Source organism: Dysgonomonas sp. 511, assembly GCF_010501105.1.
In the GTDB taxonomy this organism is placed as follows: Bacteria; Bacteroidota; Bacteroidia; order Bacteroidales; family Dysgonomonadaceae; genus Dysgonomonas.
In genome coordinates, this window is record NZ_QVMQ01000005.1 from 1 (window position 1) to 57,671 (window position 57,671).

At 44.4% G+C, this 57,671-nt stretch carries 38 protein-coding genes (1 of these 38 running past the window's edge); 21 read left to right on the forward strand and 17 right to left on the reverse strand.

Features of this window, described 5'->3' with window-relative positions; all coding sequences use genetic code 11:
• The first annotated feature begins 1,061 nt into the window (after positions 1 to 1,061).
• Positions 1,062 to 2,021 carry a pectinesterase family protein gene (locus D0T57_RS03205; RefSeq protein ID WP_163270825.1) on the forward strand — a complete coding sequence of 320 codons (960 nt, stop codon included), beginning with the start codon at positions 1,062 to 1,064 and terminating at the stop codon, positions 2,019 to 2,021.
• The gene (locus tag D0T57_RS03210; protein WP_163270827.1) at positions 2,018 to 3,673 is read left to right on the forward strand and encodes a rhamnogalacturonan acetylesterase; all 1,656 of its coding nucleotides are present in this window, start codon (positions 2,018 to 2,020) and stop codon (positions 3,671 to 3,673) included. The genes D0T57_RS03205 and D0T57_RS03210 overlap by 4 nt, the downstream gene beginning before the upstream one ends.
• A gap of 40 nt (positions 3,674 to 3,713) precedes the next feature.
• On the opposite strand, the gene D0T57_RS03215 is transcribed toward D0T57_RS03210, so the two are convergent.
• From D0T57_RS03215 to D0T57_RS03265, 11 genes are all read right to left on the reverse strand, one after another.
• The gene (locus D0T57_RS03215; protein WP_163270829.1) at positions 3,714 to 4,865 is read right to left on the reverse strand and encodes a glycoside hydrolase family 130 protein; all 1,152 of its coding nucleotides are present in this window, start codon (positions 4,863 to 4,865) and stop codon (positions 3,714 to 3,716) included.
• Between the two features lie 74 nt (positions 4,866 to 4,939).
• A complete protein-coding gene (locus D0T57_RS03220; protein ID WP_163270831.1) occupies positions 4,940 to 6,493 on the reverse strand; it encodes a LamG domain-containing protein in 1,554 nt (517 codons plus the stop codon).
• A 416-nt stretch (positions 6,494 to 6,909) separates the two neighbouring features.
• Positions 6,910 to 8,844 (reverse strand): RagB/SusD family nutrient uptake outer membrane protein, encoded by a 1,935-nt coding sequence (locus D0T57_RS03225; protein ID WP_163270833.1) that lies wholly within the window; start codon positions 8,842 to 8,844, stop codon positions 6,910 to 6,912.
• A gap of 10 nt (positions 8,845 to 8,854) precedes the next feature.
• Complete coding sequence (locus D0T57_RS03230) at positions 8,855 to 12,127, reverse strand: TonB-dependent receptor (RefSeq protein WP_255490474.1); 3,273 nt, start codon at positions 12,125 to 12,127, stop codon at positions 8,855 to 8,857.
• Positions 12,128 to 12,164: 37 nt separating this feature from the next.
• Positions 12,165 to 13,544: a glycoside hydrolase family 76 protein gene (locus D0T57_RS03235; protein ID WP_163270835.1), complete on the reverse strand. Its 1,380-nt coding sequence runs from the start codon at positions 13,542 to 13,544 to the stop codon at positions 12,165 to 12,167.
• Between the two features lie 23 nt (positions 13,545 to 13,567).
• Positions 13,568 to 14,800 carry a SusE domain-containing protein gene (locus D0T57_RS03240; protein WP_163270837.1) on the reverse strand — a complete coding sequence of 411 codons (1,233 nt, stop codon included), beginning with the start codon at positions 14,798 to 14,800 and terminating at the stop codon, positions 13,568 to 13,570.
• 31 nt (positions 14,801 to 14,831) lie between these two features.
• Positions 14,832 to 16,628: a LamG-like jellyroll fold domain-containing protein gene (locus D0T57_RS03245; protein WP_163270839.1), complete on the reverse strand. Its 1,797-nt coding sequence runs from the start codon at positions 16,626 to 16,628 to the stop codon at positions 14,832 to 14,834.
• 22 nt (positions 16,629 to 16,650) lie between these two features.
• Positions 16,651 to 18,948 (reverse strand): GH92 family glycosyl hydrolase, encoded by a 2,298-nt coding sequence (locus D0T57_RS03250; protein WP_163270841.1) that lies wholly within the window; start codon positions 18,946 to 18,948, stop codon positions 16,651 to 16,653.
• Positions 18,949 to 19,083: 135 nt separating this feature from the next.
• Positions 19,084 to 20,592 carry a glycoside hydrolase family 125 protein gene (locus D0T57_RS03255; RefSeq protein ID WP_163270843.1) on the reverse strand — a complete coding sequence of 503 codons (1,509 nt, stop codon included), beginning with the start codon at positions 20,590 to 20,592 and terminating at the stop codon, positions 19,084 to 19,086.
• A gap of 206 nt (positions 20,593 to 20,798) precedes the next feature.
• Complete coding sequence (locus D0T57_RS03260; protein WP_163270845.1) at positions 20,799 to 23,063, reverse strand: GH92 family glycosyl hydrolase; 2,265 nt, start codon at positions 23,061 to 23,063, stop codon at positions 20,799 to 20,801.
• Positions 23,064 to 23,226: 163 nt separating this feature from the next.
• Positions 23,227 to 27,273 carry a hybrid sensor histidine kinase/response regulator transcription factor gene (locus D0T57_RS03265; RefSeq protein ID WP_163270847.1) on the reverse strand — a complete coding sequence of 1,349 codons (4,047 nt, stop codon included), beginning with the start codon at positions 27,271 to 27,273 and terminating at the stop codon, positions 23,227 to 23,229.
• Between the two features lie 265 nt (positions 27,274 to 27,538).
• On the opposite strand from D0T57_RS03265, the gene D0T57_RS03270 reads away from it, so the two are divergent.
• The 11 genes from D0T57_RS03270 to tatC all read left to right on the forward strand — a co-directional run bounded on the left by D0T57_RS03270 (position 27,539) and on the right by tatC (position 39,681).
• A complete protein-coding gene (locus D0T57_RS03270) occupies positions 27,539 to 28,732 on the forward strand; it encodes a glycoside hydrolase family 76 protein (protein ID WP_163270849.1) in 1,194 nt (397 codons plus the stop codon).
• 41 nt (positions 28,733 to 28,773) lie between these two features.
• Positions 28,774 to 29,691: an endonuclease/exonuclease/phosphatase family protein gene (locus D0T57_RS03275; protein WP_163270851.1), complete on the forward strand. Its 918-nt coding sequence runs from the start codon at positions 28,774 to 28,776 to the stop codon at positions 29,689 to 29,691.
• Positions 29,692 to 29,960: 269 nt separating this feature from the next.
• On the forward strand, positions 29,961 to 30,971 hold the full coding sequence (locus D0T57_RS03280; protein ID WP_163270853.1) for a Gfo/Idh/MocA family protein: 1,011 nt from the start codon (positions 29,961 to 29,963) through the stop codon (positions 30,969 to 30,971).
• 435 nt (positions 30,972 to 31,406) lie between these two features.
• Positions 31,407 to 31,895 (forward strand): DoxX family membrane protein, encoded by a 489-nt coding sequence (locus tag D0T57_RS03285; RefSeq protein ID WP_163270855.1) that lies wholly within the window; start codon positions 31,407 to 31,409, stop codon positions 31,893 to 31,895.
• A gap of 26 nt (positions 31,896 to 31,921) precedes the next feature.
• Entirely contained in the window at positions 31,922 to 33,610 is a 1,689-nt protein-coding gene (locus tag D0T57_RS03290) for a Gfo/Idh/MocA family protein (RefSeq protein ID WP_163270857.1), read from the forward strand.
• 50 nt (positions 33,611 to 33,660) lie between these two features.
• Positions 33,661 to 35,133, forward strand: coding sequence for a Gfo/Idh/MocA family protein (locus D0T57_RS03295; RefSeq protein WP_163270859.1), 1,473 nt, complete (start codon positions 33,661 to 33,663; stop codon positions 35,131 to 35,133).
• Between the two features lie 35 nt (positions 35,134 to 35,168).
• On the forward strand, positions 35,169 to 36,056 hold the full coding sequence (locus D0T57_RS03300) for a DUF1080 domain-containing protein (RefSeq protein WP_163270861.1): 888 nt from the start codon (positions 35,169 to 35,171) through the stop codon (positions 36,054 to 36,056).
• A gap of 239 nt (positions 36,057 to 36,295) precedes the next feature.
• Positions 36,296 to 37,180: a sugar phosphate isomerase/epimerase gene (locus D0T57_RS03305; protein WP_163270863.1), complete on the forward strand. Its 885-nt coding sequence runs from the start codon at positions 36,296 to 36,298 to the stop codon at positions 37,178 to 37,180.
• Between the two features lie 124 nt (positions 37,181 to 37,304).
• Positions 37,305 to 38,270 (forward strand): FAD:protein FMN transferase, encoded by a 966-nt coding sequence (locus tag D0T57_RS03310; RefSeq protein WP_163270865.1) that lies wholly within the window; start codon positions 37,305 to 37,307, stop codon positions 38,268 to 38,270.
• 362 nt (positions 38,271 to 38,632) lie between these two features.
• Positions 38,633 to 38,830 carry a twin-arginine translocase TatA/TatE family subunit gene (locus tag D0T57_RS03315; protein ID WP_163270867.1) on the forward strand — a complete coding sequence of 66 codons (198 nt, stop codon included), beginning with the start codon at positions 38,633 to 38,635 and terminating at the stop codon, positions 38,828 to 38,830.
• 17 nt (positions 38,831 to 38,847) lie between these two features.
• The gene (gene tatC, locus D0T57_RS03320) at positions 38,848 to 39,681 is read left to right on the forward strand and encodes a twin-arginine translocase subunit TatC (protein WP_163270869.1); all 834 of its coding nucleotides are present in this window, start codon (positions 38,848 to 38,850) and stop codon (positions 39,679 to 39,681) included.
• 49 nt (positions 39,682 to 39,730) lie between these two features.
• Here the strand turns inward: tatC and D0T57_RS03325 are convergent, their stop codons facing one another.
• From D0T57_RS03325 to D0T57_RS03345, 5 genes are all read right to left on the reverse strand, one after another.
• Complete coding sequence (locus D0T57_RS03325) at positions 39,731 to 40,588, reverse strand: neutral zinc metallopeptidase (RefSeq protein ID WP_163270871.1); 858 nt, start codon at positions 40,586 to 40,588, stop codon at positions 39,731 to 39,733.
• An 18-nt stretch (positions 40,589 to 40,606) separates the two neighbouring features.
• Entirely contained in the window at positions 40,607 to 43,528 is a 2,922-nt protein-coding gene (locus D0T57_RS03330) for a calcium-translocating P-type ATPase, PMCA-type (protein WP_163270873.1), read from the reverse strand.
• Positions 43,529 to 44,059: 531 nt separating this feature from the next.
• Complete coding sequence (locus D0T57_RS03335) at positions 44,060 to 45,907, reverse strand: 4-hydroxy-3-methylbut-2-en-1-yl diphosphate synthase (RefSeq protein WP_163270875.1); 1,848 nt, start codon at positions 45,905 to 45,907, stop codon at positions 44,060 to 44,062.
• Between the two features lie 256 nt (positions 45,908 to 46,163).
• Positions 46,164 to 46,505, reverse strand: coding sequence for a hypothetical protein (locus D0T57_RS03340; RefSeq protein ID WP_163270877.1), 342 nt, complete (start codon positions 46,503 to 46,505; stop codon positions 46,164 to 46,166).
• Positions 46,506 to 46,520: 15 nt separating this feature from the next.
• The gene (locus tag D0T57_RS03345; protein ID WP_163270879.1) at positions 46,521 to 46,823 is read right to left on the reverse strand and encodes a septum formation initiator family protein; all 303 of its coding nucleotides are present in this window, start codon (positions 46,821 to 46,823) and stop codon (positions 46,521 to 46,523) included.
• A 93-nt stretch (positions 46,824 to 46,916) separates the two neighbouring features.
• On the opposite strand from D0T57_RS03345, the gene xerD reads away from it, so the two are divergent.
• Together xerD and D0T57_RS03355 are read left to right on the forward strand one after the other, a co-directional pair.
• Positions 46,917 to 47,819 (forward strand): site-specific tyrosine recombinase XerD, encoded by a 903-nt coding sequence (gene xerD, locus D0T57_RS03350; RefSeq protein ID WP_163270881.1) that lies wholly within the window; start codon positions 46,917 to 46,919, stop codon positions 47,817 to 47,819.
• Between the two features lie 59 nt (positions 47,820 to 47,878).
• Entirely contained in the window at positions 47,879 to 48,427 is a 549-nt protein-coding gene (locus D0T57_RS03355; protein WP_163270883.1) for a DUF3332 domain-containing protein, read from the forward strand.
• A 72-nt stretch (positions 48,428 to 48,499) separates the two neighbouring features.
• Here D0T57_RS03355 and D0T57_RS03360 read toward each other — a convergent pair whose 3' ends face one another.
• Positions 48,500 to 49,258 (reverse strand): hypothetical protein, encoded by a 759-nt coding sequence (locus tag D0T57_RS03360; RefSeq protein WP_163270885.1) that lies wholly within the window; start codon positions 49,256 to 49,258, stop codon positions 48,500 to 48,502.
• Positions 49,259 to 49,667: 409 nt separating this feature from the next.
• Here D0T57_RS03360 and D0T57_RS03365 point away from each other — a divergent pair, with 409 nt between their 5' ends.
• The 6 genes from D0T57_RS03365 to D0T57_RS03390 form a co-directional block, all read left to right on the forward strand.
• On the forward strand, positions 49,668 to 50,216 hold the full coding sequence (locus tag D0T57_RS03365; protein ID WP_163270887.1) for an RNA polymerase sigma-70 factor: 549 nt from the start codon (positions 49,668 to 49,670) through the stop codon (positions 50,214 to 50,216).
• A gap of 91 nt (positions 50,217 to 50,307) precedes the next feature.
• Positions 50,308 to 51,240, forward strand: a complete 933-nt coding sequence (locus tag D0T57_RS03370; RefSeq protein WP_163270889.1) for a FecR family protein — start codon at positions 50,308 to 50,310, stop codon at positions 51,238 to 51,240.
• 253 nt (positions 51,241 to 51,493) lie between these two features.
• Positions 51,494 to 54,745: a SusC/RagA family TonB-linked outer membrane protein gene (locus D0T57_RS03375; RefSeq protein ID WP_255490476.1), complete on the forward strand. Its 3,252-nt coding sequence runs from the start codon at positions 51,494 to 51,496 to the stop codon at positions 54,743 to 54,745.
• Positions 54,746 to 54,775: 30 nt separating this feature from the next.
• A complete protein-coding gene (locus D0T57_RS03380; protein WP_163270891.1) occupies positions 54,776 to 56,377 on the forward strand; it encodes a SusD/RagB family nutrient-binding outer membrane lipoprotein in 1,602 nt (533 codons plus the stop codon).
• Positions 56,378 to 56,399: 22 nt separating this feature from the next.
• Positions 56,400 to 57,548: a glycoside hydrolase family 18 gene (locus tag D0T57_RS03385; protein ID WP_163270893.1), complete on the forward strand. Its 1,149-nt coding sequence runs from the start codon at positions 56,400 to 56,402 to the stop codon at positions 57,546 to 57,548.
• Between the two features lie 26 nt (positions 57,549 to 57,574).
• On the forward strand, positions 57,575 to 57,671 hold the 5' end (the start) of the coding sequence (locus D0T57_RS03390) for a DUF1735 domain-containing protein (RefSeq protein WP_163270895.1). The gene runs 1,112 nt beyond the window's last position; 97 of the gene's 1,209 nt are visible here — the first part of the coding sequence; it begins with the start codon at positions 57,575 to 57,577; the stop codon falls past the right edge of the window.

The window sequence follows — 57,671 nt, forward strand, 5'->3', positions numbered from 1 at the left end:
TGCCCAAAAGGAAGCAAAAGGCTAGTGCTTCGTCCCTCGGCGACCTGTCATCGGTTTGCCGGCTGAAAGGGATAAACGGGCTCCGCCCCATCCCTTTCTCCGCCGTCTTCACCGGACAGGTTCCCGCCTGCGGAACTAATGCACATCCGCTGACGCACGACTAGAATTGTCGCAAACTCTTGTCCGGCGTTAGCCCGCGCCATTAGCTTTGCGTACGGGGTACCCACGCGATGCAGGCGGCGTAGAATGAAGTGGGACTGCTGTTATGCAACTTTGCTAAGCTAACTAAAAGATTGCTGTTAGTTCACTTCATTCAGCCGGCAAAGCGCAAAGTGGGTCGTACGGCGAAGTGGGGCGCAAAAGAGTTTTTGGTTCCTTTTGGGGCTTAGGCCAAAAGGAACGCAAGCAATCTCTGATTGCGCGCAGTATAAAAAAGAACGTTTTGCAGCTAGATTCTAACTGCTGATTCTCATAAATAAGGAATATTTTTGTAATTTTATTTTTATATCTTTATCTATAATAAAAAGCATTTAGCTGATAGCGATCAGCTTTTGCCAAGAAAAATGTAACAAGGAAAAAGGATGTAAAAAGTGTTACATGTGCACAGTACATGACAAAAAAATGATATTCTCTCGAGAGCCTGTAGGGGCGTAATATCTTACGCCCGACACAACCGACGGGCGAATGATAATTGACTCCGTCGATTTTCAATTCGCCCCTACAATGCTAATATTACAATAATTTTAATTTTTGTCATGTACTATGTACATGTGTTACTTTTTTACCTCACTCCCCGCTCTATCCAAAGGGAGAGAGAGCCGCAAAGCCACGACAAGAGAGAGGAAAGTAACAGTTGAGAAAGTATAAAAAAGATGTTACTTGTGTTACTTTTTAGAAAGACACAAGATACCAGCAGACGAGTTAACGAGTTGGTTTCTTGTAAAACATAAACTTGTATCTCGTATCTTGTTTACTAGTATCTAAAGAGACTATTAACAGAAAATACACTCATTATCAACCTTATAATATATTTCAAGAAACCACAAAAAGTTATATTTAAAATGATACAAAAATACTTGCTTATATTCCTGATATTATTTTCTGTAAATACATTGGCACAGGAAAAAACCGAATATATAGTAGACCGTAACGGCACAGGCGATTTCCGCACTATACAGGAAGCCATCAATGCAGTGCGCACAGCCGACCCGCGCGGACAAATCACTATACAGGTAAAAAAGGGAGTATATAAAGAAAAACTGATTCTTCCCCCACATGTTACAAACGTGAGGATAGTAGGCGAAGACAGGGACAAGACCATCATCAACTACGACGACCATGCCAATATAAACAAGATGGGAACATTCAAGACTCACACTTTCCTGCTGAGTGGCAATGATGTGATACTCGAAAACCTGACTGTCGAAAACTCGTCGCAACCATTGGGACAAGCCGTAGCCCTGCATATAGAAGGCGACCGCGTGATACTTCGCAACTGCCGGTTGCTCGGGCATCAGGATACCCTTTATGCCGGACGCGACGGAGCCCGCCAATATTTCGAAAATTGTTATATAGAAGGTACTACCGATTTTATTTTCGGCCCGTCTACTGCATGGTTCGAAGGATGTACGATTCACTGTAAGAGCAATTCCTACATCACAGCCGCAAACACTCCCCAAAACATTAAATACGGTTATATATTCAACAACTGCACCGTAACCACAGCCGACAATGTATCTGCCGTTTATCTGGGCAGGCCGTGGAGAGCCTATTCCATGACCTTGTTTATGAACTGCACATTGCCCAAAGGGATAAAACCCGAAGGATGGAACAACTGGCGCAATGCCGAGAACGAAAAAACAGCCAGCTACATGGAATACAACAACAAGGGCGAAGGTGCAAACACTGCTAACCGGGTGAAATGGGCTAAAATATTGACAGCAAACCAAGCCAAAGAATTTACAATGGAGAACGTATTGGGTGGTTGCGACAACTGGAACCCGCAAAGTTTATTGAGATGAGAAAAACGGCCTTGTATATCCTGTTTCTTTTCTGCCTGAGCAGCCTGTCGAACGCACAAATCCGCATGCTTACTATCGGCGATTCTACAATGGCAGACTACGACCCGGTGAAGAACAGCCAGAAAAAAGAAAAACGCGGATGGGGGCAAATGTTGCCTATATTCTTCGACGGGAACGTACAAGTAGACAATGCTGCGCGAAACGGCAGGAGTTCCAAATCGTTCTACTTCGAGTTTTGGGAGACCGGACTAAGGGAAAGCCTCAAACCCGGAGACTATGTCATTATCCAGTTCGGACACAACGACGAAAAGAATAACGGAGCCGACAGCGACGAAGCAGACAAAAAGAACAGGGGAACAGCACCGTGGAGCCAATATATAAAATACCTCACCAAATATGTGGAAGAAAGCCGCGCCAAAGGTGCTATACCAATTCTGGCAACACCTGTTGTAAGGCGTGCATTCAATGCCGATGGCAAAACGCTGACAAGCACAGCCAAACACAATCTGGTAAGACAATCTGACATAAAGAACGATTCTATAATGAATTATGTGCTGGCAATGAAGTCTGTCGCCCGTACACTATCCGTCCCTTTGGTAGATATGACAACCCTGACGGAAAAACTGGTAATAGAATATGGCCCCGACAAGTCGAAACAACATATCTATTGCGAAGAAGACAATACGCATCTCCGTGCTCTCGGCGGGGTGCTGTTTGCCCGTTTGTTTGCAGAAGAACTGGCAAGAAAGAACATACTGAAAGAACACATCGTATCTTCGAAAGAAACGGTACTGCCTAAAAGGCTGAACTTCGGTTCTCAACTGGTGAGCATCCCTGTCGTACAGGCCTTTACATTGGTTAATGTCGGCATTCCCGGGGAAAAGCATATCAGGCTTATGTCTGCCGATCCTTATATGGTTTCTTTCTATCCCGACAAAGAGTTCTCGCAACTTATCACAGCAGATGCAAACGGTGACTTCATCGCTACGGTATATGTAAAGTTTACGCCGCAGGGTGCACAAGAGTACAATGACGCGCTGGCTTTCAAAAAGGTGCTGATTACCAAGAAAAAGCTATCGGAAAATACGATCGAAATACCTCTTTCGGGCTCAGGCCTTGCTGCCGACAAAGACAAAGTAATAGAAATTACTGCTTCGCCCGCAAAAACCTTTCCAATGGAAACAAAGCCTCAGGTAAAAGGTGATGTAAAAGCCGAACTGAAGCTACAGGGATTGGTAGCCCATCATACAACAAATGCAGGATTGACCGTAATAGAGAATACTGACGCTCAAGACCTGGAATCGGCTGCCCGCGAAATAGATATGAATGCTGCGCGATATGCCGAACTAGCGATAACTGCCAACTCTTACGACATCTACCTCAACCATTTATCATTCTCGCTGAAATCAGAAAGTGGCGATAAGATGCAGTTTACCGTACTTGGTTCTGCCGATGCTAATTTTTCAAAGACCGATTCATTCAGTGTAATGGAGAATATGAGCGATAAAGCTTTGAAGCCATATTCTTTCAACACCATGATAAAGATAGAAAAGGGAAAAACCTACAGGCTAAGGCTATATCCCTGGAACAGAGGCGGATCAAAGAACAAGATTATCTTAGATAATGTAACCATAAAAGGACTGGGCAAGTGAGAGAAGCCATCCTATCGACAGCTCTCTCCTACCCTGCCTGTTATTCTACCGGGTCGCCCGGCACTTTCTTCTTTGGATCGTATATAGCGACACCGACCATAGAATCGGCGCAACCATAATAGAGATACCATTTCTTGTTGTGATACGCCAGTCCCTCGATAAAGACCGTGCCATCTACATACTGCCCGCTTTTCTCAAAGTCGTCCATAGGGCGGAAAAACGGGACATCGAGACGGCCGATAACTTTATAAGGATTATCCAGGTCGAATAGCACCTGCCCGGCACTGTATGTCCCTGCATTGTAACGCTCGTCGCGCCTGTCGTCAGTCCGGTTCTTGCCATTATACAGCAGGAGAATGCCTTTATCTGTAATGATGGCAGGAGGTCCGCACTCGGTAAGGTTGCTGTCGAAGTACTTATAGCGCGGATATACCAGCCCTTTCAGTTCGTTCTTCTCATTCAGCTGGGGAGTCCAGTTTATCAGGTCGTCGGAGGTAGCAGCATTAATCATCTTCTCGCCCCAATACATCAGGTATTTGCCATTCACCTTGGCTATCACCTGCTTGCCATCTACCAGCTTGGTAACAATGGAAGCCGACTTGCTTTCCAGGTTTTCAAACCTGCCATCGTATGCTTTAGCGAAAGCCAGGCCATGCTTCTCCCATGTTACAAGGTCGCGCGAGGTGGCAACGCACAAACGGGGAACCTGCCTGTTCCACCCGGTATAGAACATGACATACAGCCCGTCTTCGGTAACGGCTACACGAGGGTCTTCGCATCCGCCCGGCCACTCCAAGTCCTTCGCATTGTCTTCGTCGGGATAAAGCACCGGCTTATCGCGAAACGACATGGTGATGCCATCTGTGCTTTCGGCCAAGCCTATGCGCGAAGTCCTTTTGCCGACTCCTGTAGCCGAATTATCCTCAGCCCTGTATAGCACGTAAATCTTCCCGTCTTTGACAATGGCGGCAGGGTTGAAGGTATCGCTCTCTTCCCAGCCTACCAAGCCCTTCTGCATAGGACAAAGGAACTTCGTTGCCGGGTTTGGCTTTATCACCGGATTTACCCCCGGCGGACGTACAAAGCCACCCATCGCCCAATCGGGCAGCTTATTGGCATTCGACTTATTCTGAGCCATAAACGGGCTTGAAAACAGCACCGCCAAAAGAGCCATAAATATCTTATATTTCATTATATTCCAATTGTTTGAAAGGGGCAGGAGGTTTAAGCAGACCTCCTCCCCTATGGTTCATTAGTCCTTTGCTTTTACTCTAAAATAGGGTCGGTAGTCCATGAAGTAACCTTATTGGCTGCCTTTGCCTCGTAGTTGTTGTCTGTTAACGAGATGAATCTATCGACCCCATCGCCGGCACCATTATTGAATGCCCAATAAGCAGCCAACCCATCTGCCGACGGATCGACAGAGCTACTATTGTATGCTGCTATTTCGCCAGCATCGAGCGCTTTTGTCCATATACGGGCGTAGCTGATTGCGCCATTTAGCCTGCGTTTGCCATCCGACTGTCCAATAAAGAAGTTGGATGTCAGGTCGATATCTTTCAGGTCGGCAGGTGTTCCGCTCGAATAGCCAAGAGTCTCTTCCACGCCATTTATATACAGTTTTATCTTGTCCGTACCGCTCTTTGCCGGGTCTACTACTATGGCCGCATTGTACCACACTCCGGGTTCTATCTTGGTAGAACCTTCGTAACGGATGCCTCCCTTATTGTCGGCAGCCAATTGTATGTAGCGGTCGCCCGACTGACCTTTGCGTACGTCGACACGCATAAGGAATATCTTTTCCACTCCCATTATTGTATTGATGCGTGCATTGCCATTATCGTCTCCATTCAGGTTTTCGATCATGAAGCGCGACTCATAAGTTATTGCATTCAACCCCTTCATTGCAGGATCGGCTGCCCCATTCAGATGGAAAGGAACAGAGAAGTAGTTGGAAGTCCCTATATTTGCCACCTTGTCTATCTTGTTTACGTTCACTTCGAATGAGAACGTTTGCCCTTCTCCATCTTCGAGAAGGATGGTTGTAGCTCCTGCCGACTTACCTATAATGTTGATTGTGTTGTCTACTACTTTGACCAAGACTTTCGAATCATCTACCGGAGTAGCTACATAGTTGCCGTTTCCTTTCAGTATATTCACCACAGCCTTGTTGTTTACCCCTACCTGCTTCGTCTCGCCTTCTATAATATCGGTATCTATAGTGATAGGGACGATATCGACATCAATCACCAATTCTTTGCCAAGCCTATCGGTGAAGGTAATGGTAGTAGTTCCTATACCTATGCCTTTTACAGTATAGTACGGACGGTAAGGATCGGTATTTTCGATACTTACTACCGATGGGTCTGCTATCACAATATCGAGTTCGTCGTTGCTCGAAAAATTGCCGGAACTTACAACCAACGAAGTTTCGTTGAGCCTTTCCATTTCGATTCCGGATACATTCGCCTGCAACTCGAATGTGCCCACCGCTACGGTAAAATTACCGATAACACCTTCCTGGTCGGTTATTTCTACGGTGGTTGCACCCTGTTTGTTCAGGCTCTTAACAGTAACCACATCGCCCGAAATGGAGGCGGTAGCTATAGAGGTGTCGTAACTTTTTACAGAATATCCTTCATTGCCCAATACAACCTTTACTGTTGCCTGCTCGTTTGCTCCCAGGCGAACAACAGGCTTATTCACTATTATTTCATATACGTCTTTCACGACAGTATCGTCATCGTCGTCGCAACTCAGGAAACTGAATGCCACGGATAACAATAATAGTGTTGTAATATATTTTAAATACTTATTCATATTTCGTTCATTATTAATATCATTATTAACAAATTTTCTTCTCTTTAGATACAAGTAAACAAGATACGAGGTACAAGTTTATATTTTATAAGAAACCAGCCCGTCAACTCGTCTACTGGCATCTTGTATCTCTCCAAAAAGTAACACTTGTAACACATTTTTTATACTTTCTCATTGTTACTTTTCACTCTCCCTTGTCGTGGCTTTGCTGCTCTCTCTCCCTTTGGAGAGAGCGGGGAGTGAGGTGAAAAAGTAACAAAAGTAACACATTTCAGCCTTTTTTTTCTGTTACCTTTTTCTTGCTAAAAGCTAATCGCTATCAGCCAAAAGCTATCCTTATATAGATAAAACTGCCGAAATAAAATCACAGATGTGTTACTTTTTTGTTTCCACAGGTTATATCATACCCTTATCGTTTACCATCCCGGATTTTGCACCAGAGAAGGAGTACGACGCAATTCGCTTTGCATGATCGGGAACAGGTAATGCTGGCTCTGGAATACACGTTCTTCGACACAGAAACGTTCCATTACATATTTCTCCCCGTCCACATCTATTTTTCCATTCGCATTCTTCACCGGACGCATTCCGTTTATCATCCTCTGGCTCTTAGGCAAAGCACCATTGTTGGCAGCCCAATAATTTCTCGTGCGCGAACTGTTGTCGATGCCCGAAGCTTTCCACAGGCTTTCCTTTGCCAACTCCTCGCGGCTTGTAGGCTCAAGGTAAAGGCGGCAATTCCAAGGGCGTTTGTTTTCATAGAAAAACTCGACTCTGCGTTCGCGCTGTATATATTCGAAGAAAAGTTCTTTCGAGGTTTTCACAGTAGGAGGCATCGGTTTCATAAACGACCGCTCGCGTACCGAATTTACCAGGTCATAGGCTTCGCTTATCTTATCGGTTTCGCCCAATTCGTTTACAGCTTCGGCATATATATAGATAAATTCGGGAAGCCGCCATATTGCCGGAGCATTCATGCTGAAACTTCCGCTGCGGTTCCATGTCTCTCGCTGAAACTTGCGCAGATAATAGCCTGTAGTAGTGGCATTGGAAGCCCCGATAGCATCAGAACCGTTGGCTGTATTAGTTATTTTCTGGTTGTTGCTATTGTCGCGATAAGGAGCCCCATGATAGATAATATCGCGGTAGAAACGCGGGTCGCGGGTTCCTTTGGCATACGGATCGGCATCATTGTAACCACCTTTTCGCGCGTCTGACGAATAGATAGGATACCCATAATTGCCAACTATGTATTCGTATTCGTCTACCTGCTCTTGTACAGGTTGCTGGCGCGAACTGCCCGAACGGCTCGGCGGGTAGATATCGCCCTGCCACGCCTGGTCTTTATCTCTCGTGATAAAGAATACACATTCGCCGGCAAAAGCATCCATATCGTGAAACATATCCCACAAGCGTGTATATACACGGCTATCGTTCAGGTTTTCGCCGTTAGGGTCTTTAAAGTCGCTGTCGGTATGCTTGGTGTATAGCGCATAGCGTTTATACCCTCCTACTTCGAAGTCTAAAACTGCTTTGGCGGCATCGCGTGCTTTCTCCCAACGTTTAGAATCGTATCCATATTCGTTTTCGAATATCCGTGTCTGCTGATACCCGTGGCTCTTTGCCCCGTTCCACAAAGGTGTGGCTGCCATCCAGCGCGCAATGGCTATCAATCCCAGGCATGCTCCTTTATCTACACGCCCGAAGTGTTCGGAGGTTTTCACATATTTGGCAGGAACCCTGCGGTATGCCTCTTGTGCATCGGCCACCATTTTCTCTACCATCGCATGTACGGATTCCTGTTTGAAATTCATTTCCTCGCTTGCGCTTATCTTATGGCTTATGTAAGGCGCTTCGCCATACATGCGGAATAGCATAAGATGAAAATAGGCACGCATAAAATAGACTTCTCCTATACGGTAATTAAGTTCTCCGGGCTGTATAGGATTGTCGGGAGTATCATATTTTGCAATTCCTTCGAGAATAAGGTTTGTCTTACGGATACCTTCATACAGGCTCCACCAGTATTGCCCCGAACTGCCCGGCAGCGAATAGGGATTCCATGCCCCGCTATTGAAGTTGTTTGTAATATTTCCTTCCACAGTGGTACCTTCACATTCGTCGGTGATGGCCGACGAGCTGAAGTGTTCGAAAAACACCAACGGCCTGTTTGCTTTTTTTGCCGCAGCATAAGCATCGGTAACCAGTTCGTTGACTTTCTCGTAGCGCGAAAAAACATCCGCCTCCGTTATCTGGTCGTCATCGTCGCGGTCGAGATAATCGCTGCAAGACGATACGAATATGGCAATGGCCGCTAAGCCTATTGTATATAATAATCTCTTTGTCTTCATTTTCTATATTTTAGAATGTTATATCAATACCAAAGTTGAATACTTTCTGAATAGGATACCACGATGCCCCGTCGCCCGATTTGGTTTCGGGGTCTATATCGACGTCTTTCAGCCCATCCCAGGTCAAGAGGTTGAGCCCTTGTGCATATATGCGGACTTGTTGCAGATTGTATTTCTTCAAAAACTTAAGTGGCAGGTTGTACCCTATTTCGATATTCTTCAAGCGCAGGTATTTGGCATCGTAAAGAAACAAGCTACTGTTGGTCTTATTATTGTTGTGCGTACCCATATGCAGTGCCGGATATTTGGCTGTAGAAGCCGTTTCGGGAGTCCAACGGTCGAGGTGCATTTTTTTCACCTTACCTCTTTTATCCTGATCGAACTGAGGGAAATCGTACACTGCTGCGCCATTGAGCAATACAGACGTATTTGTTGCCCCTTGCAGCAATATACTCATATCGAAGTTTTTATACTGGATTCCAAATGGAATACCGAACATCAACTCAGGACTACGCGGATTGCCCATCGCTGTCTGGTCGTCGTCTGTTATCTTACCATCGCGGTCGAGGTCTTTGTAAACGGCGTCGCCGGGAATAAGATCTCCCCAAGGCTGATAGCGTATATCGTTCAGCCAGTCGGCTTCTGCCTGGTCGGCCACAAAGTGGTCGAATACATACACAAAGTTTTCGTAAAGACGCTTGCCTGTCCGTTTGCTCCATTCGTTGTTGCGGGCTACTTCAGCTTTATATTTCAGCTTGTTGCGGGCAAATGTAAGATTGGGACGGATGTAATATCTGAAATCCCTTCCTATCTTGTCGTCCCAGCTTATTTCCAGGTCTATACCCTTGTTGCTTACCTTACCCAAGTTCTTCAAAGGGGCTTCGGTACCTACAATAGAAGGGAATCCCATAATATCGTCGTCGGCCATACTGGTTATAATGTCGTAACGGTATTCGTGGAAAAGATCGACAGTGACGTTTAGCTTCTGCCTGAATGTGGAAAAGTCGATACCGAAATTGAACTTACGCGATTTTTCCCAAGTGAGGTCAGCATTGGCAAGGTTTCCTTCTTTCAGCCCTCCATATCCTGAACCGAAGTCGGAACCAAAGTTGTATCCCGAACCTCCGCCATAGAAAGACAGGTAAGGGAAACGGCTTCCGACCTTGTCGCTACCTACAAGCCCGTAAGATGTCCTTACTTTCAACTGGTCGAGCCACGATGATGCTTTTTCCATAAAAGGTTCGCTGCTGATAACCCATCCCAGCGAACCGGCCGGAAAGAACCCGTAGCGTTTGCCCGGTGCAAAATTTTCGGAACCATTGTACCCGAAATTAAATTCAGCAAGGTATCTCTTGTTGAAATAATATGCCATACGCCCTGTAATTCCCTGATAGCGATATGCCAGTTCGTTGTTTACAGCCCTGTGGGAACGGTTGGCGAGAAGCATACCGCTCAATTCATGTATCTTGTTGAAAGTATTATTATAGTCGAGGCGGGCCTGAATATATGTGCGTCCATCGGAAGCATTGTGGGTCAGCCCATTGCCTATGGTCTGGTCTACGGCATATTTGTTACCTGTCATATAAGCACCCTCGAAATGCCCGGGATTCATATATACGTCGATCTTCTCTTTGGGAACAAAGGTTGCATATTGAGGATATTCCCTGAAGCCTTCTTTGTAGGTATCGAGCTTACGGTTGATCCAGCGGCCTTCCGAAGCATCGTAGGAGAATGTCAGGTCGGCTTTCAGTCCTTTCACCAGAGAATTCATGTCGAAGGTCATGGAGAAGCTACCGTTCAGATACGTGTTTTTCTCGTTGAGATATCCCGTACGGCTCAGCTCTCCCAGCATATTGTAGCGGTAGGTTTCGTCGCCGAACAGCATTCCATAAGGATTTTGTTGTATGTATTCTTCGTTGAGAGGATGGCTGTTTTCTTCCACCAGGATAGGCAGATGCGGCGGCTGTGTGGCAGCAATGGTCATCAGCCTGCCGGCAGTAGTTCCCGGAGCATTGCGCTCGGTGATACGTGCGCCCAGGTCGAGCTTTACGGCCCAGAATTTGGTTATGTCTATATCGATGTTCGACCGGAAGTTGTAACGGTTAAACTTCATCTGCGAATCGTAGTCTGTAACATCAGTATAGCGGTAGTTGCCCCCTTGTGTGAAATAATTGGCAAGTACGTAATAACGCGCCCTGTCCGACCCTCCGCGGATAGACAGGCTATAATCCTGCTGTACACCTGTTTTGAATGCAAAATCGTAATAGTCCCAGTCGTAGCCCAAACCGTCGGAATTATCACCCTTCGCCCTTCTGAATTTGTCTATTGCATCTTGCGAAAAGAGTTTCAGGTTATCCATTTCGTCTCTCGAAGCACCTTTCATCTTGGCATCGTTGACCAACGCTTCATTGTACAATGTGGCATAATCTGCCGAGCCCAGATATTCGGGGAATTTCACAGGATTGTTGAACCCGACCGATGCCTTGAAGTTTACGCTGGCTTTTTCGGCAGCCTTACCGCGCTTGGTTGTGATCACTATTACCCCGTTGGCTCCGCGGATACCATAGGCAGCGGTAGACGAAGCATCTTTGAGGATGGTGAATGTTTCAATTTCTTCAGGAGCCAGATAACTCATATCGCGTTCTATGCCATCTACTATTACTATTGCACCCTGGTCGCCATAGGTAGATTTACCACGGATGAAGAGTTCGCTGCGGTCTACCCCCGGTTCTCCACCCGAATACTGGTTGGCGATAAGCCCCGGAAGGCGTCCTGCCAAAGCATTGTTGATATTGGCCGTAGGGCTTTGCTTCAGGTCTTTTGTGGTGATGGTGGCTATAGAGCCTATCATCGTTTCTTTGCGTTGCTTGGTATATCCTACCACTACTACCTCTTGCAAGGCCTTAGCGTCTTCGCTCATATGAACGGTGATCTCCTTTTTTCCGGCAGGCTTGATCTCTGCCGGCTGAAATCCTATATAAGAAAATACCAGTGAAGCGTCGGCATAAGGCATATTGATGGTAAAGCGCCCGTCGATGTCGGTCATTGTCGCTATGTCGGTACCTTTCACTACTACGGTAACCCCGACAAGAGGGTCGTCGTTCGACTTATCGAGAACGACACCCGTAACAGTGATTTTGTTTTGGTGTATCTCTTTTGCACTATCCGTTCCTTTTGCCGGATTGTAGGCCGCTACAGGGCTGCCCAGCATCAGCAATGAGGATATGGCAATAAAACAGATCCGGGACGATACCGAAACTTGTTTCTTTGTTTTATTCATCATCTGTATATATTAATGTGGATAAAAGTGATTGTTTTTCTTAGTATATTCTGTTTTCAGACTCTTTGCCATTGGCCCAGTCTTCGTAACGTGCGCGTATCTCGATAAGAGTAGCTGCAGACACCTGTGCATTGGTTGCAATGTCGCATACTCCTTCGGCATCCCTGTTGCCCGCAGTAGGGGCTTCGTACCATTTATACTGATAGAAATAGCGGCCTTCGTTGCGGCCTGATGTCCACAATACATCGGCATTGCGGTACAATGTATTTACGAACTTCTGCTTTACCTTCTCCGAAAACGAAGCACTTACCGGTTGTTTCAGCATATCGAGGAAATAACGGAGGAAAACCCCGCGAAACAGCAGGTTGTCGCCATTAGAACCCTCGCCGGCAAATACAGAATTGTTGTCGTCCATCTTGCGGTTTACCTGATACGAGCAGAATGCTACGGCATTGCGGAGGTATTCTTCTTCGCCGGTAGCATAATATAGTTCGAGCGCAGCCCCCATGAAAGTACCCTGATTGTACGACAGAGCCACTTTGTCGGGGTTCCATTGTGCAGGGTCGGGGTTTTCCACACTCATATTATCGTAGACCTGCCCTGTAGAGACATCGCAAAGAAACTGGCTCATCCATGAATATACCTGCTGTGCAAAGTCGAGGAAGTAGGCGGCTTCGTCGTCGCGCCCTTCTTTCTTACAGATTTTATACAGCTTCATGGCAAGCAGGCAGCCCGGCCCGTTGGAACACGACATGCGCGAATAAGGGGCATCCCATTTCCATGCCATACCTTTGCGGCCTGTAGCTTTCAGGTCGCCTTTGTAGTCGGCAATGTCTGCTTCTGTTTCGTTCTTAGCAGTCTTGATGAAGTTCCATTGCGTCATTGTTGCATCCCAGAAAACCTGCTCGCCTGTGATGTCGTACATACGGGCTGTGGTAAGGGCACACCAGAGCATATCGTCGTAGAAGTTGTTCCACAAGCCCATGCTGTTCGGGTAACGGTTGCCCCAGTGGTTCCTTCCATTCCAAAACTTCATCCCTTCGAGCCACGGCTCGAAAGTGTCGCGGTATTTTTGGTCGCCGGTGCGGATGTAGGCATCTATCAAGATATCCATTGCGTGAGGTTGCATCCAGTAGCCAAAGCCAAACTGGCGTTCGTCGGGCTCTGCTCCGCTCTCTATTGTATTAGGCTCGTGCCACTTGAGGGCTGCAAGAAAATATGCTTTTCCGGGAGCCGACGGGTCGTCGTTGCAGTAGAAGTACTTGAGAAAATCGCTTGTACTCTTATTTGCAGCATCTGTCCAGTCTATATCCGATACATATTCTCCTCCCGGCTGCGAATGGCCTCTGTATATATCCTCATCGCCGGAACACGATATCAGAAATAATGCTACAAAAGATAATATAATGTATTTCTTCATTTTAGTTTCCTGTTTTTAGTTTATTATTCTGATGCCACCCAGCGATGTGTATATTGTCCGTAATCGGCATTGAAATAAAGGGTTACATCTGTTTTTACCGTGGCGTCCCACTTACCGTTGTTCTCGGCTCCCCACTGCAACAATACTTCATCGTACCTGAACGAATAATCCCAGTCTCCACTCATTTCGTACATGTTGAAGTACGAATAATCGAGGTTGCCGTCGTTATCATATTTTGGCAAACCCGAATCTTTTATATTGCTTCCCCAGTTGATGCGGATTTCGCCATCGGCAGTCAGCAGCTTCATCCTGAAGTGGTGACGGGTTTCGCCACTGCTTGCCCAACCTTCTTTGCGCTTGTGCGCCGTGAAGTTTTTCACTCCCCATTTGCCATAGCCCAGATAATTGAACTCTTGAGAGTAAGTGCCTGCAATACAAAACAGATATACACTGGAAACTTCCACTATTTCATACTCTTGTGTATTGAAGTTGAGTGTGATGCGGAAAATGCCGTCTTTGGTGCTTTCGCATTCATTATCCTCGTCGTCGAGCCTTTGGCGGAGCTTGTCTTTAGAATAATAATATACATGGCTCTTGCCATCTTTTTCGCAGAAGAACATATAAGTCTTGTCTTTCTTCAATTTGGTGAATACCTGATATATGCCTTCTCCCATCTGCGTCATTTCGAGAGCCAGCGAAGGGTCGCCATTGTCTTCCGTAGCCAATCCGGTAATATACAGATGGTCGTTTTCGCCGGGGATATCGTCTATGCCATCCATCATGAAGATGGTAAATGTGCCTTCGAGGCTGCTCAGTGCTTTATCCAGGCCGCAATAGGCGCGTACACGCCAGCGCAATGTGCCGTTGGAATTAGCTTTGAACCTGGCGAGTTTGCCTATGGCATTCATCTGGAAATGAGAAACTGTAAGTTGTGATGCCAGTGCTTCTTTGTCCGATTTTATAGCGGCAACCGGCTTTGTAAAGTCGCCACCGAGGGTATCGAATAATACTTCGTAGCGGAATACCGTATTTCCCTTCGGCTCTGTTGGTATCCACGATAGTATGATATCTTCGATAGATGTGCCGGATAAGACAACCCTCTCGCCACTAGCCATCGAAGTAAGTGTGCGGACAGGCTCAGGCGGCACTATCGGCTCATAATCGCCGGGATCGAAACCCGGATTGAGATCGTTGCTACATGATGCAAATGCGATGATGCAAAGCAACATGATAAATTTCGACAAGTGTTTTTTCATATATTTGAATTATTAATTATCTAAGTTACTGTTATGGACAACCGGCTGCCGCCCATTTGTCGGCAGGGAATGTCTTAGCATTCTCTACGTTGTTCGACTTATTATCATATACCACAGCATCGCATACTCCGTTGAGGTCGGTGATGGATGGTGTTTGTATGCCATATCCACATACCCATCTGGATATAAGCCCCGACTGGTCGGTTTCGCTGAACAGGCATATATTATCCCTTATCTGATCGGCAGTACGGGCTGTTTTCCACACACGTGCTTCGGCAACTATACCATTCATTGCACGGTAGTCGCCATGTCCTATGCGTCCGATGCCAAGTCCCGGTGCATTGTTTGTCTTCGTTAGGTCTACCGCGGTCTTGTCGATGGTGATCTTATTGTCTGTACTTAGGAAATTGGTATAGAGTTCACCATTTACATATAGCTTATGCCTGTCTTCGGGATTTGGCTGAGAACCATCGAAAACAAGAGCCAAGTGATACCACACATTTGTTTTAAGCAACTTTTGAGTAATCATTTTTTGCTCATCTCCTCCAAGTTTACTTACCAGTTCTACATTCTGGTCGCCTTGGTGGTCGTCGTGATTTCCCCGGAGCAGAAGATTTCCTTCTAAGCCAATAAAACCTTGCAGGCCTCTGATACCATTCAGTTTGAACCTGACTTCGAATGTTACCTGCGGCAATGCCTTATAGTCGTTGCTATTGGCTAGAGCCCCATAATTTGCAATCAAACAATAATCATAGCCCATATTCATGGCCATTGGTACTACCGATATTTCCACATCTTTAGTTTTGCCATGTGCATCTGTTATTGTAACCGATGTGCTTCCGGTCTTTTTAGCGGTCACCGTTACTTCACTTCCCGAAATAGCTACTGTTGCTACGTCTTCGTTGCCAGACACCACACTGTATCCGCCATTGCCGTCGGTAATGCCGAACTTATTATTCGCCTTAGTTCCGTAGACAGTAAGGGTTTCTACATCTGTAGCTATTTCTTTTGGCAATACGGTAACTTCAATATCTTTAGTCGAACCCAACTGGTCGGTTACTGTAACAACTGTAGTTCCCACAGCCTGAGAAGTTATGGTAATTACATTGTTTACTTCGCTTGCAATCACAATACCATCGGGAGAATAGGTCATTACATAGCCTCCATTGCCTGCCAGGATATTTACATCAGTGGTTTTTGAAGGTCCGATAAGCGATACTTCGTATTTATCGAGTTCGAGGTCTACTATCTTGACAAGGATATCTATAATAATCTCTTTGTCTTTCTTATCCTTGATTTTTACCTTTGCGCCACCCTGCTTGAGAGCCTTTACGGTAAATACCTGCCCTGTAAGGGGACCCAGTTCGATAATATCTTCGCCTTCCTCTATCGAGATTTCGTAGTTGCCATTCCCTGTTTCTATTTTTACCGGAATCATAGCCCCGATAAACATTTCGTGTTCGCTTTTATCTACTGTAAGATCCCACAACCGGGCTACCCTTACTTTGATCCGGGCAACTTTCTTGCGTTCGTCTAACACGAGGATTGTAGTTTCACCCAGCTCTGCGTCTTCGGGTGCTTTGATTGTAACCTTATCGCCCGAAACTGTTGCGCCGGCTACGGATGCATCGACAGCCTTGACTGAATAACCGCCATTGCCCGACGTGATGGTAACAACAATCTCGTCGTTTTGCAGCAGCGTGACAGAGGTATTGTCTACAACCAGATCGTTTGCCGGGGTAGCCTCTTTCTCGTCGTTGTCGCAGGAGACGAAGAAAAGAGGTGCTATGAGCGCGATTGATAATAAGAATTTAAACTTTTGTTTCATATAGATTTAGATTAATGGTTTTTTACTTCTTCAATTCATTGGTAAAAGAATATGGGAAGTCTTCTTCCGAAGTGCCTCTCTGCTTATTCGGTACATCAGACATTTCGAATTGGATCGAAGCCCCTTTTGTCAGCAAGCCATGAGTCAGGTAATTTTTTGTGTAATTCTTGCCATTTACCTTCATCGACCTGATGTAGCGGTTCTGTTTGTTGTTATTATCAGCCTTGATGATGATTTGCTTCCCATTTTCGAGGTTGACTTTAACCGATTTGAACAGTGGCGATCCCACTATATACTCATCCGTACCCGGACAAACGGTATAGAATCCTAAGGCTGACAGGACATACCATGCCGATGTCTGCCCGTTGTCTTCATCGCCGCAATAGGCATCGGCATAAGGGTTGTACAACTTATCCATTATTTCGCGCGCCCAGTATTGGGATTTCCAAGGCTCGCCCGAATAATTGTAGAGGTATATCATGTGCTGTATTGGCTGGTTGCCATGCGCATATTGCCCCATGTTCATCACCTGCATTTCGCGCATCTCGTGAATCATGCCGCGGCTCCTCATGCCTAATGATCCGGGAACGATAAAGACCGAGTCCATCATTACATTAAATCCCTGCTTACCACCCATGAGGTCTATCAAGCCCTGCGGGTCGTGGAATACACAGAAACTCCAGTGCCAGCTATTTCCTTCGCAGAAAGCCCCGCTCCAGTCTGTTGCATCGAAATTCTTTTCGAAGTCGCCGTTTTCGCTGCGGCCTGTCATCAGTTTGTATTTAGGGTTGTAAAGGTTTTTATAGTTGAAGGCGCGTTGTTTGTAAATATCTATCTCGCTTTGCGGCTTGTTCAACAGTTGCCCCAGTTTATAGATTGTCCAGTCGTTGTAAGCATATTCGAGTGTGCGGGCTGCGCTTTGCCCTATGCCTACATTGTCGGGTATATATCCCAGACGGTTGTATTGCTCGTGGCCTACACGCCCCGATGCAGTATGTTTCAGATGGTTGTTTGTCCCATGTATCAGGGCTTCCCAAAGCAATTCGATATCGTATCCGCGAAGCCCCTTTATATAAGCGTCGGCAACGATAGATGCCGAGTTGTTCCCTACCATAGAGTCGCGATGTCCCGGGCTTGCCCATTCGGGAAGGAAGCCGCTTTCTTTATAGGCATTTACAAGCCCTTCCTGCATCTTGGCATTCATAGAAGGATACATCAGGTTGAGAAACGGGAACAGGCAACGGAATGTATCCCAAAATCCTGTGTCGGTAAACATATAGCCCGGCAATACCTGCCCGTTGTAAGGGCTGTAGTGAACAACCTGCCCTTTGGCATCAAATTCGTAAAAGCTGCGCGGAAACAGTACCGAACGGTAGAAGCATGAATAGAATGTGCGCAGATTGTCGATATTGTCGTCCTCTACTTCTATCTTGCCTAATACACCGTTCCATACATCTTCTCCTTTTTTCACAATCTGGTCGAATGTGTCGTTGCCCAGTTCGTCCAGGTTGAGTTCTGCCTGCTCGTGGCTGATAAAAGACGATGCGACTCTGGCATGCACTATTTCATTTCTCTTGGTAGAGAAACCGATGATGGCACCCACATGGTTTTCTTTAGCTTCGGTTTCGTTCTTGCGTATTTCGTCGTCGCCCACCGATGCGTAATAGGTAAATGGTTTGTCGAAAACCACTACAAAGTAATTCTTGAAATTAGCGGGAACGCCTCCGCTGTTTCTTGTAGTATATCCTATTATCTTGTTTTCTCCGGGGATAATCTTTATGTACGATCCCCTGTCGAAAGCATCTATCACTACGTAAGATTTTTCTTCTTCGGGAAATGTAAACCTGAACATGGCTGCCCTGTCGGTAGGGGTGATTTCTGTTGTCACATCATGGTCGGCAAGATAGACTGAGTAGTAATGAGGCTTGGCTGTCTCCGCCTTGTGCGAAAACCAGCTTGCACGCTTATCTTGGTGGAAAACAGGCTTGCCCGTTACCGGCATGATGGCAAACTGCCCGTAATCGTTGTTCCACGGGCTGGGCTGGTGGGTTTGTTTAAATCCCCTGATCTTGTCGGCAGTATAGACATATGCCCACCCGTCGCCCATGCCTCCTGTCTGGGGAATCCAAAAATTCATTCCCCACGGACGGGCAATGGCAGGATATGTGTTTCCTGTCGATAATTCAAACTTTGAAAGAGTCCCCGTTAGCGTATTTACGTAATCTACAGGCTTTTGCTTTGTTTGAGCCGATATAAGGCCCGAAAAGATTACACAAACAACTACAAACAGGCACTTTTTAGAAATGCTGTAAAATCTCATATCAATTCAATTTATATATATTATTCAGAAATATTCCGGAAGTGTTTTTCCTAAGGTTATAATAAGGACTTATATTTCTAGTGCATATGCCCTTATCGGAAAAGGAACCTAAACAACCAGAATCATATTGCCTGATTATTTTATCTCGTTGAGCAAATCGGTTTTCCCCTCATTCACCAGTTTGAGTATCAGTTCGCCAAACAAGGTGTTCTGCCATGCAAACCACGAACGGGTGAAATTCTCAGGGTCGTCTTTATGGAACGATTCGTGCATAAAACCTGTACCGGCATCGGTATCCATCAGCATTTTTATGCAGGTTTTTATTTCTTCATCGCTTTGGCTGGTAAATGCTTTCATCATTATGCTCATAGGCCATACCATATCGTATCCGATATGCGGCCCGCCGATACCTTCGCCTGCCGTTCCCTTGAAGAAGTAAGGGTTGTCTTTGCTCCACACAAACCGGCGGGTATTCTGATAGATAGGGTCGTTTACATCTACATCGCCCAGATAGGCCAGCGACAGCAAACTTGGTGCATTGGAGTCGTCCATCAGGTATTGGTTGCCAAAGCCATCGACTTCGAAGGCGTAGATAGTTCCATATGCGGGATGATTGTATGTTGCATATTTCCTGAGGGCGGCTTCTACCTCGTCGGCCAAATCGGTGCATTCTTTTGCCTGTCCTTCACGGCCGCTTACTTGCGAAAGAATTTCAGCCGCTTTCCGCAGAGAGGTTACGGCAAAGAAATTGGACGGAACCAAAAACTGGAAGGTAGTAGCATCGTCTGACGGGCGGAAACAAGATACTATCAGCCCCACAGGGTTGACAGGGTTGCCAAAGCCGAAATTGTTTAAGGTATCGAGCTGGCGTTCGGTCTTGCGCATAAACGTGTATGGCCCTACCCCGTCTTTGCGTTGTTGTTCCTTGAAAGTTTTCAGGATATTATCTATTGCATCGAGCCAATCTTCATCAAACACGCTGGTATCTCCCGTCGCCTTCCAGTAATGGTATGCCAGGCGCAGGGGATAGCACAATGAGTCTATTTCCCATTTGCGCTCGTGCAGTTCGGGTTTCATTGTAGTGACGTCGCTCATCCAGTGGTGGTCGGGATTGGGATCGTAGGGGTCGAGAAAGGCGTTTGCATACGGGTCGATATTGATGCACCTGAACTGGCGGCGGATTACTCCTGCCAACATTGCCTTGAGTTCGCTATCGCTGTTTGCCAACTGTACATAAGGCCATACCTGGGCGCCCGAATCGCGCAGCCACATGGCGTGTATATCGCCTGTATAGACTACGGTATCGTCTTTGCCATCGGTCTTGCGGTGGCGCACGGTGGTATCCAGTGTATTGGGGAAACAGTTTTCGAACATCCACGCCAACTTAGGGTTCTTCAGGAGTTTCTTCACCCGTATTATTTCATTTTCTACTGCTTTGGATGTAAACAGGCGGTCTTTCTTGTCGGGGCGGTTGGTCTTGCTGTAATCGGGATTGCCCGTTTGGCTGATATAGGTATTGTCGGTTACTATCTTAATGCTTTCCCTATAGCTATTAGAGGAAGAGAAAGCTTCGTTTGACACCATACCCGATCCAACCAGGCATAAGGTTAGCAGCCCTTGCTTTACGAACCTTTTATTTTTCATAGATATCATGTTAGTGTGTTATAATTTTTTATGTTTTTCACTTGTTGCATTTTCGCTGAAACAAATGTAGAAATGTTCGTTTTTGTCATAAAAAATGAAATGTTATATTTTTTTGGGCGACACAAATATTTACTATATTGTCGTATATGTTTACATCACTAAGAAGAGATGCTTCCCTACGCTCAGGATGACAGAGGTAGTATCTGCTACTCCATACTAAAAGACGGAGGAACAGCATTATCGCCGGATGCCCAGCCTTTGTTGGGATGTTTGCCCATCACAAACTCTAGTTTGCCTCCTTTTACCAAATCGTTGTGGTGAATCCATGATTTGTCCAGTACTTTACCATTCAATTTGGCAGACTGGATATACTTGTTTTCGGGCGAATAATTGTGACAGTATATCTCAAAGACTTTTCCTGCCGCCACTTCTATTTTTGCACTCTCGAACATTGGGCTGCCAATCACATACATCGGCAATCCGGGCGTTACGGGATAGATGCCAAGTTGCGAGAAAACAACAAACGATGTCAAGCCACCGCCGTCCTCATCGCCGGGTATGCCCATCAGGTCGTTGCGAAACCATTGCTTCAGCAAATTCCTCACTCTTTTTTGTGTGCGCCAAGGCTCACCTGCATAGTTGTAGAGATAGGGAATGTGCATAGATGGCTCGTTGCCCATCGAAAACTGCCCCACAATACCTGTATGGTCGCCAAACTGGTGATGGAAATCGGGACGGCCCTTTCCTAATGGTTCACTGTACATACGCTCAAGTTCGCCGACAAAGGACTGCTTGCCTCCCATCATATCCACCAAGTCGGATATATTGTGCTGCACACCCCAACGATATACCCATCCGTTGCTTTCGTCGTAAGCATCGCGCCCGCCAATGCCGGGAGGGAAACGGTAATCGAGGTCTTCCATAAATTTCCCGGTGGTGTCTTTCGGATGGAAAAACTTCGTTTCGGGATTGAATATCTTGTGATAATTCAGGCTCCTTTGCCTAAAATATGCTGCTTCGTCATCTTTTCCCAGTTCTTTGGCTATCATCGACAGACACCATTCGTCGTACACTGTGCCTAACGTAACCGCCGCAGGCTGACGGCGTTCCCATCCGTGAACTTCGGGAACAGTCTCCTGCTCGCCTTTTGCCAATGACGGGAAATAGCCATGATCTTTATAAAATTGATCCAACACCCCTGCCGGCTTGGATGACCACGGGGCAAGTGTCTTTTCTGTAATCGCACCTTTAGCGGCTATATATGCTTTTTCGAGATCGAAGCCTCTCAACCCTTTGTTGTAGGCATCTATTACCATTGCCACTCCATGATTAGCATTCATACGGCGGCTATCGCCTGTCACCTCGGGAAAATTGGGCATCCAGGGCCGCGGCATCTGGTCTGCCATGCGCAGGTACGAATTTATCATATCCACTTCTTTATCCGAATCAATAATTACACGCAAGGGATGGGCTGCCTGATAGGTGTCCCAAATCCAATCGTCGGTATAGAAAGGGATGCCATTATCGTTGTGTACCTGCTTATCGAATGCGCTGTAATATCTTCCATCTTCGGATATGCAGATCATGCGCTCGTAGATACGGTACATAGATGTATAGAAAACCGTTTTTGCCGGCTCGTCTATTCCCGATACCTTAATCTTACCTAAGGTTTCGTTCCATGCCTGTTTGCCTTTTTCGGACACTTGTGCGAGATTGTAGCTGTCGATTTCGCGCCTCAGATTCTTCTTTGCCTGCTCTATGCTTATGAACGAAACACCGTAACGGGCTTTTACCTTTTTCGTTTTCGCCGGATATTTCATTATAAAGTAAGCATTATGCCCTGCGGTATTCCTTACATATGAGTTTATTTTTTCGCCCTGATGAGTTCCTGTTTCAATCGGGGTTTGCTCTGTTTCGAAGTAAATATATACACGAGTATCGTTTGCCAATCTTTGATAGCCGCTTATACTGTTTGCATCAGAATCCAGCTCCCCATTCCTGGTATTAAAAACCAGATAGGCAGGTTGATTTTCATCACTAAAATCTATCTCGTAAATGCCCGCTTGATGCGAAGGTGCATATTGGATGTGAATGTCGTAATCGTCGAGATCGACACTGTAATAATACGGCTTGACAATCTCGTTGTCGTACCCGAAATCTATTATGCTTTTTATCGCTTTTACTTCTCCCTGATAGGGACTAAGGTTGAAAGCCGAGCTTCCGCGGTGACTGGTTACAATCAAGGGTAAGCCTGCGATTACATTCCCGGTATAGTCACCCCGTTCGGGATAAACGCGGAGCATACTGTTGGGCAAATGGATAGTGGGATAGGTAGGCACAAGCATATGGCTTATATTACCTATATAGGGGTTTACGTAATCGACGGGCGTTTTTTCCTGTTGAGCCGATATAGGAACTGCAAATAAAACAAGGACGAATATCAAGCTGTAATGTTTAATGGTATTTCTCATCTTCTGTAAAAAAATTAGGGTTGTATGTCTCCGGCAAATGTATAAACGATATAAGGAAGCCTGAAATACGTCAATTTCTTATTTTTTGTCTGGCATGAATAATAACTAGTTTGTCGTAAATATTTACAAGGGTATATTTCAGCACAGAGTAAAATCAACACTGCTACAAGCTATTCTGCTCCCTGTATTCTTTAGGCGTACAGCCGTATTTCTTCGCAAATGCTTTGAAGAAACTTACACGGTTGGCAAAACCCGATTTGAATATAATTTCGTCTATCGTCAGTTTCGATTTCACGAGCAGGTCTTCGGCGATATACAGGCGGCTGTCGCGTATCATGTCGGCAATACTGATCTCGCTGTCTATTTCGTTCATCTTGCGATACAGGTTGCGCGTGCTCATATTCAGCTTTAGAGCAATGAAATTTACCGACAGGTCTTTGTTCTTTATATTCTTGTTGATGATATCGAATACGGTCTTTATGAATTTCTTATGCTCCTTGTGCGTCAGCTTGCCATTAGCCAGTTCGAATGCACTTATCGGAGACGAAAAATAGTTCTTCAAAGCCTCCTTACGGCTTATCAGCCGGTTGACAGACGTTTTGAGGAAGTCTACATTAAATGGCTTAGTTATGTATATCTCTGCGCCTGCATTCATGCCGGCTATCTGTTCGTCTACCTCATGTTTGGCCGAAATAAGGATAAGCGGTATATGCGCTGTCTCCTGATTGGCTTTCAACTGGCGCGTAAAGCTTATGCCGTCAAATTCCGGCATCATTACATCGCAGAGGATAATATCGGGATGTATTTCGTTTAATATAGAAATAGCCTCGGAAGGTTTGCTGAAACATATGACATTGAACTCGCCGGCGAATATTTCATTTATAAACCAAAGCATCTCTATCTCGTCGTCGATAACCATAATGGTAGGCTTGGCTTCGTTGATCACCGATTTTGGCAAAGCCGTTATTACATTATTTTCCATTTTTGCCGCGTTTATCTGGGAAATGGCAGAATCGGAAACTGTAGTATCGGCATTTGTTTCCAAATGCGGCAACCTGACTATAAAATGCGTCCATTCGTTCGGGCTGCTTTCTACCTGTATTGTTCCCTGCAACAGATTGACCATACCGTATGATATAGCCAACCCGAGGCCGTTGCGCGACCAAAGGCTCGAATGGTCTTGTTTCTCGAAACTGTCGAGAATGCTGTACCTGTCGAATATTTTCGATATATCTTCCGGCTTCACTCCCTTTCCGGTATTGGAAATGGTAATGAGCAGAGAACCGTCAGTTTCGGCAACCTTAATTTTCACCTTTCCCTTATCGTTGGTATATTTGAAGGCATTGGAAATAAGGTTGGTCATAATGGTTACGATAAAATTCTTATCCGAGTTCCAGGTAATAAAGTCCCCGATTTCGGTTTCCACATCTATAGTATGGCTTCCGGCTATATCTGTGAACAGGCTTGCCGTCTGGGTGGCAACCTCGGATATTGCCAGCTTTTCTATAACCGGTTTTTTGTAGCCGGTTTCTACCCTGCGAAATTCTATGAGGTCTAAGATAAGCGAATTGAGACGTTCGGCATTTTGCTGTATGACCTGTGTATAGCGAAAAACCGATTTATCTACATTCTTTGAGTTTAGTATCTGGCTGCAAGGCCCATAGATAAGCGTCAGAGGTGTACAAAACTCATGTGCAATATTTGTAAAGAAGCGGAGTTTCGACTCGTAAATCTCTTCCTTGTGCTGCTGTTCCATCTGTCGCACCATACGCACCTGTTTTTTCTTGCTTCTGACCACAAACCACCGCAAAACCAATGCCAGCAAGACTATAAACAAGACATAATAAGCGAGGTATGCCAGCGACGACTGGTACCAGGGAGGCAATATCTTTATCCTGATACTCGACACTTTGCTTTCGGTATCGGTAGCCCGGTTGTAGTATTTCACCTGCAACTCGTATTCTCCGGGAGCAAAGTTGGTGAACGATACTGTGTTCGAGCTTCCGTTGTCGATCCACCGGTCGTTTATCCCTTCCAGCTTATAGTAATAGGTATGGTTGTTGGCATTGATGTGGTCGATAGCAATATAAGAAACCGAGAAAAGGTTCTGGCTGTAGTCCAGTTCCAGTGTATTCGATTTTTCGTTTTGGATAATGAAATCCATTATATTGTAGTTCTCGCCCAGTATTGTCAGGTTGTCGAATATGATGGGGGGCATATATTCCTTCATACGGTAATCATTCTCCTTTACCGAGATAAATCCGTTTATCCCCCCAAAGAACAATACCCCTGTACTCTTGTCCCTGAAGGCAGCCCCATCGCTAAACTCAAACACATCGAGCCCGTCTTGCGATGTGTACGATTTGAAAGTTTCTTTCTCCGAGTTGTAATTTATTACCCCGCGGTTTGTACTTATCCAGAAATCGTTTCCGCTGTTTGGCAATATGCAGTGTATGGTACTGTTGGGAAATCCGTTGGTCGTGTTAAAGAGCTGGTAGTCATTGTCCGACTTGTACTTTATAAGTCCGAAACTCGTGCCGATGAGATAGTTGCCCCAATCGTCCTGCTTGATGGATATTATCTCATTTATTGTCTTATTACCTATTTTATCCGGGAATTTTATGGCTTCTACCCCAAATGTTTCGGTATTTATCTTAAAAATTCCTCCACCGCGGTTGGCAAACCATATATACCTGTCGTTTTCGGGATAGAGGGAAAAGAAGTAGTTGGAAGAAATATCGCCGTCGCTTCTTATAAACCGGTTTTCGACAGTCAGCACCGGCGTATCGCCGTTCCAGCTTATACGCGCCTTTATCGCTCCCATGCCCACGCTGGCAAGCCAGAGATAAGAGCCTTGCTCGTATATGGCATGTATATATTTCAGGGCCACGCCATTGTGTACGAGGTCTACCTTTTTTATCCTTTTCTCGCTGTACGAATAATAGTTGAGCCCCTCCTCGCTGCCTATCCACAATATATTGTGCGTGCCGGGGGCAAAGGCATATACAGAGTTGTCGTTCAACAGGCTGTTTTGTGAGGTGATATTCTCTATTTTGCAGTCGAAGATACTTTTGTTTATGTCATAATTATATATTTTCAATATACCATCGCCTTTACTCCCTATCCACATCGTGCGGTCATCGTCTATATACAACGCACGTACAGGGTGTCCCATTTTCAGCGAGAAATCGTTTATCAGGGTCGACCTGATGGAATACTGGTCGTTGGAATACGAATAGATACCCTGCCCGTCCGTACCTATCCACACAATATCCTGATAGCGGTCTTTGAGCAAACTAAATATCCCACTATTTATGGGAATCTTTTCTAACGTATAGTTATCCGGCTCCGACGAGTCGTTTTTTCTCAACACAAAAAGCCCGTTTGTCCTGAACCCGATAAAATAGTCGTCATGGAATTTTATGATCGAAGAAACCATCCCATTCTCCCTTATCAGTTTTTCCACATCTTCGATATAAACAGAACTATGTCCCTTTGTTTTAAACTCATACAGGCTGTAGTCGCTATCTACAAAAAAGAAAGACCCATCTTCGCCGTAGCAATGCAACAGGCTTTTGTCGTGAGAATAGATTTTTTCGCGGCGAAATTCGACCTTACCATCCTCAAAGCGGTTTAGGGAAAAACAAAAGCCTTTGCCGGTTACTGTGAATATCCATATCCTATTGTCGTCGGTTATTGTGAAATCGAGTATTTCGTTGAATATTATGCCTGCCAATTCAGCTTTTTCGAAACGGTTTTCTTCCTTTATATAATAAAATATGCTGTTGTTTTCTTGTATCAGGTAAATATTGTTTTGCGAATCTTTTTCCAGAAACAATATATTATTGAACATGTCGAAATGCTCCAGCGAATTGGTTTTCTTATCATACTTGTTCAGCCCGTAATATGTCTGTATCCATATTATGCCGTCCTTACCTTCTACAATCCGGTCTATCAGGTTACCCGAAAGCATATTGTTTTTGTCTTTGGGCTTATACGCCGATACACTTTTCCCGTTGTACATATTAAGCCCGTCGCAAGTACCTATCCACAACAAGCCGGTATAATCCTGACAAAAGGCAGTAACCGAATTATTCGACAGCCCATTCCTGTTTGTTATCTGCTTGAGATTGTAGCCTGAGGATGGTATGCTGGCAAGGAGAAACAAGGATATAAGGACGTATTTGATATGCCGGGGAATTATTTTCATAGCAATATATAGTTTGAGGCAAATTTGATGAAAACAAATGTATTGATTTTCGCCTTCTATACAAGGCCTGGCTTTCGGTCTTAACTAAATAAACGGCGCTAATTTCTGCACGAAAGTTAATACAGATGCGGAGTTTAGCACATTGTTAATATTTGCGACAAAAGAGTTAATATTCGCGCAGGTACAACAAAAGGCTTTTCCATCCATTATTTTTCTAACTTTAGGGCTTATATTTGTCATAATAAAACCTACAAATCAGTAAGAAATGAAATCCTACAATGTTTTAGTAATCGCCCTAATACTATTCACTGCCTTAGGCTGCCGCAACAATAAGCAGTCAGACAACGATAAGGAAAAACTGATCGTCCGGGCACAGGAAACACTCGATTCCTTATATAAATATTACGGAACAAAAGAGAGCAACCTGCTATGGGAAATGTATCCTTTCAACGAAGAGCATAAAGTGACCTACCTGGCATCGGAACAAAAAAACGTATCGAATCAATACGCATTCCTGTGGCCGTATTCGGGTACTTTTTCGGCAGTAAATGCCATTATAGAGGCTACAAACGACAGCAAATACAAACAAATACTCGACAATAGGGTATTAGCCGGACTGGAAGAATATTTCGACACCACACGGCAGCCTGCCGCTTATGCATCGTATATCAATTCGGCGCCGCCATCCGACCGCTTTTATGATGATAATGTATGGTTGGGGATAGATTTCTCCGACATCTATATGCAAACCAAAGAAGACAAATACCTGCACAAAGCAAAACTTATCTGGGAATTTATTTTGAGCGGCAAAGACGATAAGCTCGGCGGCGGGATATACTGGTGCGAACAAAACAAAGGCAGCAAACACTCCTGTTCGAATGCGCCGGCTGCCGTATATGCCTTCAAACTATTTGAAGCAACAGCCGACAGCACCTATTTCGAGCAAGGAAAATCTATCTATGAATGGACATATAAAAACCTGAGGGATAGCACCGACAACCTTTATTACGACAATATCAACCTCGAAGGCGGGATAGACAAAGCAAAATATGCGTACAATAGCGGGCAGATGCTTCAAGCTGCAGCATTACTGTATAAGCTGACAAAAGAAGATCAATATCTAAAAACAGCCAGGGATATTGCCGAATCGTGCTACTCTTATTTCTTCAACGATTTTGAAACGCCGGAGGGTGACAAGTTCCGCATGCTGAAAAAGCGCGACATCTGGTTTACGGCAGTAATGTTTCGCGGGTTTATCGAATTATATAAGATAGACAACAATACCATCTATATAGATACCTTCCGTAAAAACCTCGATTATGCATGGAACCATATGAGAGACGAAAACGGCCTGTTCAACTCCGACTGGAGCGGAGAGGTCAAAGATGAATCGAAGTGGGTGCTTACGCAGGCGGCAATGGCTGAGATGTATGCGAGGCTAGCCCTCTTGAACGCTTAAACGGTGACAAGAAAACAGAAAATTATATATATAAACATACCATGAAAAAAACTATCTACATCCTTATCCTGATATGTATATCGGGAATGCTGAATGCTCAAAAGCTCACTGTAGCCTCATACAACATACGGAATGCAAACAGCCACGATGCCGAAAGAGGCAACGGATGGCAACAACGCTGCCCTGTAATCAGCCAACTGATACAATTCCACGATTTCGAAATTGTAGGTATGCAGGAAGTAAAGCACAACCAGATAGAAGACCTGCAAAACAGCCTGCCCGAATACGGTTATGTAGGAGTAGGACGCGACGATGGTAAAACACAAGGGGAATATTCTCCCATCTTCTTCAAAAAAGAACGGTTCGATGTCATCAAGTCGGGAACATTCTGGTTGTCCGAAAACACAGATTACCCCAACAAGGGCTGGGATGCCGTATTGCCACGTATCTGTTCGTGGGTGGAGCTGAAAGACCGCCAAAGCAAAAAGCAAATATGGTTCTTCAACCTGCACATGGATCACGTGGGAGTAAATGCCCGCAAAGAAAGTGCAAAGCTGGTACTGGCTAAGATAAAGGAAATGTGCGGGAAAGACCCTGCTGTACTTACCGGCGACTTCAATGTAGACCAAACAAACGAAAGCTATGCCCTGTTGGCCAATTCAGGCATTTTATCCGATTCGTATTTAAATGCGAAAATACGATATGCACAAAACGGTACTTTCAACGATTTCAATCCCAGCCTGAAAACAGAGAGCCGCATCGACCATATTTTCGTAACAAAGCATCTTACACCTATACGCTACGGTGTACTTACCGACACATACTGGGTTTCTCGTGCGGCAGGAGAAAAAGTACAATCAGAAAATTTTCCGAAAGAAGTGTCTCTCGAAGAATATGAAGCACGCCTCCCTTCCGACCATTTCCCTATAGTGGTGGAATTGAATATGGAGGAATTATGATAGATGCATAGTTATATCTATGAAGCCAACATCTAACTATTAACTATCCCAGAGTAAACGCATGAAATTTATCCGAACTCAATTCTGAGCTTTGTAGGGGTGAATTGAAAATCGACGGAGTCAATTATCATTCGCCCGCAGATTTTTTCTATTTCGGGCGAATGATAATTCGCCCCTACGGTAGTCAAAACTGTAATATCATTTTTTCATGCGTTTGCCCTGATAATTATCCCCTTTTATTCATATCTTTATCAAAAGAACACTATATTATGGAAAATAGAAGAGACAATACAAAAATCCGTTTTGGCGTAGTAGGAACAAGCAATATCGTAAACAAGGTAATCGAAGGAGCCCGCTTAGATTCCCGTTTCGAACTGGTTGCCGTCTATTCGCGCACACAGGAGAAAGCTGACGAATTTGCCGACCGGCATGGTATTCCGCACACATTTACCTCCCTCAGCACGATGGCTGCAAGCCCGCTGATAGATGCCGTATATATAGCCTCTCCCAACTCGTTGCATGCCGCCCAGAGCATACTGTGCATGCAACATGGCAAGCATGTATTGTGCGAAAAACCTTTTGCATCGAACACCAGAGAGGTAAAGGAAATGATAGCGACCGCCCGAAAAAATAATGTGGTACTGATGGAAGCAATGAAACCGACCCTTACCCCAAATTTCGTGTCCATAAAAAACAATATTGGCAAAATAGGTAAGATAAGGCGATATTTCTCATGCTACTGCCAATACTCATCGCGCTACGACGACTTGAAAAAAGGCATTATACAAAATGCCTTCAAACCCGAATTATCGAACGGAGCATTGGTCGATATCGGCGTATATACCATATACCCTATGGTCGTTCTCTTTGGCAAACCTCAGTTAATCAATGCTGTGGGAACGAAACTATCCACCGGGGTAGACGGTCAGGGGGCAGTCAACTTCCAATACCATGACATGGAAGCCACCATACTCTATTCCAAAATAGCAGACTCGGCGTTGCCTACCGAAATACAAGGAGAAGAAGGAACTATTACAGCCGACCGCATCAACATCATCAATCATGTTTCCCTGAAACGAAGGAACGGAGAAGAATCCATTATCAGTTCGCCGAATACAATGCACGAATATTATTACGAAGTGGCCGAATTTATTGATTTAATCGTGGGCGGCGAATACGAATCGCAAATCAATAGCCATCAAAATTCGCTGGTTACAATGGAAATACTTGACGAAATAAGGAAACAGTTGGGAGTAGCATATCCGGCCGATAATATGTAAGTAACTGTTACTAAGCATCCCGAAAATATAGAAGTATTAGGTTCGTGTAGTAAAATTTTGCCCATCACTGTGTATTTTATATCACCTTCCCAAAAGTTATTCATTTCCTCCATTCGCCGTAAAAGTGTTTGGCTATCGCGATTTTTTAATTAAAAAAACAAGTTTTTTTAACAAAATAAAACTATTATTTACTTAAAATATTCCTAGCTTTACCATGCATTTAATCACCCCCCCGATTCCATGGAAAAAAGCCTTTTCCGAGGCTAAGTTATTGATTTATTTATAAAGCAATTATAAGCGCATTTTATATTGCTTTGTAGGTAGTACCATGCCAGCAAAGAACGAATTCAGAGAAGATTCATTATTGTTAGCCAATAACCTTATTGTTTTTGTAACGACATTAAACAAATACATATACTATTACTATTTTTATCCATGAAAGAACTAACATCGTACTCGCGCAGCCAGACCACATGGCTGGTTATTCTGAGAATTTTAATCGGATGGCACTTTCTATACGAAGGGCTGGTAAAAATACTAAGCTCCGGATGGACATCCTACCCCTACCTGATGGACTCACAGGGATTCTTTGCAGACTATTTCTACGACCTGGCGGCTAATTCCACGCTACTGCCCATCGCAAACTACATCAATATGTACGGGCTCGCCCTTATCGGGCTTGGGCTAATACTTGGTTGCCTATGCCGCGTAGCCTCCATCGGAGGGATCATTTTCCTTGCACTTTACTACCTGTCGCATCCTCCTTTCATCGGAGCCGAATTTATGATGCCCACCGAAGGCTCTTACCTGTGGATAGACAAAAACGTGATCGAAATAGGAGCCTTGATGGTACTGATATATTTCCCCACATCGCATATCATTGGCTTAGACCGCTTTATATGCCCATTATTCAAACGCAAATAAGATAACTCTAACAAGGACTAACAAAAATGACACCCGAAGATAAAACAGCACTGGAAGGCGCAAACAACAACGAAGACAAAAAAAACAATGCCCTGCCCGAATCGCAAGGAAGGCGTAAAGTAATCAAAGCCCTTGCCACAGCACCCGTATTGGGCGCATTGGCATACGGCGTATATAGCAAACGCAAGTTCGACAACACAAAAAAAGACGTTAAAGACGTTTTCAACCTGAGCGGCGAAAAAACCACTATTGCACCCTTGAAGCCCAATGGCGAACAGATACGCTTGGGAATAATCGGTTGCGGCATCAGGGGCAAGCAATTACTAAAAGCAATTGGATTCGCCACACCTGAATATTTGCAGGAAAGAATTGACGCCGCCAAGAAAAACAAAAAAGATACCCGTTACGACGATTTTCTGCATCAGGAAGACCTCAATGTAGTACTCGCCGGCGTATGCGATATTTTCGACACATTTGCCGAAGAAGGAATAGCTGCCGGAGCCAATATAAACAAAGAAGGAGTGGGCGGCACCTACGGACAAGCGCCGAAGCGTTACCGCAACTATAAGGAAATGCTTGCTGCCGACGATATCGACGCCATCATAGTGGCCTCGCCCGACCATTGGCACAGCACAATGGCTATGGACGCCGCAAAAGCCGGAAAACACGTATATCTGGAGAAACCCCTCTCGTGGACTGTACCCGAAACATATATGGTAAGGGACGTAATAAAACAAACCGGTATTGTATTCCAACTAGGACATCAGGGGCGTCAGGTAGACAGCTACATCAAGGCAAAAGAAATACTGGACAAGAACCTTCTGGGGCAAGTAACACTGGTAGAAGTATGCACAAACCGCAACGACCCCAACGGGGCATGGGTATATGACATACATCCTACGGCCAATCCTCAGACTATAGACTGGAAACAGTTTGAAGGCGACGAAACGCGAGTAAAAGAGTACATGGATTATATGACCAAATATAATCTGGAGAAATATGTAGGACCAGACGAAAGAAGCAAATTCAGCCTCGAACGGTTCTTCCGCTGGCGTTGCTGGTGGGACTACAGCACAGGGCTCAGCGGCGACCTGCTTACACACGAATACGATGCCATCAACCAGTTGATGGGCGTAGGCATACCCCATTCGGCAACATCGTCGGGGGGCGTATATTTCTTCAAAGACGGAAGAACCGTACCCGATGTATTGCAAACCACATTCGAGTTTCCCGACAAGAACATGACCATGCTCTACAGCGCAACGCTTGCCAGCGACCGCAATAGGGGGAAAGTCATTATGGGACACGATGCCTCGATGGAAGTAGGCGATACACTGACCGTAAAAGTAGACCCGCGCTCTACACGCTACAAAGAGAAAATAGAGAAAGGCATCATTAAGCCCAACGTGCCCTTCTATACATATGTGCCGGGCAAAGACAATGTAGATGCAGTAACCTCTGCCACCGAGCTTTATTTTGCGCAGCGTGGCTTATTATATTCATACCTCGGAGGAAAACGTTACGATACCACCTTCCTGCACATGCGCGAATGGCTGGAATGCATACGCGACCGCAACAAAAAGCCGTCGTGTGACATAGATGCCGCATTCGAAGAAGCCATCACCGCCCATATGGGAACACGCGCCTACCTCGAAGGGCGCACCATGTACTGGGACAAGGACAAGGAAGAAATTGTAAGAGGAGAATTTAGTTGAAAAACCCACCTTTAAATCTAAGATATTTATTAACCTAAAAAACAAAGATTATGGCATCAGACATTTCAAGAAGGAAATTCTTGCAAACAGGAGCTAAAGCAGCAGTAGGGCTTACCATCATCCCCAGTGCGGTTTTAGGCCAAAATTTCGGACACACTGCACCCAGCGACAAGCTCAATATATTGGGTATCGGGGTCGGTGGCCGCGGATTCAGCGTACTCAAAGGCATGGAAAGCCAGAACATTATCGGGCTGGCCGATGTAGACTGGAAGTACAGCGACCGCGTATTTAAGTATTTTCCTAATGCAAAACCATACTACGACTACAGGAGAATGTATGAAGAGCTGGGCAAAGATGCAGATGCCGTAATGGTGGCAACAGCCGACCACACGCACGCCATCGTGGCTGCCGAGGCCATGACTATGGGAAAACACGTATATTGTGAAAAACCACTTACGCATACAGTCTACGAATCGCGCCTGTTGACCAAACTTGCCGATAAACATAAGCTAGCTACCCAAATGGGTAACCAAGGCTCTTCGGGACCGGGTGTGCGCCAGGTGTGCGAATGGATATGGAACGGAGAGATAGGTGAAGTAACCAAAGTGGAAGCATTCACCGACCGACCTATCTGGCCACAAGGACTAAACCGCCCTGAAAAAGCTGAAAAACCTGCCAAAACTTTAGACTGGGATCTATTTTTAGGCCCTGCCAAGTATCGCGACTACAACTCTATCTATACTCCTTGGAACTGGCGCGGATGGTGGGACTTCGGTACAGGGGCACTTGGCGATATGGCTTGCCACATCCTGCATCCTGTATTCAAAGGGCTGAAACTAGGCTACCCTACAAAGGTACAAGGCAGCTCTACTCTATTGCTTACAGATTGTGCACCTAATGCACAGACAGTAAAATTCACATTCCCTGCCCGCGACAACATGCCTAAAGTGGCCATGCCAGAGGTAGAAGTAACGTGGTACGATGGCGGGCTCAAACCGATGCGCCCGGCAGGATTCCCTGAAGGAAAAGATATGAACGATGCAGGTGGTGGCGTTATCTTCCACGGAACAAAAGATACATTGATCTGCGGATGTTACGGAAAAGACCCTTGGCTGCTTTCGGGACGCACACCTAATGCGCCTAAGGTGCTGAGAGAAGTTACGCTGTCGCACGAAATGGACTGGGTACGCGCTTGTAAAGAAAGTGCTTCGAGCCGTGTAGAAACAGCCTCTCCGTTCAGCGAAGCAGGGCCGTTCAACGAAATGGTGGTAATGGGCGTATTAGGCGTAAGGCTGCAAGCCCTCAATCAGGAGTTGCACTGGGATGGCGCTAACATGAAATTTACGAACATCGACCCTAGAGCTACTATCCGCACCGTAATAAAAGACGGATTTACGATAAAAGACGGCCACCCATCGTTCGATAAGACAATGACAGCCCCTATGAATGCAATAGAATTTGCCGAGGAACTTATCAAGCATACTTATCGTGATGGATGGAAACTACCCGATATGCCCAGATAAAGCAGTATAATTATAAATATTAATATAAAAAGGAAATGAAAAAATTGATTTACAGTTTAGGCTGTTGTATGATCGCCGGAGCATTTATGGCTTGCGGAGGCAGCGCATCGAAAAGCGGAGAAAACCAGGAAGAAGCCAAAGACTCGGTAAAGACCGAAAATGCTGTGCCTGAATACACCGTATTGGATAATCCCCAAGTAGATTTAGCCAAGCTGAAAAAAGACAAAGACGGCTACATCAACATCTTCGACGGCAAAACATTTGAAGGATGGCGCGGATACGGAAAAGACAAAGTTCCGGGAAAATGGACAATCGACCAGGGCGCTATCAAGTTTAACGGCACAGGTGGCGGCGAAGCTCAGGAAGCTGATGGCGGCGACATCATCTTTGCCCACAAATTCAAAAACTTCGAATTGGAACTGGAATGGAAAGTATCGAAGGGTGGAAACTCAGGTATCTTCTATCTGGCCCAAGAGGTGCAAACCAAAGACCCTAAAACCGGAGAGGTGAAAATGGAACCTATCTATATATCATCTCCTGAAGCTCAGGTATTGGACAACGAAAACCACCCTGATGCCAAACTGGGTAAAGACAACAACCGCCAGTCGATGTCTCTATACGACATGATTCCTGCCAAACCGCAAAATGCAAAACCATTCGGACAATGGAACAAAGCTAAGGTGATGGTTTACAAAGGAACAGTGGTACACGGCCAAAACGGCGAAAACGTTGTAGAATACCACCTGTGGACTCCGCAATGGACAGAAATGTTGCAAGCCAGCAAATTCAGCCAGGAAAAATGGCCTTTGGCTTTCGAATTGCTTAACAACTGCGGCGGCCCTAACAGGGAAGGTTATATCGGATTCCAGGATCATGGCGACGATGTATGGTTCCGCAACATCAGGATAAAGATCCTTGATTAATATTAAGAGCCTGTTTAAATTTTAGCGAAAATATTTATTATAGGTTCTTTAGTATAGTTCTTAGCAACTTTTTTATGCTCTTTTTAGCGTATTTTCCACATTTTACTCTCGGTTTAGCCCGCTAAACCAGCGAGCAAACAGACTCTAATACTTTCTTCTATTAAAACTGTAAAATCCATTGGAGGAAGCTTTCTTCCTCCGTGGGTTTAACAGAAAAACACCTTAATAAACTAATTATCATGCGAATATTATCAATTATAGCCGCAGGCTTGCTGATTATGAGTTCTTGCGGATCGAACTCTCCTGCACCCGAACAGGCCGCCCCGCCAAAGAAAGATATTGCACTGCAACTTTACTCTTTCAGAGATGATATAAAAGCAGACTATGCCGGCACTATCAAAAAAGTGGGCGAAATGGGTTACACAGCCATAGAAGCTGCCGGATACTCGGACGGTAAATTTTATGGAAAAAGCCCGGAAGAATTTAAAGCCGATATAGAAGCTGCGGGAATGACCGTGCTCTCGTCGCACGCAACCAAAAAACTGGAAGATAAAGACCTTACTTCGGGCGACTATACCGAAGCCTTGAAATGGTGGGACGAGGCTATTAAAGCCCACAAAGCCGCCGGGATGAAATACATTGTAGCACCTTCGATGCAAGTGCCTAAAACACTGAAAGAATTGCAGGTATATTGCGATTACTACAACGAAATAGGCAAAAGATGTAAAGAAGCGGGAATGAAATTCGGATACCACAACCACGCTTTCGAATTTACCAAAATAGAAGATAAGATGATGTACGATTACATGATCGAAAATACCAACCCAGAGTATGTTTTCTTCCAGATGGACGTTTACTGGGTGGTAAGGGGACAAAACAGTCCTGTCGACTATTTCAACAAGTATAAAGGACGTTTCGAAGTCTTGCATATAAAAGACAATAAGGAATTGGGGCAAAGTGGTATGGTAGGTTTCGATGCCATATTCAAGAATACGGATATAGCAGGCACAAAGCATATTATCGTAGAGGTGGAAAAATACAACCATACTCCTGCCGAAAGTATAAAAATGAGCCTCGACTATTTGCTTAATTGCCCGTTGGTAAAAGAAAATTATAATCAATAATGTTTAGGAAGCACCTCTCCCTACCCCTCAAAAAGAGGGGAGAAAAGCAAAGCCTAGACAAGAGAGAGGAAAAAACATTGGCACATTTACATATTGGCTAATTAGCATATCAAACCAGCTGAATATGAATGCAATAATGGCTGACGACGGTTCTTTCTATTACCAGATACAAGGTAGCGCCGAAGGAACGAATTACAACATCATCTACCAGGATGATGAAGACCGTGATTTTCAGCCGGAAATAGAGAAACTACTGTCGGGGTTCGAAAAGTCGCTGTCGGTTTACGACCCCGACTCGGTTATCTCACGTATAAACAGGAACGAAGATATTGCAATCGACAACTTCTTCGAAGCCGTATTCAACAAGGCAAAGGCAATAAGCATACTTACCGAAGGGGCTTTTGATATTTCGGCAGAACCTCTGTTCAGAGCATGGGGCTTTAGCGCACAGGAAAAGAGTATTCCTGATAATGGGCAAATTGAAATATTGAAAAAACAAATAGGGCTGGATAAAATAGAAATCAAGGACAGGAAAATAATCAAATCCATGCCCGAAGCAGTATTGAATGTCAACGCCATTGCAAAAGGTTACTCCGCCGATGTAACAGCATCGTTTTTAGACGAAAAGGGTTGCAAAAACTACCTTGTAGAAATAGGAGGAGAAATATACCTGAAAGGGGTAAATACGCAAGGAGAACCCTGGCGCATAGGTATAGACCGTCCTTCGGAGAACAACCTGATACCGGGACAAGACTTGCAGGTCATACTACAGCTTACCGATAGGGGAATAGCTACATCGGGCAACTATCGCCAGTTTTATGTAGATAATGGGCAAAAAGTAACACATACTATAGACCCGCGAACAGGTTATCCGGTGAAGCATAACCTGTTGTCGACCACAGTAATTGCCCCCGACACCATGACTGCCGATGCTTTTGCCACTGCATTTATGGTAGGAGGGATGGATAAAGTCACTGAGTGGATAGATAGCTATCCCGATCTGGAAGCACTTTTTATCTGCGATGAAGAGGGCGAGTATAAGGTGTATTATACTGAAGGTGTGGAAGAATATATTATAAATGTGAATTAATTGCACGAAGGTTTATCTATATAGCACCTCACTCCCCGCTCTCTCCAAAGGGAGAGAGAGCCGCAAGGCCACGACAAGAGGGAGTGGAAAAAGTAACAAGGAAAAAAGTATAAAAAATGTGTTACAAGTGTTACTTTTTGGAGAGATACAAGGTACCAGTAGACGAGTTAACAAGTTGGTTTCTTATAAAATATGAACTTGTCTACTTGTATCTAAAGATGTTACTTTTTGGAAGAGAATCCTGACATATCAGAGCGCTGTAAACTATTAAAAAGTGAAAAGAAACCCACAGGGATTTGATTCCCTGCTTTTATTTGTGTTATTTTGAAAACGCTAAACCAAATTATAAAAAAACAATTATTATGAATACATTTTTACTTATCGGAAACCTGGGGACAGGAGAAATCATAGTCCTAGCCATAGTAGTACTGCTTCTTTTCGGAGGGAAGAAAATCCCTGAACTAATGAAAGGATTGGGCAAAGGCATCAAAAACTTCAAAGAAGGTGTTAAGGGCATAGAAGACGACATAGAAGGAACCGACGACACTAAAAAAGACTGATAGAAACCATATAAACTATGGAAGAAAGCAATCAAGGCATGACCTTTTGGGATCATCTGGAAGAACTCCGGTGGACGCTGATAAGGTCTATTGCCGCCCTATTTATATTTGCAATACTGGGATTTGCTGTTATGCCCTATATTTACGACAGCATAATAATGGGTCCCACCAATGCAGATTTTTTCCTATACAAATACTTGTGTGCTGCCACCTCGGCCGTACCATTCCTGCCGGACTTCTGCGACGATACTTTTCAGGTGAAGATTATAAATATCAACCTCGCTTCGCAGTTTTTCAGGCATATGACCACCTCGTTCTGGCTGGCGCTAATACTCACATTTCCGTATCTGGTATTCGAGATATGGAAATTTATACGGCCTGCCCTTTACGACCAGGAGCAGAAAAGCATCCGATGGGTTTTCCTGTTTGGCACAGTCATGTTCTTTATCGGCTGCGTAGTAGGATATTCGCTGGTATTTCCCATCACATTCCGCTTCCTTGCCACTTACCAGCTTAGCGGGAGCATCGAAAACCAGATATCGCTCGATTCGTATATGGACAACTTCCTGATGCTGGTATTCATTATGGGCATTGTATTCGAACTGCCTTTGCTGTCGTGGCTATTGTCGCAACTGGGGCTGCTCAACAAGTCTTTCTTCAAGAAGTTCAGAAGACATGCCATTGTCGGGCTATTACTGGTATCGGCATTCATCACTCCTTCGGGCGATCCGTTCACACTGTCGGTAGTATTCATCCCGCTTTATATGCTGTTCGAACTGAGTGCCTTCTTTGTGAAGCCGGCTCCGGTGGAAAGCGAAGAAGAGGACGAAGAAGAATCCCTATCTCAATAAAGGAGGGATTCCCCTTTTGCGCCGGAACAATTAAGATGAACCTATCTTCTTATAGTTGGGAATAAGAGACTGAGAACGTATCGCCATTGGCAATATTACCAGTCTGCAATCCTTTCTTTAGCCAACGGGAGCGTTGCGCAGAAGTTCCGTGATTGAAAGCATCGGGCACTGTATATCCCTGCGATTGCATTTGCAGGCGGTCGTCGCCGATCTGGCTAGCTGCGTTCAGCCCTTCTTCTACATCACCATCTTCGATGGAGTTGAACGTCTTATTATCGTGATAGGCCCATACTCCCGCGTAGAAGTCGGCCTGTAGTTCGAGCCTTACATTCAGGCGGTTGCTCTCCACCTGATTGACGCGCTGCTGTTGTTGGTGCACCTTATCGAGTGTACCAAGCAGGTTTTGCACATGATGCCCTACTTCGTGAGCTATCACATAGGCATAGGCAAAGTCGCCCCCTGCACCCAGTTGGTTCTTCATCTCATTGAAGAATGAAAGGTCGATATACACGGTCTTGTCGGCAGGGCAATAGAAGGGCCCTGTAGAAGAAGAAGCACTACCACAACCTGAGGTAGTAGCCTGAGAGAACAAGACCATACGTGGCGGAGCATATTTCATCCCGTTTTGTCGGAATATCTCAGTCCAGACATCTTCCGTTCCGGCCAGTATCGTCTTAGCAAAGGTGGCTGCCTCCTCGTCTTCCGCTGTTGGAGTATAGGCGCTCTGTGTAATACCACCGCCGGATAGTTGCTGGCTGACAAAAGCCATAGGGTCGCCACCCAAAAACCATATTATAAGGCCGATAACAATGGTTCCACCTAAGCCAAAGCCCATTTTACCACCTGCGATACCTCTGCCGCGACGGTCGTCTACATTGTCGCTGGTTCTTCTTCCATCAAGTCTCATGTCGTTATATTGTTTATGTTATCTTGTTTTACTTCTTATCAACCTTATCAATTCGCCAATCCATAGTACCACAGATGTTCCTCCGATGATGATACCCCAGTCTTGCAAGTTGAGCGGCATAGTACGGAACACATCGCCACCGAAGGTTACTATTATAACCTGCCCTATCAGTATAATAAGGGCAACAACTTCGAAGCCTGCGCTCTTGCCCAGCCCGGAAAAAGCAGACTTGCCTGTGGCATACGCTTTGGCATTGAACATATTCCAAAACTGTAGCAATACGAATACAGTAAAGAAATAGGACAGGAAGTACCGTTGCCGGTCGCCTTCTTCTATATAACTAAAGAACGAGTTCAAGTGTTCGGGGAAGGCAAAATAATACATCATACCCAATAACAGGACTACAAACACGATACCTGTGATAAGTATATGGCGCGCAATAGAAGGAGTGATAATAAAGTCGCTGTTCTTTCGCGGCTTCACCTTCATCACATTCGGATCGGGCGGAAGCGAAGCTAATGCTCCTGCGGCAAATGTATCCATTATCAGATTGACCCAAAGCATCTGTGTGACCGTAAGCGGAAGTTCCTGACCAAATATCGAGCCTAGGAAAACGATAAGCAAGGCGGCCACATTGATCGTCAACTGGAAGAGGATAAACCGCTGGATATTCTTATACAGCGAACGCCCCCACATAACGGCTGTGGCAATGCTACTGAAAGAGTCGTCGAGCAGTGTGATGTCGCTGGCTTCTTTTGCTACGGATGTTCCCGAACCCATCGAAAGCCCTACATCGGCATAGTTGAGAGCCGGGGCATCGTTCGTGCCATCGCCTGTAACAGCAACGATCTCACCATTTTGCTTCAACAGGTTTACCAAACGTTGTTTATCGGTAGGACGGGCGCGGCACATTATCTTGAGCTTCTGTACCCTTCTGAAAGCTTCGTCGTCCGGCAAGTTTTCGAAATCGAGGCCTGCTATAATATTCTCGTCGGTATCTGTGTCATCGTTCCAGATACCTATCTGACGGCCAATTTCCTTGGCTGTACCATATGTGTCTCCTGTCACGATTTTCACTTGCACACCTGCTTCGAGACATTGGTAAACAGCATCGGGAACATCAGGGCGAACCGGATCGGAAATACCGGCAATGCCTAAAAACTTCAAGTCTCCGGCAGCCATCTGCTCTATCGTACGGGTATCTCCTTCTTCTATATACTTATAGGCAAATCCGAGCGTGCGCATTGCCTGATTCTGGTACTTCAACAACTGGTTGTTTATCTCATCCCTATATTCATCTGTAGCTACTTCTCCTTCTGTAGTAACCACAGCCGAACTACGCGATAAGACAACCTCCGGTGCGCCTTTTACATAAAGCACCTTATGTGTCAGTTTGGGCGAATCGACAAGTGTTGCCATAAACTTGCGTTCGGTAGAGAAAGGCAGCTGGTCTACAACCTGCTCTTTATTCCTTATATTGCTGTAAAGTATCTTCCTGTCGTTAAGCCACAAGAGCAACGCACCTTCTGTTGGATTTCCCAACGCACCCACTTTCTGGGCTGAGAAATCGAGAAAGGCTGTAGAGTTCACCGAAATATTGCCTATAATAAGACGGCTTGCCTCGCTGTCGGAAAGCACCTGGTCTTTCAACCCGTAGAAATTGGTGTTGGCTACCTGCATTTGGTTTTGGGTCAATGTCCCTGTCTTATCCGTACAGATAACGGTAGTTGCCCCCATTGTTTCCACGGCGTGCATTTTGCGCACCAGATTGTTCATCTTGAGCATACGGCGCATACTCAGGGCAAGGCTAAGTGTTACACTCATCGGCAAACCTTCCGGCACAGCGACTACAACCAGTGTGACTGCCACCATAAAGGCCTGCAATATCTCGGTGGCAACATTAAGGTTTACCCACGAATCATCGTCCAATGGGTCTATACCGAAAAGGTAAGCGACACCGCATAATGCAACTGTAACCAGAAGCCCTGTTATTATCCACCTGAGCCAGCTACCTTTGGCAACTGACTTTGGCAATTTCAGATCGCGACCCGAAAGGCTCAACCCATCGTATATTATCGGCATCCATACCTTAACCATAGCTACCACAACCCCTAGTATAGCAGCACCAAGCAGTACCAACTGATCGGAGGTGACATTGGCACTGGCATCAAGTATTACATCCTTGAGCAAAAGCACTACGAAAGTAAGCACCGCCAAAACAAGCCCTACAACACCGATGAACTTAGCCAACGAATCCAATTGCCTGTTCAGAGGTGTTTGACCTTCAACCTTTTCGGTGGCTTTCTCCGCCACTTTGCCAAATTCCGTGGCATCGCCTACTTTTGTTACTTCGTATATACCGTGCCCGTTTATAACCTTCGTGCCCTTCAGCACCCAGTTGGAAGGATAGGTTACATCGTCTTCGAAATGCTCAGGATTGGTTGTCTTGTCGATACTCAACTCCCCCGTAAGGCACGATTCGTCTATCTGCATCGAAACGGCTTCGAGCAATTCGCCATCGGCAGGCACTTCGTTCCCTATTTCCAGCAAAACAATGTCGCCGACTACTATATCCTTTTTGGCTATCTGGCGCACATTGCCGTCGCGCATCACCATCAGCATTTCCTCATCGTTGACCTGATTGAGAACATCGAACTTCTTATTGGCATCTACTTCGAACCAAAACGAAACTCCTGTTGCCAACAATATGGCGCAAAAAATACCAATGGTTTCTATATACTCATTATGAATAATAGATATACCCAACGACAGGAATGCCGCAATAAGCAATACCCTGATAATAGGATCTTCGAACTTCTTAAGAAAAAGCTTCCAAAGGGGTTCTTTCTTGGGCGGGGTAAGAATGTTAGCCCCGTGTTTCTTACGGCTCTCTTTTACCTGCTTGTCGGTAAGCCCTGTATATGTCTTTTTCGTTTCCATCAAATAGCTATCAATATCCTTTTATAATACCAGCCGGCAGCTGTTACTTTTTGTTCCTTCTCCAATGCCCAGCTTTACGGGAATCCCGCTTTCATTTAACCTATTTTTACAATATATAGTTAAAAAGTAACACATGTAACATCTTTTTCGGTTATCTGTCAACAACTTTTCTTCTCTTTAGATACAAGTAGACAAGATACGAGATACAAGTTTATATTTTATAAGAAACCAACTTGTTAACTCGTCTACTGGTATCCTGTATCTCCCCAAAAAGTAACACTTGTAACACATTTTTCAGCCTTTTTTTTGTTACTTTTTTCCTCTCCCTCGTCGTGGCTTTACACATAAGTCCCCCAAGGGGGATTAGGGGGCTTCCCTTTGGAGAGAGCGGGGAGTGAGGTGCTATATAGATAAACTTTTTTACTTCCGATTGATAAATATACAACCCCCAAAACCAACAAAGATAACAGTATAAACAGGCAATAGCCTGCCCCTGCTGTTAATTTATTGTTACAATAATTCTGCGTCCTATTATTGGTCGGGCTCTACCCAATCGCCATTATCCTTAATCAGTTGCACCAACCTTTCTACTGCTTCCTCCGAAGGAATATTCTTTTCTATCAGGTTCTTTTTCTTATACAGGGATATCTTTCCGCGCTCTGCACCTACATACCCATAATCGGCATCCGCCATCTCGCCGGGACCGTTTACAATGCAGCCCATTACCCCTATCTTAAGGTGCTTGAGGTGCGAAGTCGCCTTCTTCACCACAGCCACCGTTGCCTGCAAATCGAACAGAGTACGCCCGCAACTAGGGCAAGATATATATTCTGTCTTGCTTGTCCTTACGCGTGAGGCCTGCAATATGCCGAACATATAGGCATCGACCTCTTTCGGGGCTATGCTTCCCTGATTTTCTACCATGATACCATTGCCAAAGCCATCGAGGAATAGCGTACCCAGATCAGCGGCAGCTTTTATCTGCAAGTCTTCGGGAAGGTCTTCATTATATTGGCGGTTGAATACAACCGGGGTATCGCACCCGCTATTCATCAGGGTGTGGACGAAGGCACGCTGTTCTCCCACCCCATTCATATGCGATGTGGTAAGTATAACAACCACCGATTTATCACTTTTCAGCACAGAGATAACCTCATCGGTCAGATGTGGGTAAGACAAGCGAAGGAATTTAACGGTAGCATCTGCTTCTCCGATCGCACTTAGATTGGATACTTCGAAGAGAGGATAGGTATTCTTTTCGCCCTTCCATCCTGCATAATCGATAATAGATGGTATAGCTCTCGGCGCCTGCAATGGGAATGTGCTTCCCACATAGATATAATCGGGCAGGAAGTGCGGGTTTAGTTCGAAATTGCCGCCCGAACGGTTGGATATGACTACAGGAAGGCTATCGCCGCCAATATTTCCCGCAATATACGTCTCCCTCCTGTCGGTAGAGAATGGCGAATAATTGCTATTTGCTACAGCCTTTATTTCGGGATGGCCTACTCGGCGTATTATATAATCGACCAGTTTCTTGGCAACAGGTATTTCATATTCGGGATCTTCGCTCAGCGATACACGGATAGTATCGCCGATGCCATCGGCAAGCAAAGAGCCGATGCCTACTGCCGATTTTATGCGCCCGTCTTCGCCATCGCCAGCCTCGGTCACACCGAGGTGCAGTGGGAAATGATAGCCTTCGGCATCCATCTGCTGAATGAGCAGACGCACGGCTTTTGCCATCACCACCGTATTGGATGTTTTCATCGAAATAACAATATCGTTGAATCCTTCGGCAACACATATATGCAAAAACTCCATGCACGACTCCACCATACCTTCGGGCGTATCGCCATAACGGCTCATAATACGGTCGGATAGCGAACCGTGGTTCACGCCTATGCGGATTGCTGTTTTATGCTCTTTGCAAATATTCAGCAGGGGGATAAGTTTGGCCTTTATCTTTTCTATTTCCTGCGCATATTCTTCGTCGGTATAATCGAATGTCTCGAATGTTTTTACCCTGTCGACAAAGTTACCGGGATTGATACGCACTTTCTCTACTATCCGTGCGGCGGCTTCTGCGGCACGCGGATTGAAATGTATATCGGCTATAAGCGGGGTGGCATATCCTTGCGCTCGCACTACATCCTTGATATTCCGTAGGTTTTCGGCTTCGCGCACTCCTTGTGCCGTGAGGCGGACATAGTCGGCTCCTGCCTGCACTATGCGTATTACCTGTGCCGCGCTGCCCGCGGTGTCGTTGGTATTTGTATTGGTCATCGACTGGATGCGGACAGGGTTGTCGCCGCCCAGTGGTGTATCTCCTATTCTGGCCACTGACGACCGGCGTCTTTTATAATTGAAAAAATCCATCGCGATTGATATTTAACTATTTGGTGTAAAAGTATAACAAAGATAGATTTTTTTTGTTTGAATAGGATTAGAGTCAGGGTAAACGCATGAAAAATAATATTACTGTTTTGAGTACTGTAATTTATTTGGGGCGAATGATAATTGACTCCGTCGATTTTCAATTCGCCAAAGACCTTTTCTATTTCGGGCGAATGATAATTCGCCCCTACAAGGTTCAGAATTGATTTCCGATAAATTTAGAGTCTGTTTACAGACCTTACTCTTCTTTGGGCAGGATAATAGTACAATACAAGGTAAGTATAGCCGAAACAAGCAGGATTACAGGCCAGAAATTTATATCCACAAACATCAGGTAGGCAGAAACAGCCATCAGCAACACTGCGAATATCTGTATATTGAAAAGCCTCTTAGCCCGCAGGCTCTTTCCTCTGTAGGGCGAGGTGAAGACAACGGCTGTGAAGCCGGCCACACCTGCTATCATCATATATTTGGCTATTCCGGCTTCGAAATAATAAACGATAGCTGCCAATAAGATTACAATGGCGGATATCTGGAAGAATATATTTTTTGTCTTTTGGTTCTTTTGTCTCGATGTCATCAGTGATATATGGTCTTATTCGATAATGAAAACATCTTCGTTTTCCTTTTTCATCAGGTAGTTTTCGCGGGCAAACCGCTCTATGTGGCCTGCATCCGATTCTATTTGTTGCAGTTTATGCACATCTTCTGCTATCTTTTTCTTGTAAACGTCGATTTCGCTGTTAAGCTCCCTTATCTTAGAATCGTGCGTGAAACGGTCGATAAGGCTGCCTTCGCTGATAAAAAAAGCATAGACGATGATAACAGCAAGCAGCAGCAATTGTATTGCCGTATATTTAGTCCGTATATATTTGAAGATGGAATTTAATATTTTCATAATTTTACCGGAACAGGATTTGTTTTTAGCGAGCGATAATTAACTTTACTCCAATTGCAAAGATATATATTTGTAACCAGATTAGCTTAACCGATGGAACTAAAAGATAGTATAAGAAATAAATATAAGAATTACCTGTTGCTGGAGCGTTCGTTGTCAGCCAATTCGATTGAGGCATACATGACCGACCTCGATAAGTTATCGGGTTTCCTTTTCAGCGAGAGCATATCTGCCGAAAATGTGAAGCTTGATGATTTGCAGCAGTTTGTAGCCCAGCTTTACGATCTGGGTATCGGTGCCCGCTCGGTAGCCCGTATTATTTCAGGCATAAAGTCGTTTTATGGCTATCTGATGCTCGATGGTTATATACAGACTGACCCTACAGAATTGCTCGAAACACCCAAGATAGGATTGAAATTGCCGGTTGTATTGTCGGTAGACGAGATTAATGAGCTGATGGATATAATAGACCAATCGACAAAAGAGGGACAACGAAACAGGGCTATACTCGAAGTGCTTTATGGCTGCGGGCTGCGCATATCGGAACTGGTGAAGATCCGGTTTTCCGACCTGGCCTTCGACGAGGGCTTCATCAAGGTAGAGGGAAAGGGTAGTAAGCAACGGCTTGTACCTGTTTCGCCGGCTGCCATAAGGGAGATAAACAGTTACCTGTTTTATCGCAGGGAAATGACACCGAAGAAAGGCTTTGAAGATATATTATTCCTTAGCAACAGGGCAACGCCTATCTCGCGCATCACCGTTTTCCACTACATAAAAGAATATGCGGAAAAAGCGGGAATAAAGAAAAATATCAGCCCACATACGTTCCGCCATTCGTTTGCCACACATTTGCTCGAAGGCGGGGCTAATATCAGGGCTATACAGATGATGCTGGGACACGAGACGATAACCACTACCGAGATATATACACACATGGACAGGGAATACTTGCGACAGGAAATAATAGAGCACCATCCCCGCAATAAGCCGCGATAATCGTTCGTTTATTTAAATATCATTGTATATTTGTACAAATAACTATTAAAAGATCACTTATGAAAAGAAAGTTTTACATGAAAACAGCGGCTTTAGTATTAGCTTCGAGCCTCTTATTTTCCTCTTGTATAGGTTCGTTCAGTCTGACAAGCAGGTTTGCCTCGTGGAACCAGACTATCGATAGCAACCGTTTTGTAAATGCTATATTATTCGTAGTGTTTATCCCGGCCTATATGGTAACGCTGGTAGGCGACGCACTCTTGTTCAACACTATTGAGTTCTGGACAGGAAGCAATCCTGTAGAGGCTGGCGTAATAAAAGAAGTGCAAGGCGAAAATGGTGTATATCTCGTAGAAACCCTTGAAAACGGATACCGCATAGAGGATGAAAACGGAGTGGAGACTTTCCTCATCTACGACAAAGAATCGAATACATGGAGCAAGGTAGACGATGGCAAAGCGACAAAGCTGATAACAATAAACAAGGACAAAAACGATGCTATAGTGTACTTGCCCGATGGAAGGGAGCAAAACGTAGAACTATCGAATGAAGGCCTGTTGGAAATAAGAAAAACTATGCAGGACATGAGTTATATGGCTGCGAGATAATAATTGATTTTCTGAAAATAGCTATAATAAAAAAACACCCTTCCGGGTGTTTTTTTATTATATATACACAAATTATTTTGTATAATATTTTGCCGGAATTAATGCCAGTGATGCAATATAGCCTTGTTTTGGATATTCCAATATCAATAAAGGAAGAATCTTTGTTGGAGGAATAAAGTTAAGAGGCAAGCTTGTTTGCTTTTCTAGCTTGAATGTCACACACCATGCATCGGCTCCACCGCTAAGGCTATCGCTCAGTTTGTGGCAGAAATAACTCTGATGGTCGCGCAGGTCGTTTATAAACTTCTTGCAATCTTTTGGCACATCGTCGCTTTCCTTCATATCCGATATTTTTTCGGATGTTTCGGCAAGCCATTGCTCATCGTACATATGCTGCTCGTCCATAGCAAAAAGGAATACTATGCCCGTAGCTCCTTTTTCAGTGCTTGGCTTCCACAATCCACTATGAGCCTGCACCACACGTCCATATACAATAGGAGATTCGGGTACATACTTTTTATAACCGCCCAGATTATCAAGCGCGATCGTATCTTTTACAAATTCACTTTCCGGATCGCGAGGCACAGCCTTGTAAGCATCCAACTTTGCATAATCAAGTGCATCCATAGCGCTTTGCAAAAGTGCCTCCTCGGCAGCTACACGCTCAGCGTATTTACGCCTGTATTCGGTAACATCGATACCCTGTCTTTCCAGGTCGTCGATTGCATCAGGTGTAAGGCTGGCTTCCCAGTCTGCAATTGATTTATTCATCTGCCCTTGTCCGCCTGTAAGCTTGACCATCCATTTTCCAAGTGATTCTAGAAATCCCATAAGTTTAGTGTTTATTGGTTTGTAATTTATGTACAGCCGAATATAATAAAAATAAGCTAATTTTTCAGAAACCAGAGTTTAAAATCAAGGGAAAGCATTTTTTGTGTAAAAAAATAAGAGCTTATACTGAGTAACTGTTTAAATTTTATACGAATACTTTATTATTACTTTTTCTTCATTCATTTTCAGTCTGTTTTCGGCTAATTTCCCCCTTCGCTCAGCTCAAGTACAGTTCTAAAAATTAGAATGAATAAAATTTAAACAGTTACTGATTGTTGGATGAGGTCTAAATGAAAACCAATTTGTGATATTTCCTCACAATTACATAGAATAAAAGATGAACTTAAATTTTGCAATTGTTTTCAATTTCATTATCATTGTAAAAGCATTTTTATTTTCCGCAAAAGATATGCATCAATTCACTGAATTATTTCAGAATTATTACCATAAGTTCGTACATTTTGCCAATTCTTATTTGGAAGATGAAGCTGCTGCCGAAGATATTGTCATGGATAGTTTCATGTATTATTGGGAAAACAAAGCTGCTGCCGGCTCTATTGACAATCCTCAGGCCTACCTTCTTTCCACCATCAAAAACAAATGCCTGAATGCCCTTCGCGCAAAGAAAGTACGTCTAAAGGCTAATGACAATATCCGCGATTATAATTATCGTTTGCTGGAAGCTTCAATTTTTACATTGGAAGCTTGTAATCCGACAGAACTGTTTTCCGAAGAAGTTGCTCAAATGGTAGACGAGGCTATAAATTCATTGCCACAACAAACAAAAAGAATCTTTGTAAAGAGCCGTTTTCAAGGAATGAGCTACAAAGAGATTGCCGAAGAAATGAATACTTCGGTGAAAAATGTTGAGAAACATATGACCAAAGCTTTAAAAATATTACGTGTTGCTTTAAAAGACTATATCCCGGCTATTTTATTCTTAATGTTCTTCAAGTAAGGAGAAATATTTTCAAAATTTATTAAAAAAACGTTTAGTATCCCGTAGGGTTATTAAATGCAAAGGTGTCTTAAATATATACAGAAAACTTATGGATAAGAAAATATTACACAATTTATTCAGCGGAAAGGCTTCAGAGAAAGAAAAAGAATACATCAGCGATTGGCTCGACGAAGCTGCCGAACATCAGGACGAAATGGTTCGCGAAAGAAAATTCTATGATATGCTCTTATTCCTGAAAAAAGATAAAGTGAAACAATCCGACTATGACAATCCATTCTGGAAGAAACGATGGCTTGTAGAAGTCGTTAAGATTGCGGCAGTATTTCTTCTTATGGCAGGTATTAGTATATATTATGTTTCGAGGCAACAGGATAAATTAGGCGAATACGCCCAAACTGTCTCTGTTCCGGCAGGCCAGCGGGCAAATATAACATTGGCCGATGGAACTAAAGTTTGCCTTAACTCAAACTCGGAGTTGCTGTATTCTCCCTTTCTTGCAAGCGACGAAAGGCGGGTGTACCTAAAAGGAGAGGCTTTTTTCGATGTGACTCACGATGCCTCGAGCCGTTTTGTTGTAGAAACAGCCGACTACAGCGTAGAAGTATTAGGCACCCAGTTCAATGTAGAAGCCTATCCCGATTACGAATTTATAACCTCCCTGCAAAGTGGTAAGGTAAGTATAACAAACAATGAATCTCGAAAATCTATTATATTGCACCCAGGACAGCAAGCCGTTGGCGAAAATGGTAAGATGCAGATAAGGGATATTGCAAATCAAGATCTTTTCAGATGGACAGAAGGACTTGTTTGCTTCGAGGATACTTCATTCGAATCGCTGATGAAACAGTTTGAAAAAAGCTATGGAGTTAAAATTATTATCCAGAATCCGACTCTAAACAATAAGTTTTCCGGCAAATTCCGCGTATCGGACGGAATAGAACATGCTTTCAAAATATTACAGAAAAACTCAAAATTTATTTATCAAAGAAATGAAGACAAAAATATTATATACATCAGATAACACATAATTATTAACCAAAATCTAATCCTATTATGACTTAAATCTAATCTTTCGCCTGCTATTTATCCCCCAAAATAGCCTGCAGATGTTCCTACACATCTACAGGCTAGTGGATCAATCCGGCTCAACTTCATTAAGAAGTTGAAACCCAGAACAATCGAATTAATAATTAACAAACAAAAGTATGAACAAAAAAGGTTTTCCACAACAAAAACACCTTTTTAAGTTTAAAAGGTACCTTATTATTTTGTGCATGGCACTCTTTGGCATACATGCAACATCTGTTTACGCCCAAAATGGGCAGGTGACATTGACTATGCAGAATGCTAAATTAAAACAAGTATTAGATGCCGTTGAAAAACAAACAGATTACCTCTTCGTGTACGACATGAAAGTGAATGCTAGCCAGCAAGTCTCAGTAAAAGCAGACAAAATGCCTGTGCAGGCCTTTCTCAACCAGTTGTTTGCAAATATCGGGATAACCTATACTATTGAGAATAAAACAATTTCACTTTCCGCTGTAACCCAGTCTGTAGACAAACCCAGGATTATCTCAGGAAGGGTGATTGATTCGGGCGGAGAACCTGTAATTGGCGCCAGCGTGGCAATAAAAGGAACAACTACAGGGAGCTTTACCGATGTAGACGGCAACTTCTCTATCTCTGCGGCAAAAGGAAATACATTGGTTATCTCTTATTTGGGACATACAACCAAAGAGGTTGTTGTCGGAAATACAGTCGCGCTTCAGGATATAATCCTGAAAGAAGACAATGTGGCACTGGAAGAAGTAGTAGTTACCGCTCTGGGTATAAAAAGATCGCAGAAGGCTCTTAGCTATAATGTGCAGGAAGTGAGTTCTGAAAACGTAACCACAGTGAAAGACGCCAACTTCATTTCGTCATTGTCGGGAAAAGTTGCCGGAGTGAATATTCAAAGCACATCCAGCGGTGTTGGTGCTATGAACCGTGTAACTATGCGTGGATCAAGGTCGATACTAAGAAATAACAATGTATTGTATGTTATTGATGGTATTCCTACATTCAACCAATCTACCGGAGGAGGCCTCAACGACCAATTCGGCAGTGAGTCAGGCTCGGAAAGTATTGCCGACATAAGCCCCGACGATATCGAAAGCCTGTCGGTACTCAATGGCCCTGCTGCTGCTGCCCTTTATGGTTCCAACGCAGCCAATGGTGCAATATTGATAACAACCAAGAAAGGAGCGGTAGGCAAACCGAAAGTGAGCTATTCCAATCAGACAACATTTTCCAAACCATTTATACTTCCTAAGTTTCAGAATACGTATGGAAATAAATCTCAAAATTATGACAGTTGGGGAGCTAAAATGGAAAAACCTTCGTCATACGATCCGGCAGACTTCTTCAATACCGGTGTCACCACTCAGCATTCGCTTTCGTTGACCGTAGGTAACGAGAAAAATCAAACTTACGTATCGGTAGCAGCATTAACATCGGATGGCATTATCACCAAAAGTGGATATGACAGATATAATTTCTCGTTAAGGAATACAACAAACTTCCTTAATGATAAACTCTCGTTAGACTTCGGATTTAATTTTATTAAACAGGGAGACCGGAATATGATAGCTCAGGGAATGTATTTCAACCCGTTGACATCGGTGTACACTTTTCCTCGTGGCGAAGATTTCAATCCTATCAGGTCTTACGAATACTTCCACGAAGGGCGTAATATCATGTTCCAGTTTTGGCCTTACGGCGACCAGGGACTCGATATGCAAAATCCTTACTGGATAGCAAACCGCAATGTGTTTACCCACGATAAGAAAAGATACATGGCCAATGTGGGACTAAAGTATCAGGTATTAGATTGGCTTAATCTTGCCGGACGTGTCCGCATAGATAACTCTTACACTGAACACGAACGTAAAATGTACGCGACCACTCCTGCGCTTCATGCCGGAGGGCCATCCACTGAGGAATCGAAAGGTTTTTACAGCTATTACAAGACCAATGGTGAGCAGACTTATGCCGATATCATGGCCAATATAAACAAAAGCTTTAATGATTTCTCTCTAACGGCAACTATAGGGGGAAGCTTCGAGAACTTCAAACACGACAGATTAGGTTCCAGCGGAACGCTCAAGAGTGTACCTAATGGATTCTACATCAACAATATCCGTTTCTCGGAAGAGCCTACATCATCAAACGATTATTACAAAGAACAGACACAGTCTGTTTTTGCAAGTGCCGAGCTAGGATGGAAAAGTATGGCATACCTCACTCTGACAGCCCGCAACGACTGGAACTCAGCTTTAGCAAATATGCCTGATAAATCTTTCTTCTATCCGTCGGTAGGTCTTTCAGGTATTATATCCGAAATGGTTTCACTGCCTAAATTCATTTCATTCCTCAAAGTTCGCGGATCGTATGCCGATGTTGGTAATACAATCCCTCGCCAAATAACCTCCACCGACTATATCTGGGATAACGGCACAAAAGGCTATAAAAAACCTAACTACATGAAGTTGGAGGAATTATTTCCTGAATCTACCCGCTCGTGGGAGGTCGGTATGGATGCCAGGTTCTTTAGGAATACATTAAAAATGGACTTGTCTCTATACAAATCAAACACTTACGATCAAACACTTCAGGTTCCTATTTCAACCACAACCGGATACTCCTCTAAATATATCCAGACAGGTAATGTGATGAATAAAGGATTGGAGTTCAGGCTGTCGTATAGCCCTAATTTTGGAAAATTCAAATGGGAGACTACGTTTACAGCAAGTATTAACAAAAACACGATTATCGACTTAGGCAAATACCAGGATGAAACCGGGAAAATTATTCTCCTCGAAGACATGGGGCAAGGTAGTACCGGCTCAACTGAAATAAGACTTACCAAAGGCGGCTCGCTTGGTGACATTTGGGCTACAAGGGATCTAATGTACGACAATAATGGAAATGTGTATGTAGATGTAGATGGAAATCTTTCTACTGTGGCAATAAAAGAAAAGGTAGGTTCTACCATGCCTAAATGGAAACTGGGATTCCACAACTCTTTTGGATGGAATGATATAACAGCCAGCTTCCTCATTTCGGCACGTACCGGAGGACAGGTTATTTCTCCTACCCAAGCCATACTGGATAGTTATGGTGTATCTAAGGCTTCGGCTCAACTGCGCGACCAGGGAGGCAAACAGATAAACAATGGCAAAATAGATGCAGAAGTTTGGTACAAAACAGTAGGTGGACTGCAAGGAGTATATAAATACTATGTCTACGATGCTGATAATATACGCTTGGCTGAAGTTTCGCTGGGTTACGCATTGCCAGCATCCTGGTTCAAAGGACTGATGAGAGCACATATTTCATTTGTCGGGCGCAATCTCTGGATGATTTATAATAAGGCTCCTTTCGATCCCGAAAATACTCCTTCTACCGATAATTATTATCAGGGTATAGACTTTTTCATGCAGCCGAGCCAACGTAATTTCGGATTTAGTGTAAAACTGGACTTCTAACAACCAATAAATATGATCATGAAAAAAAATATGATATACAGGAAATATAGCCTTATATTGATGACGGCTATATGCATGATGCTGATTTCTGGATGTACTGACAACTTTGATGATATAAACCGTCCCCGTACTCCATCCGAAGAAGAGGCTAAAGGAGATTTCTTTTACATAGGAGTGCATTACAAGGCTCTGCAAAACGGGGTAATCTTGTCGCCGGCCAACCGTTATCAATATGACGAAAACCTTTCGGGGCAGCCATATGCGCGTTATCTTACAATAACAAAGGATAACTGGAATATGACAAACTTCGGTGTATTTAATGCATCGAATCAATTCCTCAACAATTTGTTCAACTTTCATATGACCGACGTCTACGTACCTTGGTTCGAGCTGAAACGGTTGTTGACTGTAGAAGACGATAAAGAAAACCATTATTCATGGGCATGGGCCGAATTGCTACGCGTGGCCGCAGTGCACCGTATCACAGATATCTATGGCCCTATTCCATATAGCAAGGTGAAAGATAATACCGGCTCGCTACAAGTGGCTTACGATAGCCAGGAGGATGTGTACAAAGGTTTGTTCGAAGACTTGGACAAAGCGATAGAAATCCTGACCGAATATGTACAGTCGGGAGCAGCTTCGCAAGTATCAGCATTCAAGGAATACGATATGGTATATGGCGGAGATTTTTCTAAATGGCTCAAATTTGCCAATTCGCTCAAGTTGCGGATGGCCTTGCGTATATCTTATGCCGACAAGGCTAATTCTATAAAATATGCAAGAGAAGCCCTGACAAATCCCGGAGGCATCATTACATCGAATGATGAGAATGCACAACTTAGCGTTTTCCCTAATCCCCTTTTCACTATGTGGGGAGCCTACGCCGATACTCGTGCCTGTGCCGAAATAATGGCATATATGAAAGGATACGAAGACCCTCGCCTGAAATTATATTTCCAAAAGGCTACCAGTAAAGACGATTATCTGGGGATGCGTCTGGGTATTGCTATCTCCAATCATACTTGGGCTACAGGTTTTTCGGCTCCGCTAGTAGGAGAGACAGATCCTCTGCTATGGATGAGTGCTGCCGAAATTGCCTTCATCAAGGCCGAAGGCAAAGCTATATGGAAGTGGGATTTTGTGACGGAATCGACCGAAGAGTTATACAACCAAGGGATAAAACTTTCGTTTGCACAATGGGGAGCCAAAGAAACTGAAGCAACCGCTTACCTGAACGATATCACCAAAACTCCTGCTGCATTCAATGACGATGGCAATGCCGCATTATCGCCAAGCTCGATAACTATAAAATGGAATGAATCTGCATCTGACGAAATCAAGCAGGAACGCATCCTTACACAGAAATGGATAGCCCTTTTCCCTCTTGGAAATGAAGCTTGGTCAGAAAATCGCCGGACAGGATATCCGCGCTTTTTCCCCACTGTAGTAAGTCACAATCCCGATGGTATGTTGAGAATACGCGGAGCTTCGCGCATACCGTATGCACCACAAGAGGCTTTGGACAACCTGAAGAATTATACCAACGCTCTTCTACTATTAGGCAGCGGCAAAGATGATTATGGAACAAGGCTTTGGTGGGATAAAAAACCGAATAAACCTAATTTTTAGACTTTAAAAAACGGACAGAAATATGAAAACATCAATAATAAATTATAGAAGAATCATAGGCCGTTTGGTTTTGCCATTACTGGTTGCTGTGGTGATATTCAGTTCTTGTGACGACTGGACAGAAACAGACTCTATATACGAACCCGACCAAATAGAATTGGGGGCAGGAAAAGACGAAGCATATTATAAAAAACTAAGGATGTGGAAAGCTACATCTAAAGACAGGTCTATTTCTTTCGGCTGGTATGGTGGCTGGACGGGAATTGGCACCTATTTGGTCAACTCATTGTCGGGATTGCCAGACAGTATAGACTTAGTCTCTATCTGGGGTGATTGGAAAACAGTGAACGACGCTAAAAGAAGAGACCTTGAGTATGTGCAGAGAGTAAAAGGAACGAAAGTTACTGCTACACTTTTCACACAAAGAGTAGGTCAAGGCATGACACCGGCAGACGTAGAAGATGAAAAAGCATACTGGGGCTGGGATCCCAGCGCTACCGCGTTAGGCGCTGAACCCAACGAAGAACAGATAGCTGCCATACGCAAGTATGCCAACGCTGTGGTAGACACAGTTCTCTCTCGCGGATATGATGGGCTGGATATAGACTTTGAAGGTTCTGGAGACCTGATGAGCGGACAATACCGGTGGAAAGTGTTTATTGAGGAAATAGGCAAGCGCTTAGGACCAAAATCGGGAACTGGTAAATTGTTGATCCTCGACTATTTTACAGACTATATGGGTAGTGCCGTAGCTAAAGATCTGGCTCCTTATTTCAACTATTTTCTAGTTCAGGCATACGCATGGCAGGTAGGTACTACCTATACTGTGTTGAACAGCCGGGCGACTACTATTGTCTCCAGATATGCCGGAACTGGAGAAGGACAATTAAGTGCAGAAGAAGTGTTGAAAAGATTTCTTGTTAACGACAGCTTCGAACATGCATCGACTCTTGCCACTGGGGGATTACCTTTCACTCAGGAGGATGGGACAACAGCCCCATCGTATTCGGCAATGGCAGCATGGCAACCTCTTGTCAATGGCAAACGGTATGCCAAAGGTGGTTGTGGTGTATATCATATAGAATATGGGTATAGTGCATCGGGAGAGAACGGTTTTTATCCATATACACGAAAGACTATACAGATTATGAATCCGGCAGGAATTGAATAAGTATGAACCTCATTAAAAGTTGTAATATGAAAAGATTAATCAACCCGAAAAATATAATCCTTATACTTACATTTGTCTTTGCATGGGGATGTGGCGACGATGCTGAAAATAATGCAGTCGAGG

Bases quoted from the DNA above. Each gene is read 5' to 3' on its own strand.
- D0T57_RS03215 (WP_163270829.1), bottom strand. From the start codon at position 4,865: ATGAAATATAAGATATTTATGGCTCTTTTGGCGGTGCTGTTTTCAAGC.
- D0T57_RS03310 (WP_163270865.1), top strand. From the start codon at position 37,305: ATGAATGCAATAATGGCTGACGACGGTTCTTTCTATTACCAGATACAA.
- D0T57_RS03225 (WP_163270833.1), bottom strand. From the start codon at position 8,844: ATGAAGACAAAGAGATTATTATATACAATAGGCTTAGCGGCCATTGCC.
- D0T57_RS03275 (WP_163270851.1), top strand. From the start codon at position 28,774: ATGAAAAAAACTATCTACATCCTTATCCTGATATGTATATCGGGAATG.
- xerD (WP_163270881.1), top strand. From the start codon at position 46,917: ATGGAACTAAAAGATAGTATAAGAAATAAATATAAGAATTACCTGTTG.
- D0T57_RS03365 (WP_163270887.1), top strand. From the start codon at position 49,668: ATGCATCAATTCACTGAATTATTTCAGAATTATTACCATAAGTTCGTA.
- D0T57_RS03230 (WP_255490474.1), bottom strand. From the start codon at position 12,127: ATGATGAATAAAACAAAGAAACAAGTTTCGGTATCGTCCCGGATCTGT.
- D0T57_RS03290 (WP_163270857.1), top strand. From the start codon at position 31,922: ATGACACCCGAAGATAAAACAGCACTGGAAGGCGCAAACAACAACGAA.
- D0T57_RS03205 (WP_163270825.1), top strand. From the start codon at position 1,062: ATGATACAAAAATACTTGCTTATATTCCTGATATTATTTTCTGTAAAT.
- D0T57_RS03370 (WP_163270889.1), top strand. From the start codon at position 50,308: ATGGATAAGAAAATATTACACAATTTATTCAGCGGAAAGGCTTCAGAG.
- D0T57_RS03210 (WP_163270827.1), top strand. From the start codon at position 2,018: ATGAGAAAAACGGCCTTGTATATCCTGTTTCTTTTCTGCCTGAGCAGC.
- D0T57_RS03305 (WP_163270863.1), top strand. From the start codon at position 36,296: ATGCGAATATTATCAATTATAGCCGCAGGCTTGCTGATTATGAGTTCT.
- D0T57_RS03270 (WP_163270849.1), top strand. From the start codon at position 27,539: ATGAAATCCTACAATGTTTTAGTAATCGCCCTAATACTATTCACTGCC.
- D0T57_RS03245 (WP_163270839.1), bottom strand. From the start codon at position 16,628: ATGAAACAAAAGTTTAAATTCTTATTATCAATCGCGCTCATAGCACCT.
- D0T57_RS03250 (WP_163270841.1), bottom strand. From the start codon at position 18,948: ATGAGATTTTACAGCATTTCTAAAAAGTGCCTGTTTGTAGTTGTTTGT.
- D0T57_RS03360 (WP_163270885.1), bottom strand. From the start codon at position 49,258: ATGGGATTTCTAGAATCACTTGGAAAATGGATGGTCAAGCTTACAGGC.
- D0T57_RS03255 (WP_163270843.1), bottom strand. From the start codon at position 20,592: ATGAAAAATAAAAGGTTCGTAAAGCAAGGGCTGCTAACCTTATGCCTG.
- D0T57_RS03375 (WP_255490476.1), top strand. From the start codon at position 51,494: ATGGCACTCTTTGGCATACATGCAACATCTGTTTACGCCCAAAATGGG.
- D0T57_RS03240 (WP_163270837.1), bottom strand. From the start codon at position 14,800: ATGAAAAAACACTTGTCGAAATTTATCATGTTGCTTTGCATCATCGCA.
- D0T57_RS03300 (WP_163270861.1), top strand. From the start codon at position 35,169: ATGAAAAAATTGATTTACAGTTTAGGCTGTTGTATGATCGCCGGAGCA.
- D0T57_RS03295 (WP_163270859.1), top strand. From the start codon at position 33,661: ATGGCATCAGACATTTCAAGAAGGAAATTCTTGCAAACAGGAGCTAAA.
- D0T57_RS03260 (WP_163270845.1), bottom strand. From the start codon at position 23,063: ATGAGAAATACCATTAAACATTACAGCTTGATATTCGTCCTTGTTTTA.
- tatC (WP_163270869.1), top strand. From the start codon at position 38,848: ATGGAAGAAAGCAATCAAGGCATGACCTTTTGGGATCATCTGGAAGAA.
- D0T57_RS03385 (WP_163270893.1), top strand. From the start codon at position 56,400: ATGAAAACATCAATAATAAATTATAGAAGAATCATAGGCCGTTTGGTT.
- D0T57_RS03280 (WP_163270853.1), top strand. From the start codon at position 29,961: ATGGAAAATAGAAGAGACAATACAAAAATCCGTTTTGGCGTAGTAGGA.
- D0T57_RS03330 (WP_163270873.1), bottom strand. From the start codon at position 43,528: ATGGAAACGAAAAAGACATATACAGGGCTTACCGACAAGCAGGTAAAA.
- D0T57_RS03355 (WP_163270883.1), top strand. From the start codon at position 47,879: ATGAAAAGAAAGTTTTACATGAAAACAGCGGCTTTAGTATTAGCTTCG.
- D0T57_RS03220 (WP_163270831.1), bottom strand. From the start codon at position 6,493: ATGAATAAGTATTTAAAATATATTACAACACTATTATTGTTATCCGTG.
- D0T57_RS03335 (WP_163270875.1), bottom strand. From the start codon at position 45,907: ATGGATTTTTTCAATTATAAAAGACGCCGGTCGTCAGTGGCCAGAATA.
- D0T57_RS03235 (WP_163270835.1), bottom strand. From the start codon at position 13,544: ATGAAGAAATACATTATATTATCTTTTGTAGCATTATTTCTGATATCG.
- D0T57_RS03345 (WP_163270879.1), bottom strand. From the start codon at position 46,823: ATGAAAATATTAAATTCCATCTTCAAATATATACGGACTAAATATACG.
- D0T57_RS03285 (WP_163270855.1), top strand. From the start codon at position 31,407: ATGAAAGAACTAACATCGTACTCGCGCAGCCAGACCACATGGCTGGTT.
- D0T57_RS03380 (WP_163270891.1), top strand. From the start codon at position 54,776: ATGATATACAGGAAATATAGCCTTATATTGATGACGGCTATATGCATG.
- D0T57_RS03315 (WP_163270867.1), top strand. From the start codon at position 38,633: ATGAATACATTTTTACTTATCGGAAACCTGGGGACAGGAGAAATCATA.
- D0T57_RS03340 (WP_163270877.1), bottom strand. From the start codon at position 46,505: ATGACATCGAGACAAAAGAACCAAAAGACAAAAAATATATTCTTCCAG.
- D0T57_RS03265 (WP_163270847.1), bottom strand. From the start codon at position 27,273: ATGAAAATAATTCCCCGGCATATCAAATACGTCCTTATATCCTTGTTT.
- D0T57_RS03325 (WP_163270871.1), bottom strand. From the start codon at position 40,588: ATGAGACTTGATGGAAGAAGAACCAGCGACAATGTAGACGACCGTCGC.